Annotated in this window: 55 protein-coding genes (1 of these 55 running past the window's edge); 31 read left to right on the top strand and 24 right to left on the bottom strand. The window is 71.5% G+C overall.

Annotated features, from left to right (window positions below; genetic code table 11):
- A protein-coding gene (gene pgm, locus AB0367_RS32985) for a phosphoglucomutase (alpha-D-glucose-1,6-bisphosphate-dependent) (RefSeq protein ID WP_366230398.1) crosses the window boundary here: on the top strand, window positions 1-400 show its final stretch. Its footprint begins 1232 nt before the window's first position; 400 of the gene's 1632 nt are visible here — the last part of the coding sequence; the start codon falls outside the window, past its left edge; it ends in the stop codon at window positions 398-400.
- 12 nt (window positions 401-412) lie between these two features.
- Here pgm and AB0367_RS32980 read toward each other — a convergent pair whose 3' ends face one another.
- Window positions 413-1066 (bottom strand): adenylate kinase, encoded by a 654-nt coding sequence (locus AB0367_RS32980; RefSeq protein WP_366230397.1) that lies wholly within the window; start codon window positions 1064-1066, stop codon window positions 413-415.
- 168 nt (window positions 1067-1234) lie between these two features.
- Entirely contained in the window at window positions 1235-1603 is a 369-nt protein-coding gene (locus AB0367_RS32975) for an FKBP-type peptidyl-prolyl cis-trans isomerase (protein WP_366230423.1), read from the bottom strand.
- Window positions 1604-1945: 342 nt separating this feature from the next.
- Here AB0367_RS32975 and AB0367_RS32970 point away from each other — a divergent pair, with 342 nt between their 5' ends.
- The 6 genes from AB0367_RS32970 (at window position 1946) to AB0367_RS32945 (ending at window position 8598) form a co-directional block, all read left to right on the top strand.
- Window positions 1946-3355 (top strand): sigma 54-interacting transcriptional regulator, encoded by a 1410-nt coding sequence (locus AB0367_RS32970; RefSeq protein WP_366230396.1) that lies wholly within the window; start codon window positions 1946-1948, stop codon window positions 3353-3355.
- 2 nt (window positions 3356-3357) lie between these two features.
- Window positions 3358-5310, top strand: a complete 1953-nt coding sequence (locus AB0367_RS32965; protein ID WP_366230395.1) for a VWA domain-containing protein — start codon at window positions 3358-3360, stop codon at window positions 5308-5310.
- A 72-nt stretch (window positions 5311-5382) separates the two neighbouring features.
- Window positions 5383-5535 carry a hypothetical protein gene (locus tag AB0367_RS32960; protein WP_350558529.1) on the top strand — a complete coding sequence of 51 codons (153 nt, stop codon included), beginning with the start codon at window positions 5383-5385 and terminating at the stop codon, window positions 5533-5535.
- A gap of 389 nt (window positions 5536-5924) precedes the next feature.
- Window positions 5925-6158, top strand: coding sequence for a hypothetical protein (locus tag AB0367_RS32955; protein ID WP_366230394.1), 234 nt, complete (start codon window positions 5925-5927; stop codon window positions 6156-6158).
- Between the two features lie 154 nt (window positions 6159-6312).
- Window positions 6313-6582, top strand: a complete 270-nt coding sequence (locus tag AB0367_RS32950; protein WP_366230393.1) for a hypothetical protein — start codon at window positions 6313-6315, stop codon at window positions 6580-6582.
- 516 nt (window positions 6583-7098) lie between these two features.
- Window positions 7099-8598 (top strand): hypothetical protein, encoded by a 1500-nt coding sequence (locus tag AB0367_RS32945; RefSeq protein ID WP_366230392.1) that lies wholly within the window; start codon window positions 7099-7101, stop codon window positions 8596-8598.
- Between the two features lie 6 nt (window positions 8599-8604).
- Here AB0367_RS32945 and AB0367_RS32940 read toward each other — a convergent pair whose 3' ends face one another.
- The 7 genes from AB0367_RS32940 to AB0367_RS32910 form a co-directional block, all read right to left on the bottom strand.
- Window positions 8605-9087 (bottom strand): peptidase inhibitor family I36 protein, encoded by a 483-nt coding sequence (locus tag AB0367_RS32940; protein WP_366230391.1) that lies wholly within the window; start codon window positions 9085-9087, stop codon window positions 8605-8607.
- 343 nt (window positions 9088-9430) lie between these two features.
- Complete coding sequence (locus AB0367_RS32935; RefSeq protein WP_366230390.1) at window positions 9431-10513, bottom strand: ABC transporter ATP-binding protein; 1083 nt, start codon at window positions 10511-10513, stop codon at window positions 9431-9433.
- On the bottom strand, window positions 10510-11367 hold the full coding sequence (locus AB0367_RS32930; RefSeq protein ID WP_366230389.1) for an ABC transporter permease subunit: 858 nt from the start codon (window positions 11365-11367) through the stop codon (window positions 10510-10512). Before AB0367_RS32930 ends, AB0367_RS32935 begins: the two co-directional genes overlap by 4 nt.
- Window positions 11364-12233, bottom strand: a complete 870-nt coding sequence (locus AB0367_RS32925) for an ABC transporter permease subunit (RefSeq protein WP_366230388.1) — start codon at window positions 12231-12233, stop codon at window positions 11364-11366. Before AB0367_RS32925 ends, AB0367_RS32930 begins: the two co-directional genes overlap by 4 nt.
- Window positions 12230-13390, bottom strand: a complete 1161-nt coding sequence (locus AB0367_RS32920) for an ABC transporter substrate-binding protein (protein ID WP_366230387.1) — start codon at window positions 13388-13390, stop codon at window positions 12230-12232. The genes AB0367_RS32925 and AB0367_RS32920 overlap by 4 nt, the downstream gene beginning before the upstream one ends.
- Window positions 13391-13438: 48 nt before the next feature.
- Window positions 13439-13813: a TIGR03618 family F420-dependent PPOX class oxidoreductase gene (locus tag AB0367_RS32915; protein ID WP_366230386.1), complete on the bottom strand. Its 375-nt coding sequence runs from the start codon at window positions 13811-13813 to the stop codon at window positions 13439-13441.
- Entirely contained in the window at window positions 13810-15444 is a 1635-nt protein-coding gene (locus AB0367_RS32910; RefSeq protein ID WP_366230385.1) for an ABC-F family ATP-binding cassette domain-containing protein, read from the bottom strand. Before AB0367_RS32910 ends, AB0367_RS32915 begins: the two co-directional genes overlap by 4 nt.
- 116 nt (window positions 15445-15560) lie before the next feature.
- Here AB0367_RS32910 and AB0367_RS32905 point away from each other — a divergent pair, with 116 nt between their 5' ends.
- Complete coding sequence (locus AB0367_RS32905) at window positions 15561-17531, top strand: MDR family MFS transporter (RefSeq protein ID WP_366230384.1); 1971 nt, start codon at window positions 15561-15563, stop codon at window positions 17529-17531.
- A 702-nt stretch (window positions 17532-18233) separates the two neighbouring features.
- Here the strand turns inward: AB0367_RS32905 and AB0367_RS32900 are convergent.
- Window positions 18234-18377 carry a hypothetical protein gene (locus tag AB0367_RS32900; protein WP_366230383.1) on the bottom strand — a complete coding sequence of 48 codons (144 nt, stop codon included), beginning with the start codon at window positions 18375-18377 and terminating at the stop codon, window positions 18234-18236.
- A gap of 1080 nt (window positions 18378-19457) precedes the next feature.
- Between AB0367_RS32900 and AB0367_RS32895 the strand changes: the two genes are divergently transcribed.
- From AB0367_RS32895 to AB0367_RS32885, 3 genes are all read left to right on the top strand, one after another.
- Window positions 19458-20042: a MarR family transcriptional regulator gene (locus AB0367_RS32895; RefSeq protein WP_366230382.1), complete on the top strand. Its 585-nt coding sequence runs from the start codon at window positions 19458-19460 to the stop codon at window positions 20040-20042.
- A gap of 43 nt (window positions 20043-20085) precedes the next feature.
- Window positions 20086-20496: a hypothetical protein gene (locus AB0367_RS32890; RefSeq protein ID WP_366230381.1), complete on the top strand. Its 411-nt coding sequence runs from the start codon at window positions 20086-20088 to the stop codon at window positions 20494-20496.
- A gap of 145 nt (window positions 20497-20641) precedes the next feature.
- Complete coding sequence (locus AB0367_RS32885; protein ID WP_366230380.1) at window positions 20642-20884, top strand: PspC domain-containing protein; 243 nt, start codon at window positions 20642-20644, stop codon at window positions 20882-20884.
- Window positions 20885-20980: 96 nt separating this feature from the next.
- Here the strand turns inward: AB0367_RS32885 and AB0367_RS32880 are convergent, their stop codons facing one another.
- From AB0367_RS32880 to AB0367_RS32870, 3 genes are all read right to left on the bottom strand, one after another.
- Window positions 20981-21616 (bottom strand): nucleotidyl transferase AbiEii/AbiGii toxin family protein, encoded by a 636-nt coding sequence (locus AB0367_RS32880; protein ID WP_366230379.1) that lies wholly within the window; start codon window positions 21614-21616, stop codon window positions 20981-20983.
- Window positions 21613-21951: a hypothetical protein gene (locus tag AB0367_RS32875; RefSeq protein ID WP_366230378.1), complete on the bottom strand. Its 339-nt coding sequence runs from the start codon at window positions 21949-21951 to the stop codon at window positions 21613-21615. The genes AB0367_RS32880 and AB0367_RS32875 overlap by 4 nt, the downstream gene beginning before the upstream one ends.
- A 292-nt stretch (window positions 21952-22243) precedes the next feature.
- Window positions 22244-23440: an AI-2E family transporter gene (locus AB0367_RS32870; protein ID WP_366230377.1), complete on the bottom strand. Its 1197-nt coding sequence runs from the start codon at window positions 23438-23440 to the stop codon at window positions 22244-22246.
- 77 nt (window positions 23441-23517) lie between these two features.
- On the opposite strand from AB0367_RS32870, the gene AB0367_RS32865 reads away from it, so the two are divergent.
- The 3 genes from AB0367_RS32865 (at window position 23518) to AB0367_RS32855 (ending at window position 25944) form a co-directional block, all read left to right on the top strand.
- Window positions 23518-24243, top strand: a complete 726-nt coding sequence (locus AB0367_RS32865; RefSeq protein WP_366230376.1) for a lysophospholipid acyltransferase family protein — start codon at window positions 23518-23520, stop codon at window positions 24241-24243.
- Entirely contained in the window at window positions 24240-25172 is a 933-nt protein-coding gene (locus AB0367_RS32860; RefSeq protein ID WP_366230375.1) for an acyl-ACP desaturase, read from the top strand. The genes AB0367_RS32865 and AB0367_RS32860 overlap by 4 nt, the downstream gene beginning before the upstream one ends.
- Before the next feature lie 412 nt (window positions 25173-25584).
- On the top strand, window positions 25585-25944 hold the full coding sequence (locus tag AB0367_RS32855; RefSeq protein WP_366230374.1) for an Lsr2 family protein: 360 nt from the start codon (window positions 25585-25587) through the stop codon (window positions 25942-25944).
- 90 nt (window positions 25945-26034) lie between these two features.
- Here the strand turns inward: AB0367_RS32855 and AB0367_RS32850 are convergent, their stop codons facing one another.
- The 4 genes from AB0367_RS32850 to AB0367_RS32835 form a co-directional block, all read right to left on the bottom strand.
- Window positions 26035-27222, bottom strand: coding sequence for an ROK family protein (locus AB0367_RS32850; RefSeq protein WP_366230373.1), 1188 nt, complete (start codon window positions 27220-27222; stop codon window positions 26035-26037).
- Between the two features lie 46 nt (window positions 27223-27268).
- The gene (locus AB0367_RS32845) at window positions 27269-28525 is read right to left on the bottom strand and encodes an ABC transporter permease (protein WP_366230372.1); all 1257 of its coding nucleotides are present in this window, start codon (window positions 28523-28525) and stop codon (window positions 27269-27271) included.
- Window positions 28522-29295, bottom strand: coding sequence for an ATP-binding cassette domain-containing protein (locus AB0367_RS32840; protein WP_366230371.1), 774 nt, complete (start codon window positions 29293-29295; stop codon window positions 28522-28524). Before AB0367_RS32840 ends, AB0367_RS32845 begins: the two co-directional genes overlap by 4 nt.
- A gap of 118 nt (window positions 29296-29413) precedes the next feature.
- Window positions 29414-30502 (bottom strand): substrate-binding domain-containing protein, encoded by a 1089-nt coding sequence (locus AB0367_RS32835; RefSeq protein WP_366230370.1) that lies wholly within the window; start codon window positions 30500-30502, stop codon window positions 29414-29416.
- Window positions 30503-30719: 217 nt separating this feature from the next.
- Here AB0367_RS32835 and AB0367_RS32830 point away from each other — a divergent pair, with 217 nt between their 5' ends.
- The 3 genes from AB0367_RS32830 (at window position 30720) to AB0367_RS32820 (ending at window position 33706) form a co-directional block, all read left to right on the top strand.
- Complete coding sequence (locus AB0367_RS32830) at window positions 30720-31265, top strand: 2'-5' RNA ligase family protein (RefSeq protein WP_366230369.1); 546 nt, start codon at window positions 30720-30722, stop codon at window positions 31263-31265.
- Between the two features lie 226 nt (window positions 31266-31491).
- Window positions 31492-33024, top strand: coding sequence for a PQQ-binding-like beta-propeller repeat protein (locus AB0367_RS32825; RefSeq protein WP_366230368.1), 1533 nt, complete (start codon window positions 31492-31494; stop codon window positions 33022-33024).
- 166 nt (window positions 33025-33190) lie between these two features.
- A complete protein-coding gene (locus tag AB0367_RS32820; RefSeq protein ID WP_366230367.1) occupies window positions 33191-33706 on the top strand; it encodes a GtrA family protein in 516 nt (171 codons plus the stop codon).
- 155 nt (window positions 33707-33861) lie between these two features.
- On the opposite strand, the gene AB0367_RS32815 is transcribed toward AB0367_RS32820, so the two are convergent.
- On the bottom strand, window positions 33862-35199 hold the full coding sequence (locus tag AB0367_RS32815; RefSeq protein WP_366230422.1) for a lysine 2,3-aminomutase: 1338 nt from the start codon (window positions 35197-35199) through the stop codon (window positions 33862-33864).
- A gap of 196 nt (window positions 35200-35395) precedes the next feature.
- Between AB0367_RS32815 and AB0367_RS32810 the strand changes: the two genes are divergently transcribed.
- The 11 genes from AB0367_RS32810 to AB0367_RS32760 all read left to right on the top strand — a co-directional run bounded on the left by AB0367_RS32810 (window position 35396) and on the right by AB0367_RS32760 (window position 46940).
- The gene (locus AB0367_RS32810) at window positions 35396-36463 is read left to right on the top strand and encodes a zinc-binding alcohol dehydrogenase (protein WP_366230366.1); all 1068 of its coding nucleotides are present in this window, start codon (window positions 35396-35398) and stop codon (window positions 36461-36463) included.
- The gene (locus AB0367_RS32805; protein ID WP_366230365.1) at window positions 36460-37962 is read left to right on the top strand and encodes an amidohydrolase family protein; all 1503 of its coding nucleotides are present in this window, start codon (window positions 36460-36462) and stop codon (window positions 37960-37962) included. The genes AB0367_RS32810 and AB0367_RS32805 overlap by 4 nt, the downstream gene beginning before the upstream one ends.
- Before the next feature lie 13 nt (window positions 37963-37975).
- Entirely contained in the window at window positions 37976-39556 is a 1581-nt protein-coding gene (locus AB0367_RS32800) for a lysine 5,6-aminomutase subunit alpha (protein ID WP_366230421.1), read from the top strand.
- A complete protein-coding gene (locus tag AB0367_RS32795) occupies window positions 39549-40283 on the top strand; it encodes an OAM dimerization domain-containing protein (protein WP_366230364.1) in 735 nt (244 codons plus the stop codon). The genes AB0367_RS32800 and AB0367_RS32795 overlap by 8 nt, the downstream gene beginning before the upstream one ends.
- Before the next feature lie 5 nt (window positions 40284-40288).
- Window positions 40289-40672: a hotdog domain-containing protein gene (locus tag AB0367_RS32790; protein WP_366230363.1), complete on the top strand. Its 384-nt coding sequence runs from the start codon at window positions 40289-40291 to the stop codon at window positions 40670-40672.
- Complete coding sequence (locus AB0367_RS32785; protein ID WP_366230362.1) at window positions 40669-41883, top strand: glutamate mutase L; 1215 nt, start codon at window positions 40669-40671, stop codon at window positions 41881-41883. Before AB0367_RS32790 ends, AB0367_RS32785 begins: the two co-directional genes overlap by 4 nt.
- 691 nt (window positions 41884-42574) lie before the next feature.
- Window positions 42575-44332: an apolipoprotein N-acyltransferase gene (gene lnt / locus AB0367_RS32780; protein ID WP_366230420.1), complete on the top strand. Its 1758-nt coding sequence runs from the start codon at window positions 42575-42577 to the stop codon at window positions 44330-44332.
- Window positions 44329-45132, top strand: a complete 804-nt coding sequence (locus AB0367_RS32775) for a polyprenol monophosphomannose synthase (protein WP_366230361.1) — start codon at window positions 44329-44331, stop codon at window positions 45130-45132. Before lnt ends, AB0367_RS32775 begins: the two co-directional genes overlap by 4 nt.
- A 15-nt stretch (window positions 45133-45147) precedes the next feature.
- A complete protein-coding gene (locus tag AB0367_RS32770; RefSeq protein WP_366230360.1) occupies window positions 45148-45663 on the top strand; it encodes an FxsA family protein in 516 nt (171 codons plus the stop codon).
- On the top strand, window positions 45660-46292 hold the full coding sequence (locus AB0367_RS32765; RefSeq protein ID WP_366230359.1) for a uridine kinase: 633 nt from the start codon (window positions 45660-45662) through the stop codon (window positions 46290-46292). Before AB0367_RS32770 ends, AB0367_RS32765 begins: the two co-directional genes overlap by 4 nt.
- 90 nt (window positions 46293-46382) lie before the next feature.
- The gene (locus AB0367_RS32760; RefSeq protein ID WP_366230358.1) at window positions 46383-46940 is read left to right on the top strand and encodes a hypothetical protein; all 558 of its coding nucleotides are present in this window, start codon (window positions 46383-46385) and stop codon (window positions 46938-46940) included.
- 51 nt (window positions 46941-46991) lie between these two features.
- Here AB0367_RS32760 and AB0367_RS32755 read toward each other — a convergent pair whose 3' ends face one another.
- From AB0367_RS32755 to AB0367_RS32745, 3 genes are all read right to left on the bottom strand, one after another.
- On the bottom strand, window positions 46992-48137 hold the full coding sequence (locus AB0367_RS32755; protein WP_366230357.1) for a DUF6596 domain-containing protein: 1146 nt from the start codon (window positions 48135-48137) through the stop codon (window positions 46992-46994).
- Complete coding sequence (locus AB0367_RS32750) at window positions 48134-48541, bottom strand: YciI family protein (protein ID WP_366230356.1); 408 nt, start codon at window positions 48539-48541, stop codon at window positions 48134-48136. The genes AB0367_RS32755 and AB0367_RS32750 overlap by 4 nt, the downstream gene beginning before the upstream one ends.
- Before the next feature lie 122 nt (window positions 48542-48663).
- Complete coding sequence (locus AB0367_RS32745; protein ID WP_366230355.1) at window positions 48664-49389, bottom strand: TioE family transcriptional regulator; 726 nt, start codon at window positions 49387-49389, stop codon at window positions 48664-48666.
- 54 nt (window positions 49390-49443) lie between these two features.
- On the opposite strand from AB0367_RS32745, the gene AB0367_RS32740 reads away from it, so the two are divergent.
- Window positions 49444-51030, top strand: a complete 1587-nt coding sequence (locus tag AB0367_RS32740; RefSeq protein ID WP_366230354.1) for a DUF6194 family protein — start codon at window positions 49444-49446, stop codon at window positions 51028-51030.
- Window positions 51031-51644: 614 nt separating this feature from the next.
- Window positions 51645-52862 (top strand): acetylhydrolase, encoded by a 1218-nt coding sequence (locus tag AB0367_RS32735; protein WP_366230353.1) that lies wholly within the window; start codon window positions 51645-51647, stop codon window positions 52860-52862.
- 358 nt (window positions 52863-53220) lie between these two features.
- Here AB0367_RS32735 and AB0367_RS32730 read toward each other — a convergent pair whose 3' ends face one another.
- The 3 genes from AB0367_RS32730 to AB0367_RS32720 all read right to left on the bottom strand — a co-directional run bounded on the left by AB0367_RS32730 (window position 53221) and on the right by AB0367_RS32720 (window position 56130).
- Window positions 53221-54048 (bottom strand): pentapeptide repeat-containing protein, encoded by an 828-nt coding sequence (locus tag AB0367_RS32730; RefSeq protein ID WP_366230352.1) that lies wholly within the window; start codon window positions 54046-54048, stop codon window positions 53221-53223.
- Between the two features lie 118 nt (window positions 54049-54166).
- On the bottom strand, window positions 54167-54511 hold the full coding sequence (locus AB0367_RS32725; RefSeq protein WP_223092257.1) for an RNA polymerase-binding protein RbpA: 345 nt from the start codon (window positions 54509-54511) through the stop codon (window positions 54167-54169).
- Window positions 54512-54747: 236 nt separating this feature from the next.
- Window positions 54748-56130 (bottom strand): hypothetical protein, encoded by a 1383-nt coding sequence (locus tag AB0367_RS32720; RefSeq protein WP_366230351.1) that lies wholly within the window; start codon window positions 56128-56130, stop codon window positions 54748-54750.
- Window positions 56131-56342: 212 nt separating this feature from the next.
- Between AB0367_RS32720 and AB0367_RS32715 the strand changes: the two genes are divergently transcribed.
- Window positions 56343-56831, top strand: coding sequence for an endonuclease domain-containing protein (locus AB0367_RS32715; RefSeq protein WP_366230350.1), 489 nt, complete (start codon window positions 56343-56345; stop codon window positions 56829-56831).
- Window positions 56832-57194: the final 363 nt, after the last annotated feature.

Genomic DNA, 57194 nt, shown 5'->3' with positions numbered 1-57194 from the left:
GCTGTGCCTGCTCGCCTCGGAGATCCTCGCCCGCACCGGCCGCACCCCGAGCGAGCACTACCGCGATCTGGTCGCCCGGCACGGCGAGCCGGCCTACGCCCGGGTCGACGTCGCCTCCACCCGCGAGGAGAAGGCGGTGCTCGGCCGGCTCTCGCCCGAGCAGGTGAGCGCGACCAGCCTCGCCGGCGAGCCGATCACGGCGAAACTGACCGCGGCCCCGGGGAACGGGGCCGCGATCGGGGGACTCAAGGTCGTCACGGAGTCGGGCTGGTTCGCCGCCCGGCCCTCGGGCACCGAGGACGTGTACAAGGTCTACGCGGAGTCGTTCCGGGGCCCCGAGCACCTGGCGCGCATCCAGGACGAGGCCCGCGGGGTCGTGTCGGCCGCCCTCAGCGGCTGACGGGCGGGACGCTCAGGCCACCGCCCGATCCTGGGTGGTGGCCTGACGGGCGCCGGTGGTGTGGGTGTTGGGGCGCTTGAACGCCCGCTGCAGCTGCACGACGATCGACCAGGTCACCTCGGCGACCGGCCGGGCGCCGTTGACCTGGACGAGCAGCTCGCGCTGGGCGTAGTAGTCAAGCAGCGGCCGGGTCTTCTCCTCATACACCTTGATCCGGTGGCGCACCACGTCCTCGGTGTCGTCGGCGCCGCGGGCGCGGGCCAGCATGCGGCGGATGAGCTCGTCCTCGGGCACATCGAGGTGCACCGCGATCTGTACGCCGACGCCCAGGCTGCCGGCGGTGCGGTAGGCGGCCTCGGCCTGCTCCACCGTGCGCGGGAACCCGTCGAGCACGTAGCCGCCGGTGTCGGCGGCGTGCAGGACCGGTTTGCGCAGCATGTCCATGATGATCGAGTCGGGGACCAGCTCGCCCTTGTTGACGATGTCCTTGACGGTCCGGCCGATCGTGGTGCCCTGGGCGATGTGCCGGCGCAACAGGTCGCCGCTGGAGATGTGCGTGATCCCGAACTGTTTGGCTATCGAGTCAGCCTGGGTGCCCTTGCCGGCGCCCGGCGCCCCCACCATCAGGATCCGCTTCGACCGCGGTGCCGCCGACTGCATCGTCATCTGCACACCCTTTCGCATGCCTGCTCATCGGCCCGCCGCCGATGGTCCAGCATCGCATCCCGATAGGTTACGTGCGCTGTGGGATGGCTGTGAATTTGTCCATTCCCGGCTGTGAACCTCGAAAGTCCATCAGCCGGGAATGCCCGCGCGTCCGGCGGTGTTGCGGTTCTACCGGGTGCCGAGCAGGTCGACGACGAAGACCAGGGTCTCGCCCGGCTTGATGACGCCGCCGGCGCCGCGCTCGCCGTAGCCCAGGTGCGGCGGGATGACCAGCTTGCGCCGCCCGCCGACGCGCATTCCGGCCACGCCCCGGTCCCAGCCGGTGATGACCTGGCCCCGGCCGAGGCCGAAGTCGAACGTGCCGCCCCGGTTCCACGAGGCGTCGAACTCGCGGCCGGTCGACAGCGCCACTCCCACATAGTGGACACTTACCTGCTGACCCGGCACGGCCTCCGGGCCGTCGCCCACGGTGATGTCCTCGATCACGAGGTCGGCCGGGGGCGGGCCGTCGGGCAGGGTCACTTCGGGCTTGCTCAGCGCCATGCGCTTGACTCCTTCGGTACGAAAACGTCGTCTCCATCCTGCCCCATGGCGCCGCGCCGCCGGCGCATGCGTCCCGGATGGGCGGCGTCGCGGCCGGCGACGGCTCCTGCTGGACCGGCCGTGCCGCCCCGCCGCCGGCCGCGGCCCGCGGTGCGGCGACGCGGCGCCCCGCACGTGGTCGCGCTGGTCCGCGCGGTTGTGCCGGAGGGCCCGGCCGTGGTGACCCCGCGGATGCCGCGCCATCCGCCCCGCCGGCCGCGCAGCCGGCCGCCGCGGCGCGGTTCCCGCGGCGCGCCGGGGCCGCGGGAAGCTGGTGGGGCGCGCTAGGTTCAAACGGTGACTGTGACGCCAGACCAGCCCTTGGACCTGCCCCGCACGTCAGGCGAGCTCCGCGCCGAAGGCCACCGGTTCCGCACCGTCAAGGAGGAGCTGCGCGAAAACCTCATCGCCCGGCTGCGCTCCGGCGAGCCCCGCTTCCCCGGCATCGTCGGCTACGACGACACCGTCCTGCCCGAGCTGGAGCGGGCGATCCTCGCCGGGCACGACCTGGTCCTGCTCGGCGAGCGCGGCCAGGGCAAGACCCGGGTCATCCGCGGCCTGATCTCACTGCTGGACGAATGGACGCCGGTGATCGCCGGGTCCGAGCTCAACGAGCACCCATTCGAGCCCGTCACGCCCGCGTCGCGGCGCCTCGCGGCCGAGGCCGGCGACGCGCTGCCGGTCGACTGGCTGCACCGGTCGCTGCGCTACGGCGAGAAGCTCGCCACGCCCGACACCAGCGTCGGCGACCTCATCGGCGACGTCGATCCGATCCGGGTCGCGCAGGGCCGCACCCTCGGCGACCCCGAGACCATCCACTTCGGCCTCGTGCCGCGCACCAACCGCGGCATCTTCGCCGTCAACGAGCTGCCCGACCTCGCCGAGCGCATCCAGGTGTCGCTGCTCAACGTGCTGGAGGAGCGCGACATCCAGGTCCGCGGCTACCAGCTGCGGCTGCCGCTGGACATCCTGCTCGTGGCCAGCGCCAACCCCGAGGACTACACCAACCGCGGCCGCATCATCACGCCGCTGAAGGACCGCTTCGGCGCCGAGATCCGCACGCACTACCCGCTGGACCTGGACCTGGAGATGGATCTGGTACGCCAGGAGGCCCGGCTCGTCGCCCGGGTTCCCGACCACGTCGTCGAGGTCCTCGCCCGCTTCACCCGCGCGGTGCGCGAGTCGCCGTCGGTCGACGCCCGCTCCGGCGTCTCCGCCCGCTTCGCCATCGCCGCCGCCGAGACCGTCGCCGCGTCCGCGCTGCGCCGGGCCGGCATCCTCGGCGAGGACCAGCCGGTGGCCCGCATCGGCGACACCGTGTCGGTGACCAGCACGCTGCGCGGCAAGGTCGAGTTCGACAGCGGCGAGGAGGGCCGCGAGATCGAGATCCTCGCCCACCTGCTGCGCACCGCGACCGCGGACACCTTCCGCAGCCGCCTGGCCGGGCTGGACCTGTCCGGGTTCACCGACCTCGTCGGCGAGGGTCAGGTCATCGAGACCGGTGAGCTGACCGGCGCCGAGGAGATCCTGCGTCAGGCCGGCACCGTGCCGGGGCTGGCCAAGGTCCTCGACCGGCTCGGCCTCGGCGACGCGCCCGGCCGGGGCGAGGCGGCGGCCGCCGTCGAGTTCGCCCTGGAGGGCCTGCACCTGACCCGGCGGCTGTCCAAGGACCTGACCGACGACGGCCGCACCGTCTACGGAGGCTGATCTTGCGGCACAACCGGTTCCGCTACGGGGCCTGGCGCGGCGGGCCCGACCCGCTCGCCCCGCCCTACGACGTGCGCGCCGCCGTCGACCAGGTCGGCGCGCAGGTGCTCGAGGGTGGCAGCCTGCGCGAGGCGCTGCGCGACCTGCTGCGCCGCGGCCCGCAGGGCGGGCGTGGCCTGGACGACCTGCTCGCCCGGGCCCGCCGGATGCGCCGCGACGCCATGCGCCGCGGCTCCCTCGACGGCGCCGTGACCCGCGCCCAGCAGCTGCTCGACCAGGCCCTGGCCGCCGAGCGCGACGCCCTCACCCGGCTGGACACCGACGACGCCCGGTTCGCCGAGGCCCAGCTCGACGCGCTGCCGCGCTCGACCGCCCGGGCCGTGTCGGAGCTGTCGGAGTACGACTGGACGTCTGACGAGGCGCGGCAGCTGTACCAGCGGATCCTCGACCAGCTCCGCCAGGAGATCGTCGAGCAGCGCTTCCAGGGCATGCGGCGGGCCCTGCGCGACCCGCAGTCGCAGGCCGCGATGCGCGAGATGTTGCAGGACCTCAACGCCCTGCTGGCCAAGCACGCCCGCGGCGAGGACACCGACGACGCGTTCGCCGAGTTCATGAACCGCCACGGTGACTCCTTCCCCGAGCGGCCGGCCAACGTCGACGAGCTCATCGACGCCCTGGCCCGCCGGGCCGCGGCGGGGGAGCGGCTCATGCGCTCCCTGTCGCCGCAGCAGCGCGCCGAGCTGGAGGAGCTGATGGCGCAGTCGCTGGGCGACCTCGCCGGTGAGCTCGCCCAGCTCACCGACAACCTGCGGGCGCTGCGGCCCGGCCTCAACTGGGGCCGGGGTGAACGGGTCCGCGGCGAACGCGACCTCGGCTATGGCGACGCCGCCGGCGCGCTGGAGGAGATCGGCGACCTCGACGACCTGCTCGACCAGCTCGGCCAGGAACACCCGGGCGCGACCCTCGACGACGTCGACGTGGAGGCGGTCGAGCGGCAGCTGGGCCGCGCCGCCGCCGACGACGTGCGCCGGCTGCGGGAGCTCGAGCAGCAGCTGCGCCGGCAGGGCTGGGTGACCCGCGGCGCCGACGGGCTCACGCTGAGCCCCAAGGCGCTGCGCCGGCTCGGCGGCACCGCGCTGCGCACCGTGTTCGCCCAGCTGCACGCCGGCCGCCAGGGCCAGCACGACCTGCGCGACGCCGGTGCCGCCGGGGAGCTCACCGGGGCGTCGCGGCGGTGGCGGTATGGCGACGAGCAGGCCATCGACGTCGTGCGCACGATCGGCAACGCCGTGCGCCGCCAGGCCTCGGGCGGGATCACCACGATGCCCATCGGCCTGGACGTCGAGGACTTCGAGATCGCCGAGACCGAGCGGCGGGTGTCGGCGGCCGTCGCACTCTGCGTCGACCTCTCCTTCTCGATGATGGCCGACGGCCGGTGGGGCCCGATGAAGCAGGCCGCGCTCGCGCTGTCGCACCTGGTCGCGACCCGGTTCCCGCAGGACGCGCTGCAGATCATCGGCTTCGGCCGCTACGCGACGAGGCTGTCGCAGGAGGAACTCGCCGCGGTCGAACCCGACATGGTGCAGGGCACCAACCTGCAGCACGCCCTCAAGCTCGCCGCCCGGCACCTGCGCCGGCACCCGGCCGCCGACCCGGTCGTGCTGGTCGTGACCGACGGCGAGCCGACCGCGCACCTGCTCGACGACGGCACCTCGCACTTCATGTGGCCCTCGACCAGGCAGACGGTCGCCGCGACCGTGCACGAGGTGGACCACCTGACCCGCTACGGGGCGGTGCTGAACTTCTTCATGCTCGGCGAGGACCCCGGCCTGCGCCGCTTCGTCGACGCGGTCGCCCGGCGCAGTGGCGGCCGGGTCTTCACCCCCGACGCCGGCGACCTGGGCCGATACGTCGTCTCCGACTACATCCGGGCCCGCCGGGGCCGCCGGGGGTGATCCGTGTTTGCGACCGCGGGACGAAGGGGTACCAGATCAATGTAGATCGGTACCCACCTCCCGGGAGCTGAAATGATCATCCTCGGTTTGATCCTGTTCCTGATCGGCCTGTTCCTCCACGTCGGCATCATCGAGACGATCGGTATCGTGTTGCTCATCGTCGGTGCGGTGCTGTGGATCCTCGGCTCGCTGGGCCGCCCGATCGGCCGGCGGCACTATTGGTGACCTCGGCAACGTGTGCTTCAAGGCCGGCGCCCCAGGCGCCGGCCTTGCTCTTTCCCCGGTCGGCGCGGGCCGCCGGTGGGCCGAAGGCGCCGCGGTTCGCGGCAGCGCCGTCCTGATGGACGACGAGGTGGTCACCGCGCCGGCCGGCTACGGCGTCGTCTGCGGCGATGCGGTCAGTCACGGCGCGACGTCCAGGCGCGAGGCGGCGACGGCACTCAGCCGCGGCGCGACGCTGTCCAGGCGCGAGGCGGCGACCGCACTCAGTCACGGCGTTTCGCCGCCGCGTCGTCACCGGCGTCGACGCGGTCCGCCTGACGCCGCCCCGGCCGGGTCCAGCCGGCCGGCTGCACCGCCTGGCGAATGCGGCCCTACGGCCCTATGATGCCCGGGTGAGCGTGCGACGTTTCGCGTGGGAACTGCTGCGGCTGATCATGCGCGGGCAGGGGCGCCGCCGGCTGTACTTCGTGCCGATGCCCGCCGACGCCGCGCTGCGCGAGCGGCTGTACCGCCATCTCGACGGTGCCGAGTGGGTGGCCCGATCGGTCACCGCGCCCGACGGCGACCGGTTCGCCGTCGCGGTGCTCTACGCCGAGCCCGGCGGCCGCCCGGATCTGTACGGGTGACCATCGGTGATTTGTTCGGCATTCGCCTGCCCGGCGAATCGCACAGACCGCGGACAATTCCCGGGCATTTGATCTCTTGCCATGGCTTGCGGGGGTGCAACGATCACCCGCGGCGCACGCCCGTGCGCCGAAATGGAGATCGAGGAGGAATGCGATGGCGGAACGCACGCGGCGCCGCGCCGACCCGGGCTGGTCGGCGGCGCTGCTGGTGGACGCGGTACTGGGCCTGGTGGCACTCGGGTCGGTGTTCGGATTCGCGGCGCTCGCCCTCGGCGCCGGCGTGGGCCCGAAGGGTGTCGCGGCGATGGTGCTCGCCGTCGCGGCCGCGGCAGGCCGGCTGATGCGGCGGGTGGCGGTCCGGGGTGGCCGAGCCGAAGTGGGGGCCTCCCGCTGCAACGAGAGACCCCCGTCCCGTGACCGCTGAACCCGTTGCGGGTCGGACCGGGAGCCTTGGCGGCTGCGGCGACGTTACCGCATCGTTGCGGGGCGCCACAGGGACGCGCGGCCGGTTCACCGGCACGTGGATACGGAGACGGATGCCGATGCGGCCGGTTCGCTCCGGCCGGTAAGGTGGCAGCCCGCGCCGTACGGCCGGGCCCGCCTCAGCCACCTGGATGACGCCCGTACGGTGATCAGATTGATTGATGAACAGCAATGCAAGTGGTGGCCGCGACGATTTTCCCGCCCGTTTGCGCTGGCGCGATCCGCGGCCGCGATGGCACGATTCCGACAGCCGGTCGGCGCCGGTCGGCTGCAACCGGTTGGCGCTCACGGGGCACCCGGCACAGTGCACCGCTGAACCCGATCCCGGGGGACGCCCTACGCCATCCGGTAGGGCGTCGCCCCGTCTCGTCACGCGAAAGCGAGCGCAGCAGATGGTCGCGACCCCTCCCCGGCGGCCCCTCCACGCCCACCCGCCCGCCGTCGCGGGCCGCTCGCGGTGAGCGGGCGGCGTGGCCGGCGGCACAACCGCATCCACGGCCACGGGCCGGTCGCCGAGTTCGCCCGGCTGTTGCGCTCCGAGCTGACCCGCGCCGGCACCCCCAGCCGCAGCGCGCAGGCCAAGAAGGGCAACTACGGCGCGAGCACCATGTCCCTGGTCGACAACGGCCGCACCATGCCGTCGTGGGCGCAGGCCGAGGCCTACCTCAAGGGCTGTGACGTCACCGGCCCGGACCTCGACGAGTGGCGCGAAAGCCACGCGCACCATGCCGCCCTCGCCGCCCGGTACAGTCCCGACCTCGACACCGCCGGTGATCGAGAGGGCCTGCTGAGGCTGCTCCAGGCGATGCTGCGGGACGTGGGCGTGGACATCGGCACCTGCGCGGACCGTGCCGCCGCGGCCGCCCGCGACGGTTGCCCCGACTTCGTGCCCCAGCCCGTCCCGGACGGCCGGGACCTGATCGTGTCCGCGGAGCCGGGCCGGCTCACCGAGCACGCGCTCGCCTGGCTGGTCTACACCGCCGGCGGCGCGCTCGACGACGTCGGCCGCTGGGTCGAGCGGCACCGGCAGCTCGCCGTGGCGGCCCCGCCCGCTCCACCAGCCGCGTCCGCCCCGCTCGAGGCCGCCGCGCCGCCCGGACCCGTCGTGTGGCCGGCCAGGGTCGCGGCCCCGCGACGGCGCCGGCGGACCCGTGTGGCGGCCGGGCTGGCCGCGTCGGTACTGCTGGGGCTCGCCAGTGCGGCCGCGCTGCTGGCCGGCGGCGCACCCGGCGGCCCCGGCTCGCCGGTCGTGGGAAACCTGGCGTCCGGTTCGGCGCCGCCGACCCTTGAGCCGCGGGCGGAGGGCGCCGCCGGGCAGCGCCTGCTCGACCTCGCAGACCGGGCCGAGCGGGCCGGCCCGGCGCCGGCCGGGCGGTACCGCTGCGTGCACCGCGCCGACTGGACCGTCGAGGCGACCGAGGCCGACGCGCCCGAGGTGCGCACCGACGAGCGGTTGTGCTGGGCCAACGACGCCCAGGGCCGCCGGGTCGTCACCGTGACGCGGCGCGGCGCCGCCCCGGCCACCCGCGCCGAGGAGCTGCCGCCCGGCGCGCCGCGGTCCGCGGGGCCGCCGAGCACGGACCCGGCGGTGCTGGCCGTCCTGGTCGGCGGGCAGCGGCCGAAGCCGGACGGGCATGCGCGAGCGTTGCTGCTGTGCATCGACCTCGCCGACAGCTACCCCCTCGACCCGCAGCAGAGCGCAGCGGTCCTGCGCATGCTCGCCGCGCAGGACGGGCTCGTGCTGCGTGGCCAGGGCGTCGACCGGCTCGGCCGGCCCGGCCTCGCGGTCAGTGCCGACGGTGCCCGCGGCAAGCGGGTCACGCTGCTGTTCGACGGTGCCGACGGGCGGCTGCTCGGCGCCCAGCTGGCCGAACCGGTGCCGGCGGCCGGCGCGGTCAACGTCGAGGACATCGCCTACGTCGAGTCCGGCTGGTCCGACCGCCTTCCCCAGCAGTAGGCCCGTTCAGCAGTACCGGTACACGTCGGTCGCCATGTTGCGGTAGGGGCTCGCGTCGCCGATGGCGCGCGCCCCGACCCCGATCTGGAACAGCCCGTACCCGCCGTCGAGGAACTGCACCGAGCCCCGCGACAGGTTGTAGTAGGCCGACTCCACCCGGTCCTGCCAGCCCCAGCTGGCCAGGCTCTGCCAGCCGCACGAGGACAGTTTCCCGCGCGGGTAGCCGTAGTCGGGCCGGTCGTAGAAGCAGAACCAGCCCGACGGGCAGTCGACCAGCGCGGTCTGCTGCCGTGGCGCGGTCACCGTCACCACGAAGCTGCCGCCGGCGTAGCTGATGTCCGAGCCGCCGACCGGCCGGCCGCCCGGATACGCGGTGAGGTAGGCGGCCACGTCGGACCCCACCGGCGCGGCCGCCGCCGCGCCGGCGAGCGCCAGCGCGGCCATGAACCCTGCGCACGTCTTCCACATGCCGTCCCCCAGCGGCGGCACCGCCGGACCCCCCGGCTTTCCCGCCGTGCCCGTGACCGTATGTGTCGTCATTGATGTGTGACCAGACGGCTTCATACTGTGGCATGAGTGAATGTGCGGCGCTCGCCACGCAGTACAGCACGGATGCGGCCGAATTGTGCGACGCCCGACGTTTGTGCAGGCCGCACAATTCGCGCGGCGCGGCATCGTACGGACCGTAACGGTCCGGCCGGTCTGCAACTTGCAGTCAGCGGCGTCGCGTACCGGCGGCGCGGACCGTCCCGGCGAGCGCACCGGGCATGACCGAGGGGCCCGGGGGAGCCGAGGCCCTCCACCGCGACGCCAGCGCCAAGCGGGTGGGCGCTCAGGCGTCCTCGTGGGCCGGGACGCGGGCCGGGGTGTCGCCCGCGGCCGCGACCAGGACCGCGCCCTCGCCGACACCGACGGTGACCGTGTCGCCGGGGCGGATCCCGGCCGCCGCCGGGCTGGGCAGGTCGACGAAGGCCTCGTCGCCGTCGCCGAGCCGGACCGACAGGCGGGTCAGCGCGCCGTGGAAGGTGCGGACCACGACCAGCGCGGTGCCGCTGTCCGACGCGCTCAGCGTCATCGCCTCCGGGCGTACCAGCACGACCACGTCGCCCGGGGCGGCTTCGCTGCCCTCGGCCACCGGCCGGTCGGCGCCGAGGACCCGCACCGTGCCGTGCGGGCCGAGGACGCCGGGCAGGCGGTTCATCGTGCCGACGAACTCGCCGACGAACGGCGTGGCCGGGCGGTGGTACAGCGTGTCGGGGTCGGCCAGCTGCTCCAGGCGCCCGGCGCGCATGACCCCGACGCGGTCGGCGACGCTGAGCGCCTCGCCCTGATCGTGTGTGACGAACAGGGTGGTGATGCCCAGCCGCTGCTGGATGCGGCGGATCTCGTCGCGCAGCTGGACGCGGACCTGCGCGTCCAGCGCCGACAGCGGCTCGTCGAGCAGCAGCACCCGCGGCTCGATCGCCAGGGCGCGGGCCAGCGCGACGCGCTGCTGCTGACCGCCGGAGAGCTGGTGCGGGTACCGCTTGCCGGCCTGCCCGAGCCCGACGAGCTCGAGCAGGTCCGCGGCGCGTTTGCGGCGGGCCGCGCCGTCGACGCCGCGCACCCGCAGCCCGAAGGCGACGTTGTCGGCGGCGGTGAGGTTGGGGAACAGGCTGAAAGCCTGGAACACCATGCCCATGTCCCGCTTGTTCGGCGCCAGGCCGGTGATGTCCCGGTCGCCGACCCATACGCTGCCGGCGTCGGCCGTCTCGAACCCGGCCAGGACCCGCAGCGCGGTGGTCTTGCCGCAGCCGGACGGGCCGAGCAGCGCGATGAACTCGCCCGGCTCGATGACCAGGTCGAGCCCGTCGAGCGCGCGCACCGCCCCGAAGCTGCGGCGCATGCCGAGCATGCGCACACCGACCGCACTCATGAGTCCCTCCGTGAGGTTGGGCGCCGGTCCGCCAGGGACACGACGAGGAGCAGGAGCCAGGTGAACAGCAGGCTGGCGGTGCTGACGGAGACGGACAGCTGCCCGTTCTGGCCGGAGATCTTCACCAGCCAGGTCGGGAGGGTCTCGAAGAGCAGGATGCCGGCGATCGTGTACTCGCCCAGCACCAGGCCGAGCGTGAGGAACGCCGCGCCGAGCACCGCGCCGCGCAGGTTGGGCAGCAGCACCCGCCACACGACGTCGAACCATGACGAGCCCAGGCCACGCGCCGCGTCGACCAGCGTCCGAGCGTCGACGGCGCGGATGCCCGCGTCCAGGGAGCGGTACGCGAACGGCGTGGCCAGCACGATGTACACGACGACGAGGATGATCGGCAGGTCGGGGTCCTGCGAGGAGACCAGCGCGTCGCCCAGCGGCGTGCCGGCCAGCTGGTCGGGGCCCAGGGCCAGCATGTCGCGGACCCCGGCGACCAGCGCGATCGGCGGGATGACCAGCGGCAACAGCGACAGGCCCTCCACGAGCGGGCGCAGCCGCGGCAGCCGCAGCGTCACGGCAAGCATCGCGGGCACGGTGACGAGCAGGACGCCGAGGACGCTCAGCACCGCCAGCGTCAACGAGCGGCGCAGCGCGCCGGCGAAGCCCTCGGCCTGGGGGATGCTCGTGTAGTACTCGCCGGTCACGCCGCCGTGGACCTTGTCCTGGACGGTGAACCAGATCGCCGCGGCCAGCGGGACCAGGAAGTAGACGCCCGCCACGATCAGCACGACGATGCTGGTCGCGTTCCTGCGCCCGCGTACGGCGGGAGCCTCGACCGGCCGCGTCAGCACCGCCGTCACCGCAGCCACCTCGCCGTCCGGCGCTCGATCGTCCAGTAGGCGGCCATCACGACGGCGACCAGGATGATCATCTCGATCGCCAGTGCCGCGCCGACGCCGGCGTTGTCGGGCGAGACGTTGCCGGACAGGGCGTTGGCGATCTGGAGCGTGACCAGGGGTACCGTGCCGCCGACCATGGCCTGGGCGGTGGCGAACGCCGACAGCGAGCCGCAGAACAGCAGCAGCGCCCCGGCCGCGATCGGCGGGGCGAGCAGCGGGCCGCCCACATGGCGCCAGTACTGCGCCCGGGTGGCCCCGAGGTTCTGCGCGGCCTCGGACCACTCGGCGCGCACGCCGTCCAGCGCGGGGGCGATGACGATGACCATCAGCGGCACCAGGAAGTAGAGGTAGACGACCGCGAGCCCGCCGAACTGGTAGAGGCTGAACGGGGAGTCGCCGAGGTCGAAGCCGGTCCAGTCGTGCAGCAGGCTGGTGACGATGCCGGCGTTGCCGATCGTGGCGATGAACATGAACGCGAGCGGGACGCCGCCGAAGTTGGCCAGCACGCCGGAGGCGGTGAGCACGAGCCGGCGCAGCAGGGCGCCGCCGGACAGCACGGCGCGGGCGACGAGCACCCCTGCCACGGCGCCGAGCACGGCGCAGACGACGGAGAGCTTGACCGAGCCCCAGAAGGCCGTGCGGTACCCGCTGCTGAACGAGCTCTTGATCGCGTCGCCCTCGAACGCGCCCGCGGCCAGGGCGAGCACCGGCAGTACCAGGCCGATGACCATCACGATGAGGAACGGTGCGACCGCCAGCCAGGGGCCGCACCGCCGGGCGCGGTCCGCGAGGGACCGCACCCGGGGCGTCGGCACGGCGGTTGTCACCCGGTCAGCGCCTTGGTCCAGCCGTCGGTGAGGACCTTCTTGGCCGCGTCGACCTGGTCCGGGGAGGGCAGCTGCGCGTCGGTGGTGTCGACCTTCGGCAGGGCGGCCAGCAGCGTGGCGTCGGCCGTGCCGGACGTGGTCATCTTCGGCAGCCGGACCGGCCGGGCCGCGCCCTTCAGCCACAGGTTCTGACCCTCGTCGGAGAACAGGAACTCCTGCCACAGCCGCGCGGCGGCCGGGTGCGGGGCGGTCTTGCTGATCGCCTGGCAGTAGAAGTTGCCGTAGACGCCGTCGCTGGGCACCGCGACCTTCCAGTCGATGCCCTTGGCGGACAGCTCCTTGGTGTAGCCGGCGTTGAGGTAGTCCCAGTCGATCGAGATCGGGGTCTCGCCCTTCTCGATGGTGGCCGGGGTCGACTCGACCGGGATGAAGTTGCCGGACTTCTTCAGCGCGGCGAAGTAGTCGATGCCGGGCTGGATGTTGGTGAAGCCGCCGCCGCTGGCCAGGGCCGCGGCGAACACGCCGGCGAACGCCGCGCCGGCCTTGGTGGGGTCGCCGTTGAGCGCGACCTTGCCCTTGTACTCCGGCTTCTTGAGCTCGGCGAATGTCTGGGGGCAGACCGCGATCTTCTTGGCGTCGCAGCCGATGGAGATGTAGCCGCCGTAGTCGTGGTACCAGGCGCCGGAGGCATCCTTCTGGTTGTCCGGGATGTCGGCCCAGGTCAGCACCTTGTACGGCGCGAACAGGCCGTCCTTCGCGCCGGACAGGGCGAACGCGCCGCCGAGGTCGAGCACGTCGGGCGCGCGGTCCTGGCCCTTGAGCGACTTGACGGCGTTGATCTCGTCCTGGCTCGAGCCGTCGGGGTTGTCGCTGTTGACCTTGATTCCGTACTTCTTGCTGAAGGTGTCGATGATCTCGCCGTAGTTGGCCCAGTCGCGCGGCAGCGCGATCACGTTGAGCTGGCCCTCCGCCTTCGCCGCGGCGACCAGCGCATCGAGCCCGCCGAGGTCCTGCGCGGACGTGGCGGAGGCGGCACCGCCGCTGTTGTTCTGGGCGTCCGCGGCCTTCTGCGATGACCCGCAGCCGGCCGCGGCGGCCACCACGGCCACCGACAAGACCACCGCGACGGTCCCGCGTCGCACGATGTTTCGCGTCATGCGCGACAGCGTCGGGTCGGGTGCTTGCCGGTTACTGAACGTCGTGTGTCACACCGGCCGATAGGTGCCCAACACCCTCGACACGGTGACGACGATCACGACGCGGTCGGGATTGCTCCGCGGCGGCTTGTACCGCGCCGCGTAGCGTCGCTCGGCGTCGGCGACGACCTGCGGATCTCTGGCGATCACGGCCTCGCCCTCGAGGGTGCTCCAGCGCCTGCCGTCGATCTGGCAGATCGCGATCCGGCCGCCGTGCTCGACATTTCGGACCTTCTGCGATTTGCCGGATGTGATGATCCGCGCCGTGTTCGTCGCCGGGTCGTAGGTGGCGCCGACCGGGACGCTGTGCGGGGTGCCGTCGCGGCGGATCGTGGTGACCGTGCACAGGTGCCGCTCGGTCCAGAACTCGGCCAGGCTACTCATGCCGTCGCCTTTCCAGCCTCGACGTGCACGTGCCGGTCGGTGCGCACCGCATCCAGCATCCGCCGGTCGTGCGTGACCAGCAGCAGCGTGCCCGGGTAGGTCTCCAGCGCCGACTCGAGCTGCTCGATCGCCGGCAGGTCGAGGTGGTTGGTCGGCTCGTCCAGGACCAGGCAGTTCACGCCCTTGCCCTGCAGCAGTGCCAGCGCCGCGCGGGTGCGCTCGCCGGGCGACAGGCTCGCCGCCGGTCGCACCACGTGCCCGGCCTTCAGCCCGAACTTCGCCAGCAGGGTCCGCACGTCGGCGGGATTCTGCTGCGGTACCGCGAGCTGGAACGCGTCCAGCAGCGACTCGGTGCCCTCGAACATCCGGCGGGCCTGGTCGACCTCGCCGACCACGACACCCGGGCCCAGGTAGGCGCGGCCCTCGTCGAGCGGCAGCCGCCCGAGCAGCGCGCCGAGCAGCGTCGTCTTGCCCGACCCGTTGGCGCCGGTGATCGCGATCCGGTCGGCCCAGTCGACCTGCAGATCGACCGGGCCCAGCGTGAAGGAGCCGCGGCGCACCACCGCGCCGTGCAGGGTGGCCACGACGGCACCGGCCCGGGGCGCCGCGGCGATCTCCATCCGCAACTGCCACTCCTTGCGCGGCTCCTCGACCACCTCGAGCCGCTCGATGAGCCGCTCGGTCTGGCGAGCCTTCGCCGCCTGCTTCTCCGTCGACTCGATCTTCTTCGACTTGCCCATCTTGTTGTTGTCGGACTGCTTGCGTCGCGCGTTCTTGACGCCCTTCTCCATCCAGGCGCGCTGCATGCGGGCGCGTGCCTCGAGGTCGGAGCGCGTCTCGGCGTAGTCCTCGTAGCGCTCCCGGGCGTGGCGCCGGGCTGTGGCACGCTCCTGCAGGTAGGCCTCGTAGCCGCCGCCGTAGAAGTTGACCTGCTGCTGGTGCAGGTCGAGCTCGAGGACGGCGGTGGTGCTGCGGGTGAGGAACTCCCGGTCGTGGCTCACCACGATGACGGCCTTGTTCTTCTGGCCGTTGATGAAACCCTCGATCCTGTCCAGGCCGTCCAGGTCCAGGTCGTTGGTCGGTTCGTCGAGCAGGAGGATGTCGTACCGCGACAGCAGCAGGCTGGCGAGCCCGGCGCGCGCGGCCTGGCCGCCGGACAGCGCCGTCATCTCCAGGTCGAGGTCAACGGCCAGGCCCAGGTCGGCGGCGACCTCGCCGGCCCGCTCGTCCAGGTCGGCGCCGCCCAGGGCGAGCCAGCGCTCCAGGGCCGCGCTGTACTCCTCGGCGGCCGCGTCGTCCCCGGTGAGCGCCTCGGCCGCCGCGTCCAGGCGGGTCTGGGCCTCGGCCACGCCGGTGCGGCGGGCCAGAAACGCGCGCAGCGTCTCGCCCGGGCTGCGGTCCGGCTCCTGCGGCAGATACCCGATCGTCGCCGTCGGCGGGTTGAGCTGCACCGCGCCCTGCTCAACGGGCAGCAGGCCGGCGAGGGTGCGCAGCAGCGTCGACTTGCCGGCCCCGTTCACCCCCACCAGACCGACCACGTCACCGGGCGCCACGACCAGGTCCAGGCCGGTGAACAGCGCCTTGTCCCCGTGCCCGGCGGCGAGATCCTTGACCACCAGTGTTGCTGCCACGCGTTCGTTCCTCCGATTTCTGTCGTACCCCCCGACTAGTGTCACCGATCGAGGAGTAGCGTGAATTCTGAAACGGCATCGGATCGAAACGGCATGCTCTCATCGGGAGAAACGCCTTGAGCACACCACCAGCGGCGGCCGCGCGGGCCGCGACAGTGGACACCACGCTGACGCACCGGCAGATCGTGACCATCCTGACCGGTCTCATGATGGCGATGTTCCTCGCCGCGCTGGACCAGACCATCGTGTCGACCGCCATGCGCACCATCGCCGACGATCTCGGCGGCTTCTCCCTGCAGGCGTGGGCCACCACCGCCTTCCTGATCACCTCGACGATCTCCACCCCGCTGTATGGCAAGCTGTCGGACATCTACGGGCGCAAGCCGTTCATCCTCTTCTCGATCGGCATCTTCATCGTCGGCTCGGTGCTCTGCGGGCTGTCCGGTTCGATCTACGAGCTCGCCGCCTTCCGGGCCGTCCAGGGCATCGGCGCCGGCGGCCTGTTCTCCCTCGCGTTCGCCATCATCGGCGACGTGGTGCCGCCCCGGGAGCGGGCCAAGTATCAGGGCTACTTCCTGGCCGTGTTCGGCACCTCCAGCGTCCTCGGCCCGGTCCTCGGCGGCTTCTTCGCCGGCTCCAGCGAGATCCTGGGCATCACCGGCTGGCGCTGGATCTTCTACATCAACGTGCCCATCGCTCTCGCCGCGTTCCTCGTCGTCATGCGGGTGCTGCACATCCCGCACCGCCGCCAGGACCACCGCATCGACTGGCCCGGCGCGCTCGCCCTCATCGTGACCCTGGTGCCGCTGCTCACCGTCGCCGAGCAGGGCCGCGAGTGGGGCTGGAGTTCCGGCCGCTCCCTGCTGTGCTTCGGCATCGGCGCGGTCGGCCTGGTGCTGTTCCTCACCGCCGAGGCCGCGTACAAGGACGAGGCCCTGCTGCCGCTGCGGCTCTTCGGCGGCCGGACGTTCTCGGTCGCCTCGATCAGCAGCTTCATCCTGGGCATGGCGATGTTCGGCGGCCTGCTGACGCTGCCGCTCTACCTGCAGATCGTCAAGGGCGCGACGCCGACCAAGGCCGGCCTCATGCTGCTGCCGCTCGTGCTGGGCATCATGACCGGCTCGATCGTCTCCGGCCAGGTCATCGCCCGCACCGGCCGCTACCGGATCTTCCCGATCGTCGGCTCGATCCTCATGTTCGCCGCCCTGGCGCTGTTCACGCGCATCACCGCCGACACCCCGCTGTGGCGCACGATGCTGATCATGGTGGTCATGGGCCTCGGCCTGGGCGGCAACATGCAGCCGGTGATCACCGCCGTGCAGAACGCCGCCAATCCGCGCGAGATCGGCGTGGCCACCTCGGCGGTGGCGTTCTTCCGGTCGATGGGTGGAACGCTCGGCGCCGCCGTCTTCCTGTCGGTCCTGTTCAGCATCCTGCCCGACAAGATCAAGAATGCCTTCACCGCGGCCCAGTCCACCGAGTCCTTCCAGGCCGCGGCGAGCGCCCACCCCGACCAGTTGCAGGGCATCCGCCAGGCCGCGACGTCCGGCAGCGCCAACTCCCTCAACAACACGTCGTTCCTGGAGAAGCTCGACGCCGCGCTGTCCCACCCGTTCAAGGTCGGCTTCTCCGACTCGATGAGCCTCGTGTTCATGGTCGCCGCCGGCATCATGGCCGTCGGCTTCCTGGTCATCCTGTTCCTGCCCGAGATCCCGCTCGTCTCGATGTCCGCCGCCCAGGCCCGCGCCGCCGAGGACGCCGCCGCGGCCGCGGCCGCCGCGCCGCCGTCGGCTGGTGCCGCCGCCGGGGCGGACGCCGGCACCGCCCCGTCGCCGAACGGTGCCCTGTCGCCGACCCTGGAGGCGAACGCATCCGCGTCGTCGCACTCGCCGAACGGGGCCGCGTCGCCGAGCGGCGGCGACTGGTCGTCGACGGCGCTGGTCTCGGCCGGAGGAGCCCACGAGGCCGACGGCGTCGCAGAGGCGAGCGGCAACGGCCACCGCCCCGCCCATGCCGCGCCGGACGGCGCCCACGAGGCCGACGCCGAGGCCCCAGCCACGGACGACCCACCCCGCCACGCCCGCTGACGCTCCATCGTTCGTGTTCACGTCCCGGCTCGGCGTCGTTGCGCCGGGCCCGGGCCGTCCCAGCTCCCGGCGCTGCGGCGCGTCGTCTACGCTGGCGCTCGATTTTGGGCGTGGCGGTGTGCGTGGCGTCGTTGCGTCGGGTCTGAGGACGGTTCACCCCATCACGCCCGCTGACGCTCCATCGTTCGTGTTCACGTCCCGGCTTGGCGTCGTTGCGCGCCGGGCCGTCCCGGCTCCCGGCGTTGCGGTGTGTCGTCTGGGCTGGCGTTCGATTTTGTGCGTGGCGTCGTTGCGTCGGGTCTGAGGACGGTTCACCCCGTTACGCCCGCTGACGCTCCGTTGTTCGTGTTCACGTTCCGGCTTGGCGTCGTTGCGGGCCGGGCCGGGCCGTCCTGGCTCCCGGCGTTGCGGTGTGTCGTCTGGGCTGGCGTTCGATTTGGGTGTGGCGTTGTGCGTGGCGTCGTTGCGCCGGGTTCGAACCGTTCCGGTTGAGGATGCTGCGCCGCGTCGTCCCGGTGCCGCTCGAGGGTACGCAGCCGGACTTGGTGGTGCTGCACTCGGCGCCGGGCCCGCGCTGACACGACGCGCCGCCTACGCCATCCGCTGCGCACGGCGCGGACGTAATGCGCCTTCCGGCCCCACGGGAGGCGCCGGGCTGCGCGCTGCGTACCTTGTGCTGTCCAACCTGGGTAGCGGCGCGGGTTACGCCTCGCTCTGCATCGCGTAGGCCCCGAACGACCTCGGGCCGTGTGGGATCTTGGCCCCGGTGAGCAGTTCGGCGTAGGTCCGCTCCAGCACCGTGCCTGCGGACCCAACGAGGCGGACGAATACAGACGGCCGCGCCATCCCCGTCGACTCTCCAGTGTCCGGATCTGTGGGAGCCTGGGGGTGGGATCCTCCCGGGCTACCCGGCATTGGAGACGGGTGTGCTGCGTCTTTGGACTGTGGTGACGCTGTCCAGCGTTAAGGTGTGACCTCCGCAAGCAGCGCATCCGCATTCGCCGATGTGCACGTTGCATGGGCCATCGTCATTGTCGAGATATTCGGGAATCGGCAGCGGCGGTCCACGAGTGCAGCGGTTGCTTGTTCCCGCCTTGCGGAGCGTGCGGCGGAAATGCCGCCCGGCCGTGCGCGACATTGTCGAAAGACGGCTGCGATGCACCGGTCGCCGTATATTTTCGCCTATCATTCGGTGCGTTGCCGGGCCGGCGGGTCGGTGCGGCTGTGGCGTGGATTCGCGACGACGCTTCGGGACAGGACCGGGCCGTCCGGCGCCGTCCACCTGGCGGGGTGCGGGATCACGGTCGTCCGCCGCGGCGCTGCTCTCGAGACGTCGTTCCTGGTCAGGCTGCGTGACCGGCGGCGGTGAGGGCGGCACCGGCCCCTGCACCGGCCCACGCATCTGACCGTCCCGCTGGTCGCTGACCGCCGGCGGGGTGGTGTCACCGTGCAGGCGGCGCAGCTTCTCGGAGTGCCTTCTGGCCAGGCCCCATTCCCGATGCCGCGCATGCTCCCGGCGGAACTGCTCCTTCGCCGGAGAATAACGACGTGACCTGGTCCGGTCACGCATGGCAGCCAACTCCGTCTTCGAAAACAATCCCAGCTGCCCCATGCATGTAATTATCCCAGAACCCGATCGAAACCACCGCCCCGAACGGCAGCCCATAATGTCAAATGGTGCAGCGCCGGTAGGCCGCTGGCGTGTCCCTGGCCACGGCGAAGTCGCCGTGTTCGCTTTCCGGGCGACCGTCTCAGTCTGGGCCGGACCCGTTCAGGCTGTCCGGCTTACCGAGCTGCCGCGCCGCTTCGCCTCCCACCTAGTTTCCTAGGACGCCTGAGGGGAAGTGGCGCTCGCATTACGTACGTTCTTAACCGCCGACTCTGGCCGACGGGTTAAGGAAGTACGTAATGAAGTAGTGCTTCACTATGAAGAACGTGTCTAAATCTGTAGAGGGCCGCCTGGAGCGCGACCCTGACGACGGGCTTTTCGATCCCCAGGTCAGGGCCGCTATGGCCTTGTTCACCGTCGGGGGCGACACCCTTGCTCTCGAAGCCTCAGCCGCTGTTCGCGCCGCCTCCCACGCGGTCGACCGTATGCGTGCTCGTGGGGCGAACAGCCGTGGCCTGAGCGCCGGGGCGCTCGACATCCTGATTCGGCTCAGTGCGGTGCCCGACGACGGAATCAGCATCGGTGACCTTGCTCAGTCGGCCGGCGTGAGTTCACGCAATGTCACCGGGCTGGTCGACACCCTCGAACGCGACGGGCTGGCCCAGCGGGTTCCCGATCGGCGCGACCGACGTTCCGTTCTGGCCCGGATCACTCCAGCGGGGCTGGAGTGGATGGATTCCTTCCGGCTGCCCACCCAGGTTGCCATGTCCGCGATATTCCGAGGTTTCACACCCGCCGAGCTGATCCAGCTGCGGCATCTCTGCTTGCGCCTGGTCGACAACCAGCATCACCTCGACCAGCACCTGAGCCGGGCCGACGGCGGGGACGAGGCCCAGCCGTGAATGGGATCCCGAACAGCCGACACCGACAGGAGAGCTGGATCCGATGACAGCGAACAACCAGACCCGACAGACCGTTCGGGCGTATCACGACGCGAGGTTCCTCGGCGACGTACCCGCCGCCGTCGCGCACCTTGCCGAGCAGTTCACCTTCCAGAGCCCGCTCATGAGCTCCGACGACCCCGTCGGTCACCTGGCCGGACTGCCCGGATTCCTCCAAGTCGTCACCGGTGTCGACATGATCAGCGAGCTGTACGGCGAGACTGAGGCCGTCCTCGTCTACGACGTGCACACAGCCACACCGGTCGGCACGCAACGTACCGCCGAACACTTCCGGCTCGGAAACGGCCGGATCACCTCGATCACGCTGATCTTCGACGTGACATTGTGGCGGCTGATGGCGACAACGATGGACGGGGCGCCGTTCACTGGCGCGGCAGTCGCTCGGGAGCCCTAGCGTGCATTTCCGGTGGTCGACCAGGCGAGGTCGCCGGACGCGGGTTGGAGTAGTTCGAGCGGGGCGTGTCCGGGGTGAGGACTCAGGGGGAGCTCAGGGCGTTACCCGAGGCCGGCGGGGTGCTTCGGCGGGCAACCTTGCTGTCATGACCGACATCAAGCGGCTGCGCCGCTCGCAAACCGACCGGACCGTCGCCGGCGTCCTCGGCGGCATCGCCGAGTACTTCGGTGTCGACCCCACGATGGTCCGCGCCCTGTTCCTGCTGTCCATCCTGCTGACCGGGGGCGTCGCGGTCCTCGCGTACCCGATGTTGTGGATCGTCATGCCCGAGGCGCCGCCGGTGCCGGTGAGCCCCGCGCCCAGCGATCACCTGCCCTATGGCGCCTGAGTGGCCGGCGGTGCCGGCGTGACGATCCACCGGTGTCGCCGCCCGGCGGCACGGTGCTCGTGGCGCACGACGGGCCGATTTCTCCCCGGTCGGGCGTCAGCGCGGCCAGTCTCGCAGGCGGTGGCGCAGATCCGCGATCCGCTCCGCGTCGAGGCCGTAGAAGGTGAACCGGCCGTCGTCGAGGCGGTCGAGGTAGCGCCCGGCGGCCACGACGTCGTCGTCCTCCAGTGCCGGGTCCTGGCGGCGGGCCAGGTCCAGCAGCTCGGCGACCGGGTACCGGTCCAGCGCGGCGGCGACGTCGATGTAGTCGCGTACCTCGCGGCGATTGACCAGCGCCGCGACCTTCGTGGCGATCAGGTCGTCCAGGTGCATGACGGGGCCGACGTCCATCATCACGGGGCTCCGGCTGCGGTCCAGGCGGGAGAGGGTCAGACGTACCGTGCGATCACCATCACCCACGGTGAACTCCCGCTGGTCGAAGCCGGCGAACAGTTCGAGGAGGTCGTCGGCCTCCTCTTCGCGCACCGTGTACCCGGCCTCGCGCAGCGCCGCGCACACCGCGTCGGCGGCCGCGCCCGCGGCGCCGTCGGTGTCGGTGAACAGGTCGACGTCCTCGGTGGGGCGCTCGACGAGGCCGTTCATCAGCCAGGCGAAACCACCGCCGAGCACGAAGCCGTGACGCTCCGCGACGGCGAGTGCTACGCGAGCGACGTCGGTGTAAAAGGCGATCACCGGCTGCGCAGCGCGGCGTGCCGAGCCTCCCACGCGCGGCGCACGCCGTGCGGCAGGTTGAGCTCGGGCCACACCTGCACGAGGAGCCGCTTGTTGAGGAAGCGGCGCAGCTCGTCGTGGCGGATCGCCTCGCGCAGCACGTTCTCATACATCCACAGCAGCAGGTCGTGGTTGCCGAGGTCGAACCGGCGCTGCGGGTTCCACATCAGCCGCTGCGGCAGCTCGACGACGCCGCGGACCGGCCCGCGCAGCTCGTCGAGGGTCCGCGCGACGAGGGCGGCACGGTGCGGACGGACCAGATAGGCCACCGGTCCGCGCGCCGACTCGTCCTGCATGGCCCGAAGTGTACCCGGGCGCCGCTGTACCGGGGCCACTCCACCGCGGCGCCGAGCGGATTCGGCCCGGCTTTCGCGCGTGACGAGTCCCTGGATCCGCGTGGCGCCGGCATCCCCGTCGCCGCGCTCGTCGAGCTCCTCACCAGCGACCCGGCCAACGCGGTCCGGGCCGTCGGCCTCCACGCCGCAGCCAGCAGGAGCGGCGCGGGGCCGCCCTGCCGGCCGTGGTGCGGACAGGTGATCCGAACCGGCAACGGAGCCGATGCCGCAGGGGACTGTTACCAGCGGCAGGTCAGCGGGAGTTCTGCCGAGGGATGACGACCTCGCGGATGAGCAGTTGCACCGCCGCGACCACGGGGATCGCCACGAGCGCGCCGACGATGCCGAGCACCGCGACGCCGATGAGCACCGACAGGATCGCCGCCAGGTCGGTGACCTTCACCGCGCGGCGCATCACCGTCGGGTAGATCGCGTAGTTCTCGATCTGCTGATAGATGATGAAGAACACCACACATGCGATGCCGGCCTGGATCGACGTCGCGAATCCGACAATGCTCACCACGACCGCGCCCAGCGTGGCGCCGATCTGCGGGATCAGGTCGGTGATCGCGACGAGGACGGCGAGGGCGTAGGGATACGCGACGCCGATGATCAGCAGGAACACGAACGACGCCAGGCCCGCGACGACCGCGATCGCCAGTGCGCCGCCCAGGTAGGCGCCGACCTTGGTGAGGATCTCGTCGCCGAGCAGCCGGACGCGGTCGCGGCGCGACGCCGGCACCAGCCGGTAACCGCCCTCCTTCAGCCGGTCGAAGGCGGCCATGAAGTACAGCGTCAGCACGATGACCATCACGATGTTGAACACCGCGGAGAACGCGACCTGCACACCGCCCCAGACGCCACCGAGCGCCTTGGTGACGTTACCCGGCGTCGCGACGTTCTTGAGCTGGTCCAGCAGCTGGTACTGCTCGTTGAGGCGGTTGAGCTGGTCGCTTCGCTGCAGGTTGTCGATGTAGTGGGGGAGGTTCTCGATCAGCGCGTTGCTCTGCTGCACGAGCGGCGGGATGAGCGCCACGACGCCGCCGCACAGCACCAGCATCGCGCCGATACCGACCGCGGCGACGGCGAGCCCGCGCGGCATGCCCCACTTCCTCAGCCGTACCACCGCGGGATTGAGGCCGATCGCGAGGAACAGCGCGATGAAGATGAGGACCAGGATCGAGCGGACGTTCTGCACCGCCAGATACGTGGTGTACGCCAGCGCCAGGCCCAGCCCCGCGGTGAACCCGATGATCAGCGGCGAGCGGCGCATCGGCGGCCCGGGCCGGCCGAACCGCGGCGGCGGCTCGACGACCACCACGTCGATGTCGACCGCGATCTCCGGCCGCACCGGCGCGGCGGGCCGGAACGGCTCGTCGGGCTCGACGGGCTCGGATGTCGTGGGTGGCGACGAAGGTGGCGCCGGCGGGTCCTGCACCTCATCCTGCACTGTGAACTCCCTGGGATGCACCTGTACTTGAGGCAGGGTACCGGGTGTGCTCCAGCGTGGACCGCTAGCGTATGGTCATGGCAGATCTGGTGTACCCGCCGGTCATCGCGCTCGCGCGGACCATGTTCCGGCTTCTCGACATGAGGATCACGATCGAGGGCGAGGAGCACGTGCCGGCTGACGGGGGAGCCGTCATCGCCTGTAATCACGTCTCATATCTCGACTTCATCTTCTGTGGCCTCGGTGCCCGCCCCTCCAAGCGCCTCGTGCGGTTCATGGCCAAGGACTCGATCTTCCGCCACGGCATCGGCGGCCCGTTGATGCGCGGCATGCACCACATCCCGGTCGACCGCGACGCGGGCATGGCCTCGTACAAGGCCGCGCTGTCCGCGCTCAAGGCCGGCGAGGTCGTCGGTGTGTTCCCCGAGGCGACGATCAGCCAGTCGTTCACCGTCAAGGAGCTCAAGAGTGGCGCGGCCCGCCTTGCCGCGGCCACCGGCACGCCGCTGATACCCGTGGTGCTGTGGGGCACCCAGCGATTCTGGACCAAGGGCCATCCCCGCGATCTCACCCAGCGCGGCGTGGCGGTCACGATTCACATCGGGGAGCCGTTGTACCCGGCGCGCCGCGACAGCCAGGACGCGGTCTCCGCCGAGTTACGCGCCCGCATGACGACCATGCTCGACCGGGCCCAGCGGGAGTATCCGCAGGCGCCGAAGGGTCCGGACGACGCGTGGTGGCTGCCGGCCCACCTGGGCGGCAGTGCACCTGCACCAGATGTTTATGAACCGGAGGCCCAGTGAGTCCAGCCGAACCCACCGACCTGCTCGTACTGCTGCGCGAGCTCGAACCCGTCGTTGAGGAGAATCTCAACCGGCACCTGGCCACGGCCAAGGAGTGGTTCCCGCACGAGTACGTGCCGTGGAGCGAGGCCCGTGACTTCGACGGGGTCCTCGGCGGACAGGCGTGGGCGCCGGGGCAGTCCAAGCTGTCCGAGGTCGCCCGGGTCTCCCTCGTCGTCAACCTGCTGACCGAGGACAACCTGCCCAGCTATCACCACGAGATCGCCAGCGTCTTCGGGCGTGACGGCGCGTGGGGGACGTGGGTCCATCGGTGGACGGCCGAGGAGGGCCGGCACGGTATCGCGATCCGTGACTATCTGCTCGCGACGCGTGCCGTCGACCCGGTCGCGCTCGAGCGGGCGCGCATGGCCCACATGGAGGGCGGCTTCCAGAACGCGTACGACGGGCTGATCGAGTCGGTCGCGTACGTGTCGTTCCAGGAGCTCGCGACCCGTGTCTCGCACCGTAACACCGGCACCGTCTCCGGTGACCCGGTCTGTGAGCAGCTGCTGGCCCGCGTCGCCGCCGACGAGAACCTGCACATGATCTTCTACCGCAACCTGCTCAGCGCGGCGTTCGAACTCGCGCCCAACACCGCGATGCGCGCCGTGACCAAGGTCGCCTCCACGTTCCAGATGCCCGGCCACACCATCGAGAACTTCGGCCGCAAGTCGGTGCAGATCGCCAAGGCCGGCATCTACGATCTGCGACTGCACCATGACGACGTGCTGACGCCGGTGCTGCGCCAGGTTCGCGTGTTCGACCGGTCGCTGTCCGGCGACGGTGAGGCGGCGCGCGACGAGCTCGCGACCTTCATGGCCGACCTCGACGCCCAGGCGTCACGCTTCGTCGAGCGCCGCGAGGCGCAGCGTGCACGGGCCGCCGTCTGACGGCGTCCGCCTTTCGCACCCTTTCCGGGCGCCCGCGTGCTGCGGGCGCCCGTCCTTTTTTGGCGGTCGTACGGCATGAGCGCCCCGTCAAACCTCCGCCGCGCCCCTGTCGCCGGGCCTTCGCGTGGGCGTCCGATCGCTGAGCCGCACGGCCGGGCCGGCGCCCTGGGGTGGCTGCCTGGTCGCCCGGCCGGACGGCCGGGACAGGCGGTTCTGTAGCGGTCCGATCACTCGATGTGGATCTGGTCGGGGTGTCCGATAGCTCAGGGCGGCGGTTGCCTTCCGTGAGCGTTGCAGTAGGCTGCGACGACCGTTCCGTGCCTGTCACTGCCCGTCTGACCGATTTCAGCGTGTCCGGCGAAGCCGTGCGGGCTGCGGAATTTCACTCCCCGTATCGGAAGGCAGTATCGCCATGGCTAGACGCGTGATACATGAGCTGATCGACGACCTCGACGGCGGGCTCGCCGACGAGAGCCTCAGCTTCGGCCTCGACGGCGTGCAGTACACCATCGATCTGTCCGCGAAAAACGCGGCCGAGTTGCGGGACGTGCTCGCGCCATTCGTCGCGGCCGCCTCGAAGCTCGGCCGGACGGCCGCGCAGGCGCCACCGGCGCGCGGCGGCCGCGGCCGCCCGGTCCTGTCCGCCCGCGCGGAGCGGGAACAGAACCGGGCGATCCGTGAATGGGCGCAGAGCAAGGGGCTGCAGGTCTCCGACCGCGGCCGGATCCGTTCCGACATCGTCGAACGGTTCCACGCCGAAGCGGGAAGCTGAACATGGGGGCGCCCAGTTCCGGGCGCCCCCATCAGTCGTAAGCCGGATGTCGTCAGTCGAATCAGGCCGAGTCGATCAGGTCGAGTCGAATCAGGCCGAGTCGAGCGGATCGGCGAAGAGCGGCTCGAAGGCCAGCTCAGCGGCGCCGAGCAGGGCCGCGTCCCGGCCAAGCTGCGGGGTGCGCAGGCGGACGTGCTCACGGCAGGCGGGCAGCCCGTTGCGGTTGAGGCGGCTGCGCACCTGGGCGGCGGAGGCGAGGTACACCTCCCGGAGCGTGCCCCCGAAGATCACCATTTCCGGGTTGAAGATGTTGACCAGGTTGGCCACGCCGAAGCCGAGCCAGTCGCCGACCTGGCGCATCGCCGCCTGCGCGGTGTTGTCGCCCCGTGACGCGGCGTCGACCACGGCCAGGATGCCGTCGCGGCCGGCGGTCGGGTCGCGCCCGGCGGCCGACAACAGCGCGTGCTCGCCGATCTCGGTCTCCCAGCAGCCGCGAGAGCCGCAGCTGCACGGCTTGCCGTTGGGGTTGACGACCATGTGGCCGACCTCGCCGCCGTATCCGCCGTGGCCGGTGACCGGGCGGCCCGCGGCGATGATGCCGCCCCCGACGCCGGCGTCGCCGTAGAGGTAGACGAGGTTGTCGCAGCCGGCGGCGGCGCCGCGGGTGTGCTCGGCGAGCGCGGCGAGGTCGGCGTCGTTGCGCACGGCCACGGGCCGGCCGTCGCCGATGAGGTCGCGCAGGGCCTCGCCGAGGGGCTGGTCGGCCCAGCCGAGCTGGGGGCCGAGGCGGACGAACCCGTCCTCGCGGCGCACCATGGCCGAGACCGCGGCGCCGCTGCCGATGAGCCGGGCTCCGGCGGGGACGGTGACCCGCATCTTGCGCACGAAGTCGGCGATCGGCGCGACGACGGTGGCGGCGTCGTGCTCACCGCGCGGGCGGGCGGTCTCGAACCGGTCGAGCAGCACCCCGCCGAGCCCGATCCGGGCGGCGACGATCCGGTCGACCTCGACGGCGACGGCATACACGTAGACCTTCTCCGACTCGGGCCGCACCACGAGGGAGGGTCGCCCGGCCCGGCCCCGCTGCTCGCGCGGTACCCCCTCGCTGACCAGGCCGGTGGCGGCCAGGTCAGCGGTCAGCGCGCCGATCGTGCTGCGGTTGAGTCCCAGGCTCGCGGTGAGGTCGGCGCGGGACATGGCGCCGTGGAGATGCACGGAACGCAGGAGCGCTCCGAGATTGCTCCGGCGGATCTCCTCCTGGCTGGGGCCAACGCGCATGCTCGGCTTTCTTGTGGGGTGCGGAAGTGAGCCTAGTCGTTGAGCGTCATCGCAGCCCTGCCGCGGCCGCGCGCCGCCGGGTCAGCGCGTCGATACCGGCGGCGAGCAGGAGAACGACGCCGGTGACGATGTACTTCGTGCCGGGGCTGTAGTCCATCAGGCCCATGCCGTTCTCGATGACGGCCACCACCGCACCGCCGAGGACCGCGTTGAGCACCCGGCCCTTGCCCCCGAAGAGGCTGGTACCGCCGATGACGGCCGCGCCGACCGCGTACAGCAGCACGTTGCTGCCGCCGGTGTTCGGGTTGACCGAGGCGTCCCGCGACGCGGCCACGATGCCGCCGACGGCCGCCATGGTGGAGCAGATGACGAACACGGAGATGCGGATCGCGTCGACGTGGATGCCGGCGCGGCGGGCGGCCTCGCGATTGCCGCCGACGGCGTAGATGTGCCGGCCGAACGTGGTGCGGTTGAGCACGAACGTGCACAGCGCCAGCAGGACCCCGACGATGAGCACGATCATCGGCACGCCCCGCTGGGAGATCGTGTCGCTCTTGGAGCGCTCCAGGTTGAGCGTCCACACCGCGCCGCCGAGCAGCACGGCGACGGTGACGACGCGGATCGCGATCACCGACGCCGGCTCGGCGGTCAGCCCGTGACGGACCCGGCTGTAGCGCTTCCACAGGTGCAGGGCGAGCATCCCCGCGACCGTGACGCCGTAGAGCACCCAGCCCTGCTCCGGGGTGAACCGGCCGTCGAAGTTGATCTTCTTGATGGTCGGGTCGTCGACGGCGACGATCGTGCCGCCCTTCATCAGCAGCAGCACCGCGCCCTGGAAGGCCAGGAACGCGGCGAGCGTGACGACGAACGACGGTATGCCGAGCTTGGCCACGAGCAGGCCGATGAGCAGCCCGATCGCGGCGCCGGTGAGGATGGCGCCCAGCACCGCCACATACCACGGCAGGCCGAAGTTCGTCAGCAGTACCGCGAGGACGGAGGCGCAGACCCCGCTGGCGAACCCGGCGGACAGGTCGATCTCGCCGAGCAGGAGCACGAACACGAGCCCCATCGCGATGACCGTGACGGCCGCGCCCTGGTTGAGCAGGTTCGCCAGGTTGCCGGCGGTGACGAAGCGCGGCCGGGCGACGGAGAACACGATGGTCAGCGTGAGCAGCCCCAGCACGGCCGGTAGCGCGCCCATGTCGCCGCCGCGCACCCGGGCCACGTAATTGCGGGTGTACGCCGCGAAGCCGTGCGCGGGCCGCCCGCCCGCGCGCTCCTGAGCCTCGAGAGTCGTGCTCATGCCGTGGCTCCGTTCTGGCGCAGCCCGAGTTCGCCGCTGCGGCCGGTGGTGATGAGCTCGACCACCTGTGAGTGGGTCACGTCGGTGGCCCGGACCTCGGCGGCCATCTGGCCGAGGTACAGCGCGGCGATGCGGTCAGCGACGGCGAACACGTCGTTCATGTTGTGCGAGATGAGCACCACGGCCAGTCCGTTGTCGGCCAGGCGGCGCACCAGCTCCAGGACCTGGGCGGTCTGCGCGACGCCGAGCGCGGCGTTGGGCTCGTCGAGGATGACGATGCGGTTGTTCCACAGCACGGCCTTGGCGATGGCGACCGTCTGCCGCTGGCCGCCGGAGAGGCTCGAGACCGGCTGGCGGACCGACGCCACCGTGCGCACCGACAGGCTCGCCAGGGTCTCGGCGGCCCGCTGCTCCATGGTGATGTCGTCGAGGACCAGCCCCCGGCGGATCTCCCGGCCGAGGAACATGTTCTGCACGATGTCGAGGTTGTCGCACAGGGCCAGGTCCTGGTACACGATCTCGACCCCGAGCGCGGCGGCGTCGCGTGGGCCGTGCACGGACACCGGCCGGCCCTCGAACAGGTACTCCCCGGAGTCGATCGAGTAGATCCCGCCGACGCACTTGACGAGGGTGGACTTGCCGGCCCCGTTGTCGCCGACCAGGGCGGTGACCTGCCCGGCGTGGACGGAGAAGTCCACGCCGCGAAGCACCTGGACGGGTCCGAAGCTCTTGTTGAGCCCGCGGATCTCCAGCAGGGGTGTATCGGTCACGATGCTCCTTCGGGCCGGCCCGCGGTGGCGGTCGCGGCGTCGCCCCGGCGGTCGCGACCGGCTCCGGTGCCGCCGTGTCCGCCGGGCTGGCAGATCCCCAGGTGTGAGATCCGGTACCTTACTTGATACCCGCCGCGGAACATTTCGCGGCGAAGTCGCCGGTGCACACCTCGCTGGCCGCGACATATCCGTCGTCGATGACGTCCTTGACGTTGTCCCTGGTGATCGCCTTGGGCTCGAGCAGGATCGCGTCCACGCTCCGCTTGCCCAGCGGGTCGTAGACCTTGCTGTCCGTGACGCCCGTCTCACCTTTGGCCAGACCGATGGCCAGCCGGGCGGCCGCGGCCGCCTCGCGACGCACGTCCTTGTAGACGGTCATGCACTGGTCACCGTTGAGGATGTTCTGCAGGCCCTGCGCGGTCGCGTCCTGCCCGGTGACCGGGATGCGCCCGTTGAGCCCCTGCTTCTTGAGCACGTTGATGGCCGCGTTGGCCAGCCCGTCATTGGCGGCGATCACCCCGCCGATATTCGGCTGGGCGGTCATCATCTGCTCGAACGCCGTCCCGGCCCGGGTGTTGTCCCACTCCTCGATCCACTGGTCCGGGCCCTTGACGTACTCACCGGAGGCGAACTTCGGGCCCAGCACGGCGTCGTAGCCGTCCTTGAACAGCGTCGCGTTGTTGTCGGTCTGCGAGCCGTTGAGCTTGGCGACGACCGGCCGGGTGATCTTCGTGTCGGCGAGGCAGCGGACCAGGCCCTGGCCCTGCAGAGTTCCGACGGCGGTGTTGTCGAACGACACGTAGTAGCGCGCCGAGCCGCCGAGCGTGAGCCGGTCGTAGTCGATGGTGGCCACGCCGGCGTTGCGGGCCTTGTCCAGCACCGCCTTGCCGGTGCCGGAGTCCAGGTTGACGATCATGAGCACGTCGACGCCCTGGGTGATCATCTGCTCGGCGATCGTGGTGAAGGCGCTCTTGTCGTTCTGCGCGTTCTGGATCTCGTAGTCGACCCCGGCGGCCTTGAACGCGGCGGACAGGTACTTGCGGTCCGCGGTCTCCCAGCGCGCCGAGGACTTGCTGTCGGGCAGGATGACGCCGATGCGTGGCCGGCCGCCGTGCCCGCCGGCGCCGGACACGTGCTCGGTGCAGGCGGCGAGCCCGCTCGCGGCCAGCACGCTCACCGCCAGCAGGGAGAGGATCCCTCTGCGCATTGCACGGGTCCTTTCGGTGTCGATCGGGGCTCGACGGTGAGTGCTGTGTCGGGCAACGTATTGCGTGCCGCCCGCACACACAAGGGAGCCATCGCCGGTGCGCGGTCGCCGCCCGTAACGATTCCGCAAAGCGCTGGCAGTCACGCCCGCTCACGTTGCGTGACAGACCCGAACTATTGTGGAGGCTCAGCGAGGTTCGATACGCACGGGGGCGCGTATGGGGCACCACGCCGAGCAGACCGCGGTCATCGTCGCCGTGCCGGAGGCCGAGCCGGTCGTCGGCGGGTTCCGGGCCGCCTACGACCCGGCCGCGGGCTGGGGCGTCGGCGCGCACGTGACGGTGCTGTTCCCGTTCGTGCCGCCGGACGCGCTCGACGCCACCGCACTGGCGGACCTGGCCGCCGCGATCGCCTCGGTGCCGCGATTCACCGCCGAGCTGACCGCCGCCCGCTGGTTCGGCGAGCAGGTGCTGTGGCTGGCCCCGGAGCCCGCCGACGCGTTCCGCGCGCTCACCGCCGCCGTCTGGGCGCGGTTTCCGGCCTGCCCGCCGTACGAGGGGCGCCACGCCGACGTGATCCCGCACCTGACGGTCGGCGACGGCGCCCCCGTCGAACGGCTGCGCGCCGCCCAGGCCGCGATCGAGCCGCTGCTGCCGGTGCGGTTCGCCGTCACGTCGGCCCGGCTGATCCGCGGCCGCGCGGCGCCGGACTCCTGGACGCCGCTCGCCGACCTGCCGCTGTGCGCGCCACGGCTGGCGGTCTGAGCCGGCCGACCGGCGCGCCTGCCGATCCGCGACGACGCCTCCATGGCGGCGGACAAACGTCGGGGCACCCGTATCCGCCGGCCGCGAGGTCCTATCTGGACAGACGCGACGTGCGGCCCGGCTGGAAGCCCGGCACGAACCACCGGCATTTCGAGGAACCCGAATGGGATCCCGTCGCACCGTTCGGATGAACCGCGACCGGCCCATCGACCCCCATAATGTGCGAATGTCACGTGTGGGTCAGTTCCGGCTCCTTGTCGCGGGGTTGCTGGTGCTCATCGTCGGCGGCGTCGCGACGACCGTGTATGTGCTGCGCAACGCCGGATCGGGGCAGCCCGCCGCGGGCGGCGAGGCCTCGGCCACCCCGGTCGTGGCCGCCCCGCCGTCCGCGTCGTTGTCACCGTCGCCGCCGTTCATCGGCTGGTCCGACCCGGCGCTGGTCGGCAAGCCGTACGGCACGAAGGTCCAGGGCCTGCTGACGTTCCGCGGCAACCCGACCCGCACGTACTACGGGCAGGGCCCGGTGCCCCGCACGACCCCGGTGCACAAGTGGCAGTTCCCGCAGTCGGGCGGGATGTGCTCGATGTCGACGGACAAGGGCAAGACGACCGAGTGGTGCGGCAACGGCTGGACCGGCCAGCCGGCCGTGTTCGAGCGCGACGGGCGCACGTGGGTCGTGTTCGGCGCGTACGACCGCAGCATCCACTTCCTCGACGCGGCGACCGGCGAGCGCATCATGCCCGACTTCAAGACCGGCGACATCATCAAGGGCAGCGTCACGGTCGACCCGGACGGGTTCCCGCTGCTCTACTCCGGGTCACGGGACAACTACTACCGCGTCATCGCGCTGGACCGGGGCACGCCGACCGAGCTGTGGAAGCTCTCCGCGGACGCGGTCAAGCCGACGCTGTGGAACGACGACTGGGACGGCTCCGGCCTCATCATCGACGACTACCTGCTCGAGGGCGGGGAGAACAGCCAGTTCCACATCGTGAAGCTCAACCGCTCGTACGGCCCGGACGGCAAGGTCACCGTCGACCCGAAGCTGGTGTTCCACACGCCCGGCTGGGACGATCAGCTGCTCAAGGACTTCGGCGACACGAACGTGTCGATCGAGAACTCGGTCGCCGTCTACAAGGACACCGTGTACTTCGCCAACTCCGGCGGCCTGGTGCAGGGCTGGGACCTCTCCGGTCTCAAGCAGGGCCGGATGCCGACGCGGACCTTCCGGTTCTGGACCGGCGACGACACCGACGCGTCCGTGGTCGTGGACTCCGACGGCTTCCTGTACATCGGGTCGGAGTTCGAGAAGGGCAACGCCCGCTCCCGCGAGGTCGGGCAGATGATCAAGCTCGACCCGTCCAAGCCGGACAACCCGGTGGTGTGGTCGGTGAAGGACCAGGGCTCCAAGCCGGCCGGGATCTGGGGGACCCCGGCGCTGTACAAGGACATCGTCGTCTACGACACCACGGGCGGCGACGTGCTGGGCATCGACCGGGTCACGGGGGAGGTGCGGTGGCGCTTCCACGTGCCGGGCGGTGAGACCTGGCAGTCCCCGGTGAGCGTCGACGACACGCTGTTCATCGGCGACTGCGCGGGCACCATGCACGCCTACGACGTGGCGGACACTCACGCCGACCCGCGCCCGCTGTGGGAGCTGAAGATCGGCGGGTGCATCGAGTCGACGCCGGCCGTCTGGAAGGGCGCGATGTACTTCGGCACCCGCGCCGGCGCGGTTCACTCGCTGTCGGTGTCGTGACCGGCGACCGTTCGCCGGCCTCGGCGCTCGATGTCTTATCCTAGCGTCCTAGGATGCGCTAGGGGCGTGGCTGGCGCCACGCTGGAGAGCACATCGAGCCGCTACGCGGCAGAACTGACGCAACCCTGACGGCGGGGGAGCGCGGGGCTCCGGAATGATTGTTCCCATGACGCTGGAGCGCAAGCCCGCGGAGCGGCTCGGCGACTTCCTCACCGCCTGGGTGCAGCGGCTGCCCCCGCGCCTGCGCCGCGTCCTGCCGCGCGAGCTGGTCGGCTTCGCCATGCTCGGCGCCTTTACGTTCTGCATCGATCTCGCGGTGCTGGCGATGCTGCGGCGCTGGACGCACCTGCCGATGCCGGTCGCGGTCTCCATCGCGTACATCGGCGCGTTCGGCCTCAACTTCGTGCTCAACCGCACGGTGAACTTCCGCTCACACGCGCCGGTCGGCGGCCAGATCGTGCGGTACGCGGTCGTGCTGCTCGGCGACTACCTCACCACGGTCACGGTGACGACCGGCCTGTCGATGCTGGGCCTGGACTTCCGCGTCGCGCGCGTCCTGGCGTCGTTCATCGTGGCGGTGTTCACGTACTCAGCGTCGCGCTGGTGGGTCTTCCGCGAACGCCCGGCCCGCCCCGCGCCCGCCGCAATCGCCGACCCGGTCGACGACGCCGTCGCTCCCTAGCTCAGGGTCCGCAGCGTCGACGTCATTTCCTAGCATCCTAGGACGCGATACACGACGTGGCTTCGCCACGTCTGAACAGCACAAACGAGCCGCTGCGCGGCAGACTTTCGTTTTTCGGCGCGGCGCGTGGGCTACCTCGCGCTCGGAGCCGGGGCCTACTCGGCGTGCTCTTTGCGCCACCAGTCGGCGCCGGTTTCGGGCAGGGTGTCGATGGGGTCGTAGTAGGGGTAGGTGCGGTCGAGTTGGGTGGCGTCGTCCTCGATGCTGGTGCGGTAGTTCTTGGTCCAGTAGCTGATGCCGCGTTCGCGGTCGTACTCGGTGACCATGTGGACCCAGCGTTTGCCGACGTAGGGCACGTCGCAGACGATGCGGGGGGTGGCGTATCCGGGCAGGTAGCCCATGATGTCGTGCTGGAGTCGCTGTGCCTGCCAGACGGCGACGCGCCAGTGTTCGGCGTTGGGGATCATGTCGCACATGTAGAAGTAATAGGGCAGGATGCCGGCCTCGCCCTGGAGGGCGAAGCAGAGGTCGAGCAGGTCGGGGGTCGTGGCGTTGACGCCGCGCATGAGGACGCCCTGGTTGCGCACGTCGCGGACGCCGACTTCGAGCGCGGTGTGGGCGGCCTTGGCGACGAGTGGGGTGAGGGACCGGGCGTGGTTGACGTGAGTATGGATGGCGAGGTTGACGCCGCGGCGGGCGGCGGTGCGGGCGACGCGTTCGAGGCCTTCGACGACAGTGGGTTGCAGCCAGTGCTGCGGGAGGCCCATGAGGGCCTTGGTGGCGAGGCGGATGTCGCGGATGGTGTCGATGGCGAGCAGTTGCATGAGGAAGGACTCGAGCTGGTGCCAGGGGAGGTTGGCGACGTCTCCGCCGGAGACGACGACGTCTCGGACGCCGGGGTGGGTGCGTAGGTAGTCGAGGATGGCGGTGTGGCGGTCGGTGGGTTTGCTGGCGAGTTTGAGTTTGGTGACGGTGGGGGTGTTGTTGCCGACGAGGTCCATGCGGGTGCAGTGGCCGCAGTACTGGGGGCAGGTGGCGAGGAGTTCGGCGAGGACTTTGGTGGGGTAGCGGTGGGTGAGTCCTTCGGCGACCCACATGTCGTGTTCGTGGAGGGAGTCGCGGGTGGCGTAGGGGTGGGAGGGCCAGTCGGTGAGGCGGTCGCTGGCGATGGGGAGCATGTAGCGGCGGATAGGGTCGTTGCGGAGGGTGTCGTCGGTGGGGGTGGTGGCGGGCACCATGGTGTTGATCATCTGTGGGGGGATGAGCATGGACATGGTGGCGTGGTTGGCCTGGTCGGTGGCGAGGTCGTCGTAGAAGGTGTCGGTGACGTGGTCGCCGAGGACGGTGCGTAGCTGGTTGATGTTCTTGACGCAGTGGGCGCGTTGCCATTGGGCGGATTCCCACTGTTCGCGGGTGACGGTCGTCCAGGCGGGGAAGCGTCGCCAGTCGGGTTCTTCGAGCGCGTGGCGCTGGTAGATGTATGGCTGCACGATCCCGCTCCCTTAATTTTTCCGCCTAGTCGGGAGACTAGCGGGAAATCTTCCGTCAAGCGATCCTTGAGCCGGAAGTTTTACCGTCGCAGGGCGGGAAGCCAGCCGCCCGCACCGTGCGCTCGTCGTGCTTGAAAGATATCCTGTGATTGCGTTATTCTGCCGGAAAATCTTCGGCACACATCGGGTGGTGCGGGAAATGAGTTCGCCAATCGGGTTGCATCGGGTGATTGCTCCGGCCGGGGTGCTGCCGCAGGCGGCGTTGCGCCTCGACGCGTCCCCGCGGATCGCCGACGACGAGGTCCGCGTCGGCGTGCAGCGGCTCAACCTCGACGCGGCGAGCTACCGGCAGCTGGCAGCCGAGCACGGCGGCGACGGGGACCGCATCCGCGCTGCGGTGCTCGGGATCATCGAGACCCGGGGCAAGATGCACAACCCGGTGACCGGCTCCGGCGGGATGCTCATCGGCACGGTCGAGGAGGCGGGGCCCGCGTCGCCGCTCGGGCTGCGCCCCGGCGACCGGGTCGCGACCCTGGTTTCGCTCACCCTCACGCCGCTGGCGGTCACTGACGGGCTGCGACGCTGGGACGGCCTCGGTGAGCAGGTGCCGTGCGAGGGCCACGCGATCCTGTTCGCTCGGTCGATCGCCGCGGTGCTGCCCGACGATCTTGATCCGGGGCTGGCCCTGGCCGTGTTCGACGTGTGCGGCGCCCCGGCGCTGGTCGCGCGGAGTCTGCGCGGCATTCTGGCCGAGCGGGGCGGGCCGGTCCGGGTCGTGGTGCTGGGTGCGGCCGGTAAGAGCGGCAGTCTGGCGCTGGCCGCGGCCCGCGCGGCCGGCGGTGACCGGGTGGTGAGCGTCGGGGTGGTCCGTGACGACGCCGAGCGTGACCTGCTGGCCAGTGCGGGGCTGGCGGGGTCGGTCGTGGTCGCCGACGCCCGTGACGCGGCCGGTCTGGCCGCCGTCCTGGAGGGGTGTGGCGGGCCGGGGGATCTGACGGTGGTGTGTGTCGAGGTTCCCGGTTGTGAGCATGCCGCGATCCTGGCCACGGCGCCCGGGGGGACGGTGGTGTTCTTCTCCATGGCCACGTCGTTCCCGGCGGCGGCGCTGGGTGCGGAGGGCCTCGCGGCGGATGTGACGATGCTCATCGGCAACGGTTATGTGCCCGGCCACGCCGAGTATGCGCTGGGTCTGCTGCGATCCGACAGTGCGGTGCGGCAGTTGTTCCAGGCGCGGTTGCGGCCGCGGTTGGCAGACTGGGCGGCATGAAGACCCTTTACCGCGGTGGCCTCGTCCACACTCCGGCCGATCCTTCCGCCACCGCGTTGCTCGTCGACGGTGGCCGTATGTCCTGGCTCGGGCCTGACGCGGACGCGCCCGGTGGCGCGGACCGGGTCGTCGATCTCGAGGGTGCCCTGGTGACGCCGGCGTTCGTCGACGCGCACGTGCATCTGAGCGCGACCGGGCTCACGCTGCAGGGTCTTGACCTGTCGGGTGCGGCGTCGGCGGTGGAGGTGCTCGATGCGGTCGCGGCGCACGCGGCGGCGTTGCCCGGGGATGCGGTTGTCATCGGTCACGGCTGGGACGAGTCGGGGTGGGCGGATCAGCGCACTCCGAGTGCCGCGCAGCTGGATCGGGCCGGTGGTGGCCGGCGGGTGTATCTGTCCCGCACGTGTGTGCACGCGGCGCTGGTGTCCACGGCGTTGCTCAGTGATGAGGCGAGGGTCGCGGCCGGGTATGACGATGGCGGCTGGCTGCGTCGTGACGCCCATCATGTGGTGCGGGAGGCGGCGTACGGGTCGATCACGTCGGCGCAGTTGGGTGCCGCGCAGCGGGCGGCGTTGCGGCATGCGGCGGCGCTGGGTATCGCCGCGGTGCACGAGTGTGGGGGGCCGGGCACGTCGGGGGAGGACGATTTCGTCGCCGCGCTGGGGCATGGGCCGCGGTTGCCGCGGGTGTTCGGGTTGTGGGGGGAGATTGGGGCGGCGGCGAAGGCTCGTGAGCTCGGTGCGATCGGCGCGGCGGGAGATCTGTACGCGGATGGGGCTCTCGGTGCCCGCACCGCTCACCTGCGTGCGGACTATGGCGACGAGCCGGGCTCGTGTGGTCATGGTTATCTCACCGTGGAGCAGGTCACCGAGCATCTTGTCGGTTGTGTCGGGCACGGGGTGCAGGGCGGGTTCCACGCCATCGGTGATCGGGCTGTCGACACGGTGCTGGCCGGGTTCGCGGGTGCCGCGGCCAGGGTGGGTGTGGAGCGGTTGCGGGCCGGGCGGCATCGTGTGGAGCACGCCGAGTTGCTGGACAGGGCGGCGATCGCCCGGTTCGTGGAGTTCGGGATTGTCGCGTCGGTGCAGCCGGCGTTTGATCGGCTGTGGGGTGGCGGGCATGGCATGTACGCGCAGCGGCTCGGTGCGGGGCGGGCTCTGGCGGCGAATCCGATCGGGTCGATGGCGGGTGTCGGGGTGTTGCTGGCGTTCGGGTCGGACAGTCCGGTGACGCCGCTGGATCCGTGGGGTGGTTGCCGGGCGGCGATGCGTCACCACAATCCGGTGCAGCGTCTGGGTGGTAAGGCGGCGTTCGCCGCGCATACCCGTGGTGGGTGGCGGGCGGCCGGGGTCGACGATGAGGGTGTGCTCAACCCTGGTGGTAGTGCCACGTTCACGGTCTGGGAGACGAGCGAGCGTCTCGGTGGCGTTGTCGGTGGCGAGGTCAGCCCGGCGGCCCGGACCACGGTGCTGGGTGGCGTCGAGATTCACACGACATGAGCGGGAGGCGGCGGTGAGCGGGAAACTGGGGCTGGACGGGCGGACGGTGGCTCGTGCCCGGCGGCTGGCCGCCGCCGCGGGTGCGCCGGTGGTGGAGTTGGCCAGGACGCACACGACGGTCGCCGTGGAGCGTGCGACGTTGCGTCTGGCGGGGATCGGCGGTGCGGACCCGGACGGCATTCCGTGGGTGAACCGGCTGGTCGATGCGGTTGTCGCCGATGTCGGTCTCGGCCATGGGGTGCTGCTGCCGGTGTATGCGGCGTTGGTTCGTGACGGGCACGCCGATCTGACGTTGCTGGCGCAGAAGGCCGCGGCGGGCAGTGTGCGTTTCGAGGTACCGGATCCGGGCAAGAGCGGGCGGGCCCGGCGGGCGGCGACGGCGGCGGTGGGGCGTGGTGTCGCCCGGATCGACCGCCGGCGGCGGGAGCGGGAGCGGCTGGTGGCGCGGCACGGTGATCCGGTTCGCCGGCCGTGGGTGTATCTGATCGTCGCCACCGGTGACATCTATGAGGACATTCCGCAGGCGCAGGCGGCGGCGCGGGCCGGTGCCGATGTGATCGCGGTGATTCGTTCCACGGGGCAGTCGTTGCTGGACTTCGTGCCGGAGGGCGCGACCCGGGAGGGGTTCGCGGGCACGTATGCCACGCAGGAGAATTTCCGGCTCATGCGGGCGGCGCTGGATGTGACGTCGAAAGAGGTGGGCCGGTATGTGCGGCTGACGAACTACGCGTCGGGGCTGTGCATGCCGGAGATCGCCGTGCTGGCAGGGCTTGAACGGCTGGACATGATGCTGAACGATTCGATGTACGGGATTCTGTTCCGTGACATCAATCCGGTGCGGACGTTCGTGGATCAGCGGTTCTCGCGGCAGGTCCATGCGCGGGCGGGGATCATCATCAATACGGGTGAGGACAATTATCTCACCACGGCCGACGCGGTCGAGGCGGCGCACACCGTCACGGTGTCGCAGCTGCTCAACGAGTTCTTCGCGCGGGAGGCGGGGCTGCAGACGTGGCAGCTGGGCCTCGGGCACGCGTTCGAGATCGATCCGGATCTGCCGGAGTCGTTCCGGCTGGAGCTGGCTCATGCGTTGCTGGCGCGGGAGTTGTTTCCGGGTGCGCCGCTGAAGTGGATGCCGCCGACGCGGCACATGACCGGTGACGTGTTCCGCGGCAATCTCCTCGATGGGTTCTTCAATCTTGCCGGGATGCTCACCGGTCAGGGGATTCTGCTGGTGGGGATGATGACGGAGGCGGTTGTCACGCCGTGGTTGTCCGATCGTGACATCGCGTTGCAGAACGTTCACTACGTGATGCGGGCGGCGGGGAACCTGCACGAGGACTTCACGCCGGGTCCGTTCATCAAGGACCGGGCGGCGGTCGTGCTGCGGGAGGCGGTCGAGCTGCTGGGGCGGATCGTGGACGAGGGGTTGCTCGCGGCGATCGCCGACGGCACGTTCGGGATCATGCGCCGGCCGGCTGACGGGGGTAAGGGGCTCGACGGTGTCGCGCGACGGGAGCCGGGCTACTGGAATCCGGCGGAGGCGTTGCTGAGCGAGGTGCCGGCGGTGCGGGAGGGGGCGTGCGGTGAGTGACGTCGTCCGGCCGTACGGGGACACGACTGGTGACGGCATGGTGCAGGTCTCGTTCACGCTGCCGTTGCCGGCGGGCCGGCGGGGTGAGGGCGCGGCGCTGCAGCTGGCGGGGAAGATGGGTATCGACCCGGCGATGGTGGTGCACGCGCGGCCGATCGGTGACGGGCACACGTTCTTCGTGGTGTATGGGCGGGTCAACCATCTGGTCGAGCCGGGGAAGGTCGTCGTCGCCGAGCGGGACTTTCCGCTGTTGTCGGCGAAGGACGTGAATGCGGCGATCCGTGGCCGGTTGCGGCGCAAGTTCGTCGTTGTCGGGGCGTGTATCGGCACTGACGCGCATACGGTGGGCATCGACGCGATCCTCAACGTGAAGGGTATCGCCGGGGAGAAGGGCCTGGAGTACTACCGGGAGATGCGAGTGGTCAATCTCGGCGCGCAGGTTACGGTCGCTGATCTCGTCGCGGCCGCGACGGCGGAACAGGCGGACGCGGTGCTCGTGTCACAGGTCGTCACCCAGCGTGATGCGCATCTGCACAACACCCGTGCCATGTCGGCGGCGTTCCGGGAGGCGTTCGCGCCGGCCCGCCGGCCGCTGCTGGTCGCCGGCGGGCCCCGGTTCGACGAGCGGATGGCCGGCGAACTCGGCGTCGACCGGATCTTCGGTCGTGGCACCACGCCTCGCGAGGTCGCGTCGTATCTCGCGCACACCGCAGGGGGTGCCCGGTGAGTCCGGTGAGCAAAGTCGGGGCGACGGTCGTGCACCGCCGGTACGTGCCGTATGCGCATGCCCACTACGGCGGGAACCTCGTCGACGGTGCGTACAGCCTGGCCCTGTTCGGCGACGCCGCGACCGAGTTGTGCATCCGCACGGACGGTGACGAGGGTCTGTTCGCCGGGTACAGTGCCGTCACGTTCCACGCCCCGGTCCGTGCCGGTGACGTCGTGGAGGTCACCGCCGTCGTCACGCGGCAGGGCAGCCGCAGCCGCACCGTCGACTTCACCTGCCATGTCACCTGCCGTGGTACTCCTGAGGCCGGCCCGTCGGCGGCGGCCGTGCTCGATCCGCCGCTGCTGGCCGTGTCGGCGACCGGCACTGTCGTCGTGCCCGCCGCGTGAGCCGCGCCGCCTGCCTCGACGTGGGGTCGACCGACACGAAACTCGCAGTCGTCGACCTGCGTGAGGGCCGGTTGGTGGGCACGGCGACGCATCCGACGACCTTGGGCACCGATGTCCTGGAGGGTGTCGAGGTGTTGCTGGCCGCTGCCGGGCCGGTCGAGCACGTGTACTGCTGCTCGTCGGCCGGTGGCGGGTTGCGCCTGGCGGTCGTCGGCTATGAGGCGCTCGTGTCCGCGGACGCCGCTCACCGGGTCGCGCTGTCCGCGGGTGCCCGGGTGGTGCATGTCGCCGCGGGGCGGCTCACCGTGGCGGCGCTGGCCGGGGTGCGGGCGGCCAGGCCCGATGTGGTCCTGCTCGCCGGTGGCACCGACGGCGGCGACTCCGGCACCATCGTGCACAACGCCGGGCGGCTGGCGGCCGCGAGGTGGCGGGTCCCGGTCGTCGTGGCCGGTAACGCCGATGCCCGTGAGCATGTCACGGGCCTGCTCGCGGCGCGGGGGTTGCCGGTCACCGCGACCGGTAACGTGCTGCCCCGCATCGGGGTCATCGACCCGGGCCCGGCCCGTGCCGCGATCCGTGACATGTTCATCAGCCACGTCATCGGCGGTAAACGGCTGTCCCGTGGCGTCCGTTTCGCCCGGATGGTCGCCGCCGCGACCCCGGACGCGGTCCTGACCGGTGTCGGGGTGCTGGCCGCCGGTGCCGGCGGGGATCTGCTCGTCGTCGACGTGGGCGGGGCCACCACCGACGTGTATTCGGCGTTGCAGCCGCGTGAGACGGCCCCGGACGCGGTCGCCGGGGTGTTGTGGCACGCCCGGACGGTCGAGGGTGACCTCGGTGTGCGGTGGAACAGCGACGGTATCCGCGCCGCCGCCGAGCTGGAACGTGTCCTGGTCGCGGCGGGCCCGCTGGGGCCGGCGGCCGCGGCGGTCACCGTCGCGGTGCGTCGCCATGCCAGGGCGGGACGCGACCTGCGACATGTCGTGTCGGTCGTGGCGTCCGGTGGTGTGTTCCGGCATGCTGGACGTGCCGCGGCCGCCGCGGCGATCGCACCGACTTTGCACGACCACGCCGGCGGGTGGGCGCTGCCCCGCGCACCGCGTGTCGCCGTCGACGCCGACTATGTCCTGGCCGCCGCGGGGTTGCTCGCCGCCGACCATCCTGGTGTCGCCGCCCGGTTGTGTGAGGGGCTGCGGGTGACCGCAGGGTGATTGCACGGCGCTCGATGCCGGCTCCGGGCCAGCTCTGGCCCGGCTCGGGGGCCGGTGAACACGGACCGTCACCAGCTGGGCCGCGACGCGGCGTGACCTGGACGACACGAACTGTGAGCATGTGGGTGAACCGGGTCCGACACGCCTGGACGACACGCCGCCGTGCCGAATTCCATCCCGTGGGACGGTTGACATCCACCCGGCGGCTGCGCGTACCTTCTTTGCGTCCTACTTCGGGAAGGATGACCGCGGTTCGTTACTCCCCACTGCCGGCCGGCCGGGTGTCCACCGTCAACCGACGGGACGTCCGGAGCGCAGGCGGCGGGGGCCGGCGGGGGCCGTGGACCGGGCATCCACCGGTGTCGGGTCAGGGGGGATCACGCGACCAGTAGACAACGGCACGCCACGGGCAGCCAGCTCGCGCCGCGCCGGAACGAAGGCCGCGCTCGAACGTCACTGCCGCACCGGCCGGACACAGGGTCTGGGAGCGTGGGGCGCGACTGCGGTCGCGCCCCCATTTCAGCTCGGCCCATCGCCGTGACGTCACCGCCGGCGGGGCCCGCGTGGCGGGTTGGCCGCGGTTCCCGGCGCTGAGCGTCCCGGGATTCCACGTTTGGGCGGCGCGACCCGCATAATGGGCGCCGCACCGCACGACAAAACTTCGCACGACACTGGGGTGGCGCAGGTGACGTTGGTCGAAGCACATGCCGCCGCCGCGCCCGCGGCGCACGGCACCCGGTCCGGGACCGTCCCGCCGCCGCTGCCCACGTGGGCGGCGCTGCTGTGCGCCGCCGTGGCCGGTGGTGCCCTGCTCGTCGCGTTCCCGCCGTACGGGCTGTGGTGGGCCGCCCCGGTCGGGGTCGCGTTGCTCGCCCTGGCGGTGCACCGGCGGCGGCTGCGCGGCGGGTTCTGGCTCGGCCTCGTCACCGGCGCGGTGTTCTTCACCCCGCTGCTGTCGTGGACCAACCTGCACACCGGCATGGTGCCGTGGCTGCTGCTGTCCACGCTGCAAGCCCTGTACTTCGGGCTGCTGGGTGCCGCGTCCGCGTGGATCAGCCCGCTGCTGGACCGCCGCGACGGGCTTGTCCGGTTCGGCGGGGCCGGCCGGGCGGGCACCGTGTGGAACCGTGGCGGCTGGGCGTGGCCGCCCGCCGTCGCCGCCCTGTGGACCGCGCAGGAGGCGCTGCGCGGCCGCACCCCGTTCGGCGGGTTCCCGTGGGGCCGGGTCGCGTTCAGCCAGGACACGTCGCCGCTGCTGCGCATCGCCGCCGCCGGTGGTGCCCCGCTGCTCACCTTCGCCGTCACGCTCATCGGCGCGTTGCTGGGCTACGCCGTGCTTCGCGGTGTGCGGGGCGGCACCGACCCCCGCCGTGCCGTCGCCCCCCTGGCCGCGGTCGCGCTCGCCTGCGCCGTGGCCGGCGTCGCCCAGGCTGTACCGCTGGCCGAACCGGGCGGCCGCAGCGTCTACGTCGCCGTCGTGCAGGGCAGCGTGCCCCGCCTCGGCCTGGACTTCAACGCCCAGCGCCGCGCCGTGCTCGACAACCACGTCAACGCGACCATCGCCCTCGGCGACCAGGTCCGTGCCGGCGCCGCCCGCCAGCCCGACCTCGTCGTGTGGCCGGAGAACTCCAGCGACATCGACCCGCTGCGCAACCGCGACGCCGGGCAGCTCATCGACCGTGCCGTGGAGGCCGTGCGCGCCCCGATCCTCGTCGGTGCCGTGCTCTACAGCCCCGAGACCGGCGTCGAGAACGCCGGGCTGGTGTTCAACCCTGGTCGCCGCGCCGGTGACGAGGTCCCGAAGTACGTCAAACGCCACCCCGTGCCGTTCGCCGAGACGATGCCGCTGCGTTCCATCGCCCGGCTCGTGTCCAAAGAGGTCGACCGGGTCACCGACATGACCGCCGGCACCCGCCCCGGTGTGCTGCAGGTCGGGCCCGCCACCATCGGTGACGTCATCTGCTTCGAGATCGCCGTCGACGACCTCGTCCGTGACACCGTCGACGGCGGCGGGCAGCTGCTGGCCGTGCAGACGAACAACGCCACCTTCGACGAGTCCGAGGCCCGCCAGCAGCTGGCCATGGTCCGTCTCCGGGCCGTCGAACATGGCCGTGACGCGCTCATGGCCTCCACCGTCGGTATCTCCGCGTTCGCCGACACCACCGGCGCCACCAGCGGCGAAACCCGGTTCGACGAGCCCGCCGTCATCCTCGCCGAGCTGCGGCTGGGCACGGAACGTACGCTTGCAACAAGGCTCGGCGCGATCCCCGAGTGGGTGATCGTCGGCCTCGCCGTCGCCGGTCTCGTCGCCGCCACCTGGCAGCGGCGCCGCCGCACCACGGTGCCGGTGGCCGGCGGCGACACCAGCGGCAGTGCACCACGGCCGGACGACCGGTCCGGTGACAACGCGACACCGAACGCCACCGAAGGCGGCAAGGAGGACCTGTGAGCACTACCGACCGAGGCGTGAACCAATACCCCAGGGTCGGCAGGGTCCTCGTCATCATCCCCACGTACAACGAGGCCGACAACATCCGGATCATCATCGACCGGGTCCGTAAGGCCACCCCCGAGGTCGACGTCCTCGTCGCCGACGACAACAGCCCCGACGGCACCGGTGACATCGCCGACGAGATCGCCGCCGCCGACCCCGCCGTGCACGTCATGCACCGCGCCGGGAAGCAGGGCCTCGGCGCCGCCTACATCGCCGGGTTCCACTGGGGTGGCGAACACGGCTACGACGCCGTCGTGGAGATGGACGCCGACGGCTCCCACGCCCCCGAGGAACTGCCGAAGCTGCTCGACGCCCTCGCCGACGCCGACGTCGTGCTCGGCTCCCGCTACGTCAAGGGCGGCAGGACCGTCAACTGGCCCGCCCACCGGCAGGCGATCTCCCGCATCGGCAACATCTACGTGCGGATGGCCCTCGGCATGCCGCTGCGCGACGCCACCGGCGGCTACCGCGCCTACCGCACCCCCGTCCTGGGCAAGATCGACCTCGACTCGATCGCGTCGCACGGGTACTGCTTCCAGGTCGACCTGGCCTGGCGCTCCCACAAGGACGGGTTCCGCGTCGCTGAGGTGCCGATCACGTTCACCGAACGCGAACGTGGCCAGTCGAAGATGAGCTCCGCGATCGTCCGCGAGGCACTATGGAAAGTCACCGTGTGGGGCGCCGCCGCCCGGTGGGACGCGCTCAGACGGGCCGTCGCCGGCAACGGGCCGGCCAGACACGACCAGGGGCGCTGACGAAGGAGGCGGCACATGCGAGGGCTCGGCTGGGCGACGATCGGCGCGTTCGCCCTCGTGGTCGTCGAGATCACCGTGTTCGTGCTGGTCGCGCATGCGATCGGCTGGGCGTGGGCGGTGCTCATCGGCCTGGCCACCATGCTCATCGGCGCGATGCTCGTCAAACGCGAGGGTGTCCGCGCCTGGAGCGGCTTCCGCGACGCCCTCGCTGAAGGCCGGCCCGCCGGTGGCGAGGTGTCCGACGGGCTCACCGGCCTGATCGGCGCGTTGCTGCTCATCGTGCCCGGATTCGTCACCGCCGCCGCCGGGCTGCTGCTGCTCGCCCCGCCCGTGCGCGCGTACACGGGCCGGCGGGTGCGCCGCGTCGCCGAACGCCGCATCTCCCCGGCCGCCGCCGGTGACCTGTTCGGCCCCCGCATCGTCCACGCCGAACGCACCACCCCGCCGCCGGCGGCCCGGCCCGGCGCCGGCACCGTCGACGGCGAGATCGTCGAAGGTGAGATCGTCGACCCGCACCCGCACCAGCGGTGAAGGCCGACCCGGTCAGCGTCCCGGCCCTCGCCGAGGACCTCGCCGCCCGCGCCCTCGCCGCCGCCGGCGAGCATCCCGCCCGCGTCGCCGTCGACGGGGCACCCACCGCCGGCACCGGCCTCCTCGCCGGCACGCTCACCGGTGTCCTGCGCGACGCCGGGACACCCGTGCTGCACGTCCCCGCCGGCGGGTTCCTGCGCGCCGCGTCGCTGCGCTACGAGCGTGGCAAGACCAACCCCGACGCGTACTACGAGGACTGGCTCGACCTGCGTGCCCTCACCCGTGAGGTGCTCGCCCCCGCCGGGCCCGGCGGCACCGGCCGCGTCCTGCCGTCGCTGTGGGACCCGGCCACGGACCGGGCCACCCGGGCCGCCTACGTCCAGCTCCCGGCGCACGCCGTCGTCGTGGTCTCCGGCGTGTTCCTGCTCGGCGCCGGGCTCGACTTCGACGTTGCCGTGCACCTGACGCAGAGCCCCGCGGCGCTGGCCCGGCGGACCCCCGCCGACCTGGCGTGGACGCTGCCGGCGTTCGACCGCTACCGGGACGAGGTCATGCCGCAGTACCAGGCCGATCTCGTCGTGCGGGCCGACGATCCGCGACATCCGGCCGTCGTCACCTCGATCGGTTAGGGCCTGGGTGGTGCCACCGCCGCGGCCCGCGGGTTCGGCTGTGCGCGGAAAGGACGGGCAGGAGCACCTCGGCGGGATACCGTCGCAGCGGTGAAGACGTTCTGGCTGGACCGCGACCACGACCGGTACCACGAGCTGGTCCTTACCGCGCAGAACGCGTTCGCCGACAGCCTCGGCGACATCGCCCCCGTCGCGTTCGCCTGTACCGCCTGGGCGTTCGCCACGCCGCCCGCCCTCGACCCCGGATACGTCCGCTGGCACCGCCGCGTGCTGTCCGCGGCCTGCGTGCGCAACCCCTTCGACGGCGGCCTCACCGCCCGTGTCGAGCTCGTCTCCCCGCTGCCCGCCGAGCTCACCGCCACCCGCGCCTGGTGGCGCGACCGGGGCTGGCGCGGCTGGCCGGAGCTGTTCGGGCAGTTCGTCCAGCCCACCGACCGGGACGTCAGCCGCAACCCGCACCTGCGCGCCACCCTGCTCGTCGAGGCGCCGCTACCGCTGGAAGGGCTCCCCGCCGCCCCCGACACCGGCGCCGACCCGCGCGACGTCGCCGCGTCGGCGCAGCGCGCGGTCGCCGTGCTCGTCCGTGACCTGTCCGACCTCATCGGCCCCGTCATCCAGCAGCTGGACACGTCCCGCGCCGTCACCTGACCACCCGCCGCCCGGACCAGGCTGCCCGCCCGGCACGACGCATCTGAGTAGTCACGGCCGCAGCAGCTGCCGCACCCGTGCGGCCTCTCGAGTGAGGTGGTCGCGCTCCGGCACGCTGGTCGCGGCGCGGGACGCCTCGGTGTACAACTCGGCGGCGTGTTCAAGGTCGCCGGCGCGTTCGTGCAGGTATGCCGTCACCGCGGCGTAACGGGGCAGCTCGGGGCTCAAACCGGCGAGCGCCGCCAGGCCGGCCCGCGGTCCGTCGGCCTCGCCGACCGCCACCGCGCGGTTGAGCCGCACCACCGCACTGCCGGTGAGGCGCAGCAATTCGTCGTACCACTCCACGATCTGCACCCAGTCCGTCTCGGCGGCGCTGCGGGCATCCGCGTGCAGGGCCGCGATCGCGGCCTGTGCCTGGTATTCACCCAGCCGGTCGCGGGCCAGCGCGGCCTGCAGCATCATCACCCCCTCGCTGATCAGGCCGGTGTCCCAGCGTGATCGGTCCTGCTCACCAAGCGGCACCAGGCGACCTCCCGGACCGGTGCGAGACGCGCGCCGCGCATGGTGCAGCAGCATCAGCGCGAGCAGCCCCGCGACCTCGGGCTCGCCGGTCAAGGCGACGAGCTGGCGGGTCAGGCGGATCGCCTCGGCCACCAGGTCGACATCCCCGCCGTACCCCTCATTGAAGACGAGGTACAGCACGCGCAGCACCGTCCCGAGATCGCCGGGCTGGGCCAGCGGCAGCCCCGCGATCCGCCGCTTGGCCCGGCTGATCCGCTGCGCCATGGTCGCCTCGGGGACGAGGTATGCCGCCGCGATCTGCCGGGTGGTCAGGCCACCGACTGCGCGCAGCGTCAGGGCGACCGCCGAGGCCCGCGGCAGGGTGGGGTGCGCGCACAGGAAGTACAGCCGCAGCGTGTCGTCCGTGGCGGGCGCCGGACCGGCGGGAGGCTCGACCTCCACGGCGAGTTCCCGCCCCCGCCGCGACGCCTCGGCACGGGCGGTGTCGAGGAACTTCCGCCACGCGACCGCGACGAGCCACGCCTTCGGATCGCGCGGTGGATCGTCCGGCCACGTCTCCAGCGCCCGGATCAGAGCCTCCTGCACAGCATCCTCGGCCGACGCGAAGTCGGCTCCGCGCCGGACGAGGACACCGATCACCGCGGGCACGAGCTCCCGCAGCAGCGACTCGTTCACTCGGTGACCGTGGGCGGCTCGGTGAGGAACGGACGCACCTCGAGCCACTCGTGGATCGGCTCGCCACCGGCCCCGGGAGCGGCGGACAGCTCCCCGGCCAGCTGGACCGCACGATCCCAGGACCCCACGTCGATGACCATCCAGCCGGCGATGAGGTCCTTGGTCTCGGCGAACGGGCCATCGGTCACCGGCGGGCGCCCCTCGCCGTCATACCGCACGAACGCGCCCTCGGGCGCCAGCGCCTGACCGTCGACGTATTCACCCGACTCCTCCAGACGGGCCGCGAAGTCACGCATGTACTGCATGTGCGCGTCGACCTCCTGCGGCGTCCATCGGTCCATCGGCACCCAGTCGACCGCGGGGGCCGGGCCACCCCGGTAGTGCTTGAGCAGCAGGTACTTCATGGTGGTGCTCCTTCATCGTCACGCGGCCCGTCGTGGCCACCCACGTCCCTGGGACGGAGCCGGGGCCGCATTCTCGACACCCCGACGACAACTTTCCCGCAGACTTGCGCAACATCGCCCGATCAGCCTGTGCCGGCGTCGATGTACTCGGCGAGCCGGGCGGCGCCGGTGAGCATGGCCCGGCCACGCGCGGTGAGCTGTTCCCGCCACTGGCGCAGCGACGCGGCGAGCGGTTCGGCGCCGCCAGCGTCGCGCACCCGGCGCAGCACGGCGGCGATGTGGTCGAGCCGGTACCCGCCGCGGCGTAGCAGGTGGGCGAGTTCGGCGTCGCGGACGTCACTTGGTGAGTACACACGGTAGCCGGTCGCCGGGTCACGCGCCGGCTGCAGGATCCCGGCCCGTTCCCACTTGCGCAGGGTCGCGGGTCGTACACCGAGCCGGTGGGCCAGCACGCTGATCGGCACGGCTTCGCGGCTCTGCGGTGGTGGCTGCGTCCGGGTGAGCATCGTGACCGCCGTCTCGACCGTGTCCAGGGTCTCCCGGTCGCGCTGCAGCAGGGCATGGCTGTGGTCGATCGTGCGTAACGCGGTGTCGATCTCGCCCCGGTTGACGGCGCGCATGATGTCGCCGCCGGCGGCGTAGCCGTGGCCCGCGATCAGCGCGAGGTAGGCGTTCAGCGCCTTGGCGTGTACGTCGGTGAACCGGCGGTAGCCGGTCGGGCTGCGCTGGGCCGGCGGCAGGACGCCGTCTCGTTCGTAGTTGCGCACGGCCTGCGCGGAAAGGCCGTGCCGGCGTGCGAGGTCGACCGGTCGGTGTACCTGCGGGTTGGAGGGTTTCGTGGCTGTCACCGCGCTTCATTGCTCGTAAGTCTCAACCGCTGGTTCAACGATACGGTTGATGCAATGACATCCATTCTCGACCTGCTTGCCGTCCGGCCGGCGCTGCTCGCGCTCGGTGAGCCGACGCATGGCGAGTCCGCCTTCCTCCAGATCCGCAACGACGTCTTCATGTCGCTGGCCGAGCACGGCTACCGGTCGATCGCGTTGGAGAGCGACCGGGCCGCGGGGCTGATCGCCGACGAGTTCGTCCAAGGCGCCGCCGTCACGCTCGATCGCGCGCTCGCCGAAGGGTTCAGCCACGGGTTCGGCGCCGCCCCGGCCAACCGCGACCTGCTGCTGCGGATGCGCGAGTGGAACGCCGGGCGGCCGGCTTGCGAGCGCCTGACGTTCCACGGCTTCGACGCCCCGCTGGAGATCGAGGGCGCCCCGAGTCCACGGCGTCACCTCACCCAGGTGTGTGACTTCCTCGACGTCGACCGATCAGCGCAGATCGACGAACTGGTCGGGGACGAGGCCCGGTGGAGCGATACGGCCGCGATCTGGGAGCCGGGCAGGTCGATCGGGCGCTCGGCGGACGCCCAGCGCCTGCGGGTGATCGCCGACGACCTGCTGACCGAGTTGTACCTCCAGGCGCACCGGCGGGCCGAGGGCTGGCGGGCGGCGTTCATCCACGCCGCGTCCGCGGTCGCGTTGCTGCGCTACCACGCCGCGGCCGCCGCACCACTGGCACGGGAGGAACGCTTCGCCCGCCTTGCCGGGGTCCGGGACGCGCTGATGGCACAGAACCTGCTCGCGATCCGGTCGGCCGAGGCGCACCGCGGGCCCACACTGGTCTTCGCGCACAACACGCACCTCCAGCGCCACTCGAGCACGATGACCATGGCCGGAACGGACGTGTCGTGGGCCGGTGCCGGCGCGATCATCGCATCGCTGCTGGGCGAGGGGTACGCGGTGATCGCCGGTAGCCTCGGCGCGAGCCCCGCGCTCGGCATCGAGGCGCCCGCCCCGTCGACCTACGAAGGCGGACTCCAGCAGGAAACCGCTCTTCCTCGGTACGTCCGGGCATCCGAGATAGCACCGGCCGAGCAGCGAACGCACGACTACCGCTACTTCCCGCTGGATCAGGCCACCATCGAACACGCCGACGCGGTGCTGCACATCCCGACCGGCGTCGACGCGGCCGTGCTCGCCGACCGGATTCTCGCGCTGCCCGGCGTCGAGCAGACCGTGGCGAGCGAGGAGAACGGATCACCCGAGGGCGCCTGGGGCGACCGGTTCTTCTACGTCGGACCGGACCGCCGCCAGCCGTTCGCCACCATCGTCGAACACGACGTGCCCGGCTTCGACGACGCCTCCCAGCTCGACCGGCCCGGCGTCTTCCGCCTCAACCTGGACCTGGGCCGAGCCGAGTTCGAGCGGCTGTTCGGCTTCCCGCCCAAGGACTTCGAAGACCACCGGCACGAGTTCGACTTCGCCCGGCTGGACACCCTCGTGCCGCACCCGGGCTACGCGCTGTACGGCTTCGGCAGCATCGTCATGCCCGGCCCGCAGATGCTGCCCGAGACCGACCGGCTCCTCGCGATCGCGCACGCCCGAGCAGTCGACCGCCACGAGCGCGCGGCGCGCCGGGCAGCTGACCAGCAGGACTGAGCCCGGCGACCAGCGCCGCAGCGTACCGGTACGCCCGGACTGGCTCATCGCGCAAGGGCTCGGCCTCAGCAGGAACGAGGTATTGCGCCGGGTCAAATGTGACATTTCGCTGCGCCGTCCGACGAGCGCCGGATTCGCCTTTACCGTGATGGCCGGGAGCTAGTCCCGTTCGCCGGTTGGCGGCCGGTTCCGGGCTGAAGACTGCAGGGAGGTAGCCGCGGCGGGCCACCCGGTCCGCCGCGGCTATACCCCCAGGGGTGCCGGACGTGCCTCGGCGTCGCGGCGTCCGGGCGCCGCACCCGTCAACGTTCGTCCAGGTTCTGTTCCGGCTGCTCGCACCCGATCGGCGGGATCGGGCTGGCCCCGACAGTGCCGGCCTGTGGAATGGCAGTCGCGTCGCTGCCGCTCGCCCTCACATACCTGGCGGGCGGGGCCGGCTGCCTGTCGCGGTCCGTGTGATGCCTGAGGGTCAATATGGCACTAGCGCCAATAGGTTTGTTATGGAAACCTATTGGCGTGACCACTGATCCGACAGCTACCGGCTGGGATCCCCGCCGGCAGCTGTCTTACGTTCGCTCCCTGGCGCACCGGGTGCGTCAACAGCAGGAGGCGTCATGACCCTCACACCGTCGATCGGCCCACACCTGTCCCGCCGTGGCCTCATCACCGCCGCGCTGGCCGCCGGGCTCACCGTGCCGCTCGGCCTCGCCGGGCGCGCGGAAGCGGCTCCGGCCGCCAGCCGCCCGCTCACCTCGAGCCCGCCGCGAATGGTCCTGCCCGCGCCGACCGGTCCGTACCCGATCGGTACGGTCGCGCTGCACCTGGTCGACCGGTCGCGGCCGGATCCGGTGGCCGGCCCGGGCCACTACCGCGAACTGATGGTCAGCGTCTGGTACCCGGCCCGCGACGTCGCCCGGTACCCGCGGGCCGTCTGGATGTCCGACCCGCTCATGCGCGCCCTGCTGCAGCTCAACGAGATCCCGGCCGACCCGGTGGCCGCCGCCCCGATCACCGCCGGGCACGCGGGTGCGCCGGTGCGGCACTCGGGTGGCCGGCTACCGGTCGTGGTGTTCTCACACGAAGCGCACGACCAACGCGCCGACACAACGATCGTGGTTCAGGAACTGGCCAGCCACGGGTACATGGTGGTCACCGTGGACCACACCTACGACGCGTTCGTCGAATTCCCCGACGGCCGACGCCTCGCCCCGCTGCGCGGGGACTACTATCTGGGCGCCCGGGACTTCGCCCTGGACATCCCGTATGTACTGGACTGCATCGGCCGTCTCGCCGCCGGCCACAACCCCGACGCCGACGGCAAGCCGCTGCCGGCCGGGCTAGGCGGCGCACCCGATCCGCAGCGCATCGGCATGTTCGGCACCTCGAAAGGCGGGACCGCGACCGCCCTCCTCATGGGCATGGACCCGCGCGTGCGAGCCGGACTGAGCCTGGACGGCCCGATGGAACCGCTCATCACCACCGATCTCGACCGGCCGTTCATGCTGATGACCGCGGACTACACCCGAGCCAAGCCGCCGGTCGCCCAATTCTGGTCACACCTGACCGGCTGGAAGCTCAACGTCCAGGCCGACGGCGCGGTCCACAACGCGTACAACGACTACCAAGTCCTGTTGCCGCAGATCGCGGCAGCGGTCGGCGTCAGCGACGAGGTCCTGCGGACCTGGATCGGCACACTCGACCCCGGCCGCGCGGTACGCATCCAGCAGGCGTACCCCCTCGCCTTCTTCGACCTGCACCTGCGCCACCAGCGGCAGCGCCTGCTCGAAGGCCCGTGCCGGGCCTTCCCCGAGGTGCGGTACCACCTCCCCTGAGGCGAAGGGCCGCGGCGGCCGTCCGTTGCCATCGCCCTACGGCTGACCGCCCGGCCCGCACCGCAGATCGTCAGGCAGGTGCGCCAAGCGCGCCGCGCGGTGGCCCGACTACCAGGCCGACCGCTCCGCCACCCCTGATCGCCGCGGTTTGCGGCTGGTGACACGTTTCTTACCGGCTCCCCGATACCCAGGTCGGGACGATGCACCCGGAGGGTGTCGGTCTTGTTCGGCAGCCGCTCTCGGTGAAGCCGCCCATCAAGGTGTGCCTCAACTGCAGTGGCAGAGACCGCAAGATGCCTCAGACGCGCTGGCAGCGCCTCACATCAACTGGCAGGCGACAGGTGACACGGTTCCCCCATCACCGGCGGCGGGGGCGGCGCGTCTTCGCGGTGGCCTGGGCGGCGCTCCAGTGCGCCGGGTGGCGCAGCCGGGGCGGGAGCTTCGTCGTGGCGTCGCCGGATGCGGAGTCCAGCTGAGACTGGATCAGGAACAGCGACGTACTCAGATCGGCACCGGCGAGGTTCGCGCCACGCAGATCCGCGCCGATCACATCCGCGTCGCGCAGGTCGGCGGATCGGAGGTCCGCGCCGATCAGCAGCGCGCCGCGCAGGTCGGCTCCCCTCAGGTCCGAGCCGCGCAGCTTGGCGCCGATCAGGTTCCTGCCGGGTGATGTCGAGCGGGTGGAACGGGCCGCTGCGCTCACCTCGCGCAGTAATGGTGCGATGCGCTCTCGGTGATGTTCGGCGCGTTCGGGGGTCAGCTCATCGACGGCGTCACGCAGCGCCTGTGTTGTCGACAGCGCGTCATCCAGGGCCGCGTGCAGCGGCGTGGACTGGGGGAGGTCGCGGGCTTCGGTGAGGTACCACATCAATTCATGAAGGATGCGGACCGCGGCGAACACCTCGAACATCCGCCGTGCGGACGCCGGATCGCGACGCCAGTCGCGGCCTTCGTACACGACCTGGGCGACGTGTTGGCCGGCGCCGAAGCAGTCGTAGACGGTGCAGCCGGGGAAGCCGCGTTCCCGCAGCTGGGTGTGGATGCCGCAGCGGAACGCCTCGTCGAGGTTGGGGCACGCGTGGCCGGCCGGTTTGTCGATCGCGAAGTCGGCGGACCGGGCGAACGCCGGGGCGACGCAGCACAGCCCGAAGCACCGGGAGCAGTCGGCACGTAGCTCTGGGTTCATGATGTCTTCCTGTCGGGCCGGCTGCCGGGTCATCACGACCGGCCACGACACCGTCGCCGGCGGTGGACGGCGAAAAGCCCCGGCGGGTTGGCCGGGGCTTTCGACGACGTTCGGGCTGTTACGCGGAACGGCCGCGGCGCAGGCGAACCTCTTCGAGCCGCTCGTTGAGGATGTCCTCAAGCTCGGCGATCGTGCGCCGCTCGAGCAGCATGTCCCAGTGCGTGCGCGGCGGCTTCGCCTTCTTCTGCTCGGGCTCGCTGCCGTCGACCAGCCGGGCCACGCTGCCGTCGAACTTGCACTCCCAGGTCATCGGGACCTCGGCGTCGACAGCGAACGGAACCTCGAACTGGTGCCCCTTGGCGCACAGGTATTCGCGGGTCTGACGCGGAGCCAGCTCGGTGTTGCGGTCGGACTCGTAGCTGACGGCTCCGAGACGGCTGCCGCGCAGCATGCGCTCGCCCATGGTCGGTCTTCCCCTTCGAATCATGTTGCGCTTCGTTGTAACCAACGACGCCACGTGGTCTGACGATTCCCGTCGCGGGCGGGCAGATTACACGACCTACCCGGGACGGCGGTAGGTTAGTCGCCGGGTCGGTACCCTGATTTTACGTTGGGTTTCAACGATCGACCAACTGGGCCAGTTCGTGGCGCGTTTCACCCGACGGAGTTTCGGCAGGTCACCCTGGAGGTTGACCGTTATCACCCGCCGGCGGGTGCGGCGCCTGCGGTGGCGGTGAGCCGGGTGACAACGGCGGTGAGCTGCGTCACCTGTCCGCGGAGGTCGTCCGCCCAGCCGTGCGCCCGGTCGGCCTCGGCCCGTAGCCGCACCAACTCCTCACGTGCCGAGATCAGCCCGGCCTCCGCCGCCGCGGCGCGCGCTCCCTCGGCGTCGAGGCGCCGTTGCAGCCTGCTCTCGGTCTCTGCGCCTTCGCGCAGCGCCCGCTCCACCGCAGTATGCGCGACGTCGCGCTCACGCAGCGCGCTGCCCGCGAGGTCGCGGGCGGCGTCGCGTTCCCGGTACGCCTCGGCCCGCAGCGCCGACTCCGTCGCGGCCTCCCGGCGGGCCGCGTCACGCTCCGCGGCGGCGCTGTCGACGGCCTCCTGGAACTGCGTGATCGCCTGCTCCGCGGCCGCGCGGGCCGCCGCGATCGCCTCGTCGGCCGCGGTCTGCGCCTGCGCGACCCTGCGGTCGCCGTCGGCGCGCGCCTCGGTCACCGACCGGTCGGCGGCGGCGCGGACGTCCGTGGCCATGCGGTCGGCCGCGGCCCGGGCCTCGGCGACGGTCGCCGCCGCGGCCGCCTGCGCCTCGGTGACCGCCTGGTCGGCGTCGGCTCGGGCCTGGGTGACGCTCGCCGCCGCGGCGGCGTGTGCGTCGGCCACCCGCCGTTCGGCGCGCTGCTCCGCCGCGCTCACCTTGGCCTCCGCGTCCGAGGCGGCGCGCCGGGCGCGTTCCTCGGCCGCGTCGAAACGCTGCTTGGCCTCGGCGAGTTCGGCGATGCTCTCGCCGCGGACGTGCTCGGTCTCGTCCTGGGCCGTCTGCAGGTCGGCCTGCGCCTGCAGCAGTTCGCCGCGGGCCTGCATCGCCAGGGCGTGAGAGTCGTCGGCCTCCGCGCGCATCCTGGCCGCGTCGGCACGGGCGTCCTGCAGCGCCGCCCGTGCCTTGCGGGTCTCCTCGCGCGCGTCGTCGCGTTCGGCGTGCGCGGCGACCAGCCCCGCCGCGGCCTCCGCCCGGGCCTCGGCGACCTGGCGTTCGATCCCGGCGGGGGAGACCTCGGCGTGCAGGGCGTCGACGAGGTCGCTCAGCGCCTGATCGAGCCGCTCCGCGATCTCGAACGCCCGGGCGACCTGTCCGGTCAGCCCCGGCGATGTGCGCTGCCGCATCCGCGCGTTGCGGGCGTTGCGCTGGCATTCGCCGTCGTTGTCGCGGCAGTACCGGAACGGCCGTCCTGCGGCATTGCGCTGCGGGACGGGCCGGCCGCAGTAGCCGCACGGCCGGTCGTCGCCGGTGCGCTCCTCGACCGTCCACTCCGCGGCCGGGTGCTCATTGGCGTCGAGCCGCACGTCGATACGAGACTCAGTCACGGGGCACAGCGTAGGCGACGCCGCGCCCCACGTTGGCCGCGTCGCCGGCGCGGAGCCGCAGCTCGATGCGAAGCACCGGATTACCGAATTGCTATTACCGATAATTCGATAATCCGACCGGACGGCACGGCGGAGCGCTTCGGCGGGGAAATCGAGGCATACACCATAACTGTCATTATGGGGTGCCAGCATATGAGCTGTATGGTGCAGCAGTGACTGAGCAGCTCGTGCACTGCCGGCGGTGCGGAGAGACGAAGCCGCGCGACGCGTTCTACAACCTGCCGCACACGACGGCGCCGCGACGACCATGCAAGGCGTGCATCCTTCAGGACAAGCGCGCCCGCTACGCCACACAGGACGGCGACCGGGTCTCACACGCGCAAGTCCTTCGGGAGAAGTACAACCTCACGCCCGCGGAGTACGACCGCATGCTCACGGCGCAGGGCGGTCTGTGCGCGATCTGCCGCGAGCCGGAGACCACACGAGGGCGCAGCGGCGCGCCGAGGCGGCTGGCGGTCGACCGTGACCATCGCACCGGCGCGGTGCGCAAGCTGCTCTGCCACCGGTGCAACCTGGTCACCTGGGCGGTGCAGGAGAACCCCGGCCTGCTGGACATGGTCCGGGCATACCTGGACGGGCATGCCGCCGAAATGGGGTCGGACGAGTCGTTGCGCGAGCAAGGCAGCGCCGACCCGCGGTGATCCAGCACCGTATCGCCGCGGTGCGGAGCCCCGGTAAGCAACGTGTCACCAGCCACCAACGCCGGACGAGGCGGTGCGGTTCGTGGCCCGGCAGGTCGGTGTCGACCCTGGCGAACTCGGGCTCTGCGAGTGGCCGGGTCGCACGATCGAGTATCAAAGGCTTCGGCCGCTCGGCGAAGTCCCCGACCTGCCCGTCACCGCCAGTTGAGCCGAGGATGCGTGGTTCATCCTTGTTTGTCGGTTAGGCATAGGGTGGGCGGTGTGGCGTTGCGGCTTGTGCAGGCGAACCTCAAGGCTCGGGACGACTCGGTGCTCGGCCGGTTCTGGGCGGAGGCGCTCGGCTGGGTTTCCCGTTCGGGTCAC

The sequence above is a fragment of the Dactylosporangium sp. NPDC051484 genome (genome assembly GCF_040689395.1).
Taxonomy (GTDB): Bacteria; Actinomycetota; Actinomycetes; order Mycobacteriales; family Micromonosporaceae; genus Dactylosporangium.
Note: the sequence above shows the minus strand (reverse complement) of the source record. Positions and strands in the feature narration are given on the sequence as shown.

Bases quoted from the DNA above. Each gene is read 5' to 3' on its own strand.
- AB0367_RS32750 (WP_366230356.1), bottom strand. From the start codon at position 48,541: ATGAAGTACCTGCTGCTCAAGCACTACCGGGGTGGCCCGGCCCCCGCG.
- AB0367_RS32830 (WP_366230369.1), top strand. From the start codon at position 30,720: ATGGGGCACCACGCCGAGCAGACCGCGGTCATCGTCGCCGTGCCGGAG.
- AB0367_RS32770 (WP_366230360.1), top strand. From the start codon at position 45,148: ATGCGAGGGCTCGGCTGGGCGACGATCGGCGCGTTCGCCCTCGTGGTC.
- AB0367_RS32845 (WP_366230372.1), bottom strand. From the start codon at position 28,525: ATGAGCACGACTCTCGAGGCTCAGGAGCGCGCGGGCGGGCGGCCCGCG.
- AB0367_RS32865 (WP_366230376.1), top strand. From the start codon at position 23,518: ATGGCAGATCTGGTGTACCCGCCGGTCATCGCGCTCGCGCGGACCATG.
- AB0367_RS32960 (WP_350558529.1), top strand. From the start codon at position 5,383: ATGATCATCCTCGGTTTGATCCTGTTCCTGATCGGCCTGTTCCTCCAC.
- AB0367_RS32730 (WP_366230352.1), bottom strand. From the start codon at position 54,048: ATGAACCCAGAGCTACGTGCCGACTGCTCCCGGTGCTTCGGGCTGTGC.
- AB0367_RS32825 (WP_366230368.1), top strand. From the start codon at position 31,492: ATGTCACGTGTGGGTCAGTTCCGGCTCCTTGTCGCGGGGTTGCTGGTG.
- AB0367_RS32810 (WP_366230366.1), top strand. From the start codon at position 35,396: ATGAGTTCGCCAATCGGGTTGCATCGGGTGATTGCTCCGGCCGGGGTG.
- AB0367_RS32850 (WP_366230373.1), bottom strand. From the start codon at position 27,222: ATGCGCGTTGGCCCCAGCCAGGAGGAGATCCGCCGGAGCAATCTCGGA.
- AB0367_RS32820 (WP_366230367.1), top strand. From the start codon at position 33,191: ATGACGCTGGAGCGCAAGCCCGCGGAGCGGCTCGGCGACTTCCTCACC.
- AB0367_RS32855 (WP_366230374.1), top strand. From the start codon at position 25,585: ATGGCTAGACGCGTGATACATGAGCTGATCGACGACCTCGACGGCGGG.
- AB0367_RS32805 (WP_366230365.1), top strand. From the start codon at position 36,460: ATGAAGACCCTTTACCGCGGTGGCCTCGTCCACACTCCGGCCGATCCT.
- AB0367_RS32950 (WP_366230393.1), top strand. From the start codon at position 6,313: ATGGCGGAACGCACGCGGCGCCGCGCCGACCCGGGCTGGTCGGCGGCG.
- AB0367_RS32835 (WP_366230370.1), bottom strand. From the start codon at position 30,502: ATGCGCAGAGGGATCCTCTCCCTGCTGGCGGTGAGCGTGCTGGCCGCG.
- AB0367_RS32735 (WP_366230353.1), top strand. From the start codon at position 51,645: ATGACCCTCACACCGTCGATCGGCCCACACCTGTCCCGCCGTGGCCTC.
- AB0367_RS32980 (WP_366230397.1), bottom strand. From the start codon at position 1,066: ATGACGATGCAGTCGGCGGCACCGCGGTCGAAGCGGATCCTGATGGTG.
- AB0367_RS32915 (WP_366230386.1), bottom strand. From the start codon at position 13,813: ATGAGTAGCCTGGCCGAGTTCTGGACCGAGCGGCACCTGTGCACGGTC.
- AB0367_RS32885 (WP_366230380.1), top strand. From the start codon at position 20,642: ATGACCGACATCAAGCGGCTGCGCCGCTCGCAAACCGACCGGACCGTC.
- AB0367_RS32920 (WP_366230387.1), bottom strand. From the start codon at position 13,390: ATGACGCGAAACATCGTGCGACGCGGGACCGTCGCGGTGGTCTTGTCG.
- AB0367_RS32890 (WP_366230381.1), top strand. From the start codon at position 20,086: ATGACAGCGAACAACCAGACCCGACAGACCGTTCGGGCGTATCACGAC.
- AB0367_RS32740 (WP_366230354.1), top strand. From the start codon at position 49,444: ATGACATCCATTCTCGACCTGCTTGCCGTCCGGCCGGCGCTGCTCGCG.
- AB0367_RS32725 (WP_223092257.1), bottom strand. From the start codon at position 54,511: ATGGGCGAGCGCATGCTGCGCGGCAGCCGTCTCGGAGCCGTCAGCTAC.
- AB0367_RS32900 (WP_366230383.1), bottom strand. From the start codon at position 18,377: ATGGCGCGGCCGTCTGTATTCGTCCGCCTCGTTGGGTCCGCAGGCACG.
- AB0367_RS32895 (WP_366230382.1), top strand. From the start codon at position 19,458: ATGAAGAACGTGTCTAAATCTGTAGAGGGCCGCCTGGAGCGCGACCCT.
- AB0367_RS32875 (WP_366230378.1), bottom strand. From the start codon at position 21,951: ATGCAGGACGAGTCGGCGCGCGGACCGGTGGCCTATCTGGTCCGTCCG.
- AB0367_RS32935 (WP_366230390.1), bottom strand. From the start codon at position 10,513: ATGAGTGCGGTCGGTGTGCGCATGCTCGGCATGCGCCGCAGCTTCGGG.